This is a genomic window from Salinactinospora qingdaonensis, assembly GCF_039539445.1.
Lineage (GTDB): Bacteria > Actinomycetota > Actinomycetes > Streptosporangiales > Streptosporangiaceae > Salinactinospora > Salinactinospora qingdaonensis.
The window spans coordinates 1-57,671 of sequence record NZ_BAABDD010000006.1; the positions used below are offsets into that span (position 1 = coordinate 1).

Sequence of the window (57,671 nt, forward strand, 5' to 3'; positions counted from 1 at the left end):
CCGAGATGCCGCCGTTGACGACGTACTTGCCGTGGTCGCCGGCGTCGTACCAGCCGCCGGAGACGTCCAACGAGTAATCGCAATCGTCACTGGGGTCGCACGGCACGCTCAGGTCACCCTGGTTGGGTGAGACGCCGACGTGCCCGGCCTCGCGACCGTAGCCCGGCGCGATGGAGTCGTCGATCTCGATCCCGCTGCGCTGGGGGTAGTAGAACGACAGCGAGTCGACGCGCAGATCCTGGTAGGCATCTCCGGAGATGGCGAAGGGGTGGCTGGTCTCACCGTCGACTGTGAGCGTGTAGCCCTCGCCCTCGGTGGTGACCGAGTCGAAGCCCACCGTGTGGACGTTGAGCCCCGAGGAGGACTCAGTGCCGTAGGGCACCGTGTTGCCCTGGGCGACCGTCTCGCCGGCGGCGTTGTCGACCTGCCAGGGCAGTGCTACCTCAGAGTCGGTGACCACGGTGGCGCCCTTGGGGCCCTCGGGCAGGTAGCCGACCTGGTTGACGCGCACGGTCGGGCCGGTGTCGGGCTCGTAGGTCGGTGGCTCGGCCCCGTCGGTCAGCGACACGTCGTCGAGACAGAAAGTCCATGCCGTGTCGCTGCCGCCGATCTGGAAGACGAACTGGGCGTCGTCCATGGTGGTGTCGGCGGTGAAGCTGTAGGAGAAGGTCTGGGCCTCAGTGGTGAGCGACGGGTTCTCGGTGAGCTGGGCGGCGTAGGGCTCCACCGGCTCCTGCACCAGCGTGCGCACGGTGATGTCTTGGGTGGCGCTGGCGGTGAAGCTCAGCTCGTAGGACTCGCCGGCGGTCAGGCTGACGTTGTCCTGGCCGACGATGGCGTCCCACGCCTCGACCGTTCCGCCGGGAACGTCGGCGCACAGTTGTCCGTCGACGACCTCAGCGGGGGTGTTCTCGGTGTGCCACCAGCCGGTGGTGCCGTTGTCGAAGCCGCCGTTGCTGATCACGTCGGCTGCATGGGCCGGGGGTGCGGCCATGAGGGTCATAGTCAGTGCGGAGGCGGCCGTTGCCGCTCCGATTGTCCAGCTTGTGCTGGGCGATGATGAGCGCATTGGATCCTCGTGTTGGGGGATTGCCAGATCCGATGGCAGTCGGGAATGTCGATTGGGACACCCACAGCTTTGGGAGCGCTCCCATACGTTGTCTCATTGCGAATCGTCACAGCGGCAATCCGGCGTGTCAATAGTGGAAGCACCAGCGAGAACGCCATGGTGGGCCGCGTGACACACGCGCATGTGGCGTCGAAACAATTCGATGACCTGTCTCATCACCGTGACCCACGCCACTGATAACGAAATGGTTGCGATGCTGTCTGGAACGTCCCCTCGACCGCTGCGCCCTCTCCCCCATGGCACTGTTCACCGCCAGGAGCCACCCTCGCGCCGCCGTCCCGCCCCGCCTCGTCGGGGCGGGACGGGCAAGTTATGGCGTCACTGCTGTTGCCGCCCGCGCAGCAGACGACGCTCCACAACCAACACGGCCACCACCAGGGCGAAACCGAGAGCGGCCATGCCGATGGCCGAGCCAAGGTACTCTCCCGGCGCGAGCAAGCCGCGCCCCTCGTCCTGCCAGGGCCACAGTGCGCGCAGGCTGCCCGCCAGCACGCCGGTCAGCACCACCAGCGTGACCCGCTCGCGGTGCTCCAGTAGCCACTGCAACAGCTTGACGATCGAGGCCAGCCCGACCAGAGCCCCCAACAGAAACAGGCCGAGATAGCCGAAGTCGCGCTCGTTGACCGCCGACAACGTCTGTTCGTAGAGCCCGAACGTCAACAGCAGGAACGAGCCCGACATACCGGGCAGCACCAGCGCCGACACCGCCACAGCGGCGGCCAGCACAATCACCAGTGGCGTGGCCTCGACCTCCCCGGGCGGCAGGCTGACCACGACGTAGGCCAGCACGGCGGCGGCCAGGGCGATGAGGATGTCCCGCCACCCCCACCGCGCCTCGGCCGGGGCCGCGCCCGCCGCCTGCGCGGCACGGACGGACAGTGAGAACGGCACCCACAGTGACGCCAGCACCAGGCCGAAGAACAGCGCGCGCATCTGGATCGGGTAGTCGTGGACCCACCCCTCGACGAGGCTGGCCATCAGCACCAGAGCACCGAACATGCCCACCAGCAGCGGGACGATGACGCTCCAGCGCACCAGCCGGAACTCGTCGGCGGCGCGGGAGAACCCCTGGCCGCGCACGACGTCGGTCAGCCCCATGCGCACCGCGGAGATCAGGTGCCCGGCCGAGGTGATCACGGTCTCGTAGACACCGACCATGAGGGCGACGGTGCCGCCGCTGACGCCCGGAACGCTCTCGGCGGCGCCGATCAGCGCGCCGCGCGCGACGTTGAGGATGTGCGTGGGCCAAGACGGCGCGGTGGCCGGGCTGTCCAGGGATTTCGCCACCAGGTTCTCCTTGCGGGTCACAGCGGGTCGATCGGGTGTTGTGGCTGTCCCGGCGCGCTGAGGGCCAGGAGAGCGCGGGGCCGGTGCCTTTCCGAGGGGCAAAGTGGGGCTTACGCAGCCCGAGGCGGCGCGCCCCGGCATGTCACCGGCGGGCTTCGCGGTTACCTATCCTGCCACTCTCGCGAGGAGGTGCCGTGTCGGCCGACCGCGCTCGCCGCGCCGCGCACGGGCAGATGCTCGGAGCCGAGGGGCGCTTCCAGCCGGCCCTAGTCGCGGAGCCGGCCTAAGCAGCGAGCTCACGCCGGACCTCACCTGTAGGCGACCGTCGGGGGGCGAGAGCCCGCTCGTGACCGCTCGACCCGCCCCTTCCAGTCGTGGAAGATGGAAAGTGTTGATAACAGAGATCCGTCCAAAGCTGTTGCTCATCGCCGAAACCGCGCCTCCGCCATCAGGTTCTTCAAACGCCGGGACCGCGGTGAACGCGCTGGCCATACGTGAGGGGGTGATGCTGTGAGCGGGGCCAACCCTTCCGCGCCGGCGGCTCCGGCGCTGGTGACCGGGGCGACCTCGGGGCTAGGGCGCAGTATGGCCCATGCGCTGGCCGAGCGCGGCTGGAGCGTGCTGATCCACGGCCGCGACCGGCAGCGCTGCGAGGAGACCGTGGCCGAGGTGCGCGCCGCCGGCGGCTCCGCCTTCCCCTGCCTGGCCGACCTGGCGTCGCTGGAGCAGGTCACCGGTTTGGGGCGGCAGGTGGCCGACGAGTACCCGTCGCTGGGGTTGCTAGTCAACAACGCCGGTGTGGGTGCCGGCTCCCGGCAGCAGCACCGGGAGGTCAGCCACGACGGCCACGAGCTGCGGCTGGCCGTCAACTACCTGGCGCCGGTGCTGTTGACACGGCTGCTGCGGCCCGCGCTGCGGGCGGCGGGCACCGGTCAGGTGCTCAACATCGGCTCGGCCGGCCAGAGCCCGCTGGATCTGGACGATCCGCAGTTCACGCGGGGCTACAACGGCATGGAGGCCTATACCCGCAGCAAGTGGGCACTGGCCGCATTCACCTTCACCGCCGCCCACGAGTACGCCGATGACCCGATCCGGGTCAACTGTAGCCACCCGGCGACCTTCATGGACACCACGATGGTCGTCGAGGCCGGGATCGCGCCCTGGTCCTCGGTCTCGCAGGGCACCGCGGCGGTGCTGTACGCCGTCGACGAGGGGCGCGCGGGCGCCACCGGCGAGTTCTTCAACGGGCAACAGCGCGCCCAAGCCCACCCGTCGACCTACGATCCCGCGCTGCGCCGCCGGCTCGTCCGCCTCACCGACGATCTCCTCGCGCCCGTGACGGGCTAGGAGCCGCCAACCGCTTTCCGACAGGCGCTCCGGCGCGACGTGCGCGAGGCGGGACGTGCCCGCCCCTCTGCCGCGGCGACGTTTGGAGCCATAAAACCCTGGCAAATGAGTAACCATGGAGTTACTCGCTGTAGCTGCCACACCTGTCGACCTCGGTGCAGCGCGCGTCCAGATGGCGCTGTCGCTGGGGTGGCACATCGTCATCGCCTGCTTCGGGGTGGGCATGCCGGCACTACTGCTGTTCACCGAATGGCGCGGCATCCGCACCGGCGACCCCGTCTACCAGATGCTGGCGCGGCGCTGGGCCCGGGCGATGGGGGTGCTGTTCGCGGTCGGCGCGGTCTCGGGCACCATCCTCAGCTTCGAGATGGGGGTGCTCTGGCCGGGGCTCATGGACAGCTTCGGCGACGTGATCGGGCTGCCGTTCACCTTGGAGGGCTTCGCCTTCTTCGTCGAAGCGATCTTCCTGGGCATCTACCTCTACGCCTGGGACCGGCTGCCGCCGCGCGCTCACCTTCTCTCGGGGGTGCCGGTGCTGCTGGCCGGGGTTGCCAGCGCTTTCTTCGTGGTCACCGCCAACGCCTGGATGAACCAGCCCCACGGCTTCGAGCTGCGCGGCGGCGAGGTCGCGGCGGTGAACCCGTGGGTGGCGATGTTCAACCCCGCGACGCCGCCACAGACCGTCCATATGATCATCGCGGCGTTCATGGTGGCCGGGTTCGCGACGGCGAGCGTGTACGCGGCGGCGATCCTGCGCGGACGGCGCGAGCGCTACCACCGGCTCGGGTTCACACTGCCGTTCACGGTCGCGGCGGTGCTGACTCCGGTCCAGATCGGTGTGGGGGACTGGGCCGCGCACTTCGTCGCCGACTACCAGCCGGTCAAGCTCGCCGCGATGGAGGGCGTCTTCACCACTCAGACGGGGGCGCCGCTGCACGTGGGCGGGGTCGCCATCGACGGCGAGATGCGCTATGCCGTGGAGATCCCCAACGGGCTGTCGCTGCTGGCCCACTTCGACCCCGACGCCACCATCCTGGGGCTCAACGAGGTCGCCGCGGCCAACCAGCCGCCCGTCAACGTGGTCCACCTGTCGTTCCAGGCGATGGTCGCCATCGGGTTCGCGCTGCTGGCCCTATCGGCCTGGTTCGCCGGCATGTGGTGGCGGCGCCGCGCCCTGCCGCGCTCCCGGCTGTTTTGGCTGGGCGCGGTGGCCGCGGGACCGCTGGCCGCCGTGGCGCTGGAGGCGGGGTGGGTGACCACCGAGGTGGGACGCCAGCCCTGGATCGTCTACGAGGTGATGCGCACCTCCGAAGCCGTCAACCCGGCGCCGGGTCTGTGGGTGGGGCTGGTGCTGTTGACCGCCGTGTACGTGGCGCTGACCGTGGCCACGATCTACGTTTTGCGCCGGCTCGCCCGCGACGGGCCCGCACCACTCGCCCCCCAGGAGAGTGACGTCACGAACCAGCCGGTGCCATGATCGCCGACGATATCCTCCTCGCCGAACTGGGGCTGGCCGTGACCGCCTACGCGCTGCTGGGCGGCGCGGACTTCGGTGGCGGCTTCTGGGACCTGTTCGCCGGGGGCAGCCGCCGCGGGATGCCGCAGCGCCGACTCATCGAGCACGCCATCGGCCCGGTCTGGGAAGCCAACCACGTCTGGCTGATCTATGCCGTCGTGCTGTTGTGGAGCGCGTTTCCCACCGTGTTCGCCGCTGTGGCCTCCACCTGCTACATCCCCCTCACCCTGGCCGCGCTGGGCATCATCGGCCGCGGCGCGGGGTTCGCCTTCCGCAAGACGAGCACGTCATTGGCGAGCCGGCGCGCCTTCGGCGCCGTATTCGCGTTCTCCTCGGTGGCCACCCCGTTCTGTCTGGGCGCGGTGGCCGGTGGGATCGCCTCGGGCCGTGTCCCGCCCGGCATCGCCGCCGGCGGCCCGTTCACGTCGTGGCTGAACCCGACGTCGGTGCTGTCGGGGCTGCTGGCGGTGGGGGTGGGCGCCTACCTGGCGGCGGTGTTCCTCACCCGCGATGCCCAGCGTGAGCGCTCTGAGTTGGCCGAGACGTTCCGGAGGCGGGCGCTGGGCGCGGGCGTGGCGGTGGGCGCGCTCGCGGCGGTGGGGCTGGTAGTCGTGGCTGTGGACGCGCCGGCGCTGTTCGGTCTGCTCGCGTCGGGGCCGGCGCTGGCGCTGGTGGTGGCCTCGATCGCCTCGGGCGCAGTGTCGCTGGTGTTGCTGGCCCTGCGGCGCTACGTGGCGGTGCGCGTCACTGCGGCGCTGGCCGCGGCGGCGATCATCTGGGCGTGGGGGGCGGCCCAGTACCCGCTGCTGCTACCTGGTGTCACGATCTCCCAGGCCGCGGCCGGGCCCGCTGTACTGCACACGCTCGTCGGCGTGACCATCGTGGGAACGGTCGTGCTGGCACCCTCGCTGTGGTGGATGTTCCACCTGTTCCAGCGCTTCCCCGCGGCCGGTGCGCCAGAGCGGGCCGATGGGGAGGGGACGTGAGGGGGAGCCGCGAGTGTGGTTAGTCCGGGTGTGTGGCGGTAGGGGCGTTCGGGAGCGCAGCAACCTATCGGGGAACTGGAGGAGGCCATGACCGCGACCACGACGACGCAGCGGCTGCAAGCGGCATTGGATGCTGTGGACTACCCCGCGGACAAGGACGAACTGGTGGCCACCGCCCAAGAGAACGAGGCTGACGAGGACACGGTGCGCGCGCTCCAGGCGTTGCCTCCCCAGGACTACCGGAGTTTCAGCGAGATCACCGCGTCGGTGGAGCTGGCTGAGGAGAGCAACCCCGCCACCGACCGGGGCAAGGCCCAGGCACGCCGCCACCACCGCCACCCGCACCTGGCCGAACGCGACAAGGATGCGCCGACCAACCCCATCGTCGACGAGCTGGGCGAGAACCGCGGCAGCTAGCCGCGGCCCGCGACCGCCGCGCCGAGGCACAGACCGCGCCGGTCTCGGCGCTCGTAGGCGCTCGGCGGGCGGTGGCCGGGCGCGCAGATGACGACGCCGGGCTGGTGGCGGGTTCGCGCCCCCGGCCCGGCGCCTGCCGAGCGGCGCGGGGACGATCCGCGGGACGCAAGCCCACTGCCCGTAGTGGCACTGGCCACATCGGTTGCGACAATAGCACTGAACTGGTTCAATTTTGTGGTAACTGTGTGGCGGTCTTCGCGGGTGTCCCGCTCGGCCGAGCACAGATCGGTCCAACAGCGCGGCCTCGTCACTCCCGCGGATGCGGAATGAGGGATATCACCGTGCGCAACGAGCAGCCACTCGCCGCACACGCTGCTGCCGGCTATCTTACTGTCGAGATGCCCGCGGAGCTGGACCTAGCTAACCGCGAAAGCTGTACCGATCGGCTTCTCGCCCTCCTCGAATCCCGTGCGCCGGAACTCATCGTGGACATGCGGGCGACGCGGTTCTGCGACTCCAGCGGTGTGCACATGCTGGTCCGAGCGTGGCGGCGCGCCCAAGAGCTGGGGTGTGACCTGCGGCTTGTGGCACCTCACCACAAGGTCCGCCGCGTCTTGGACGTGTTCGGCTTCCAGAGCGTCTGCACGATCCACACCACTCTCGACCAGGCCCACACCGACCTCGCCGCCCGCCAGGAAGGCGCCGCCGCGGCGGGCGACGAGCACGCCACCGCGAGCCCGACGCTGCACTCCGCGCCGCAGCACTGACCGCGAGTCCGCCAACGCCCCTTTCCCCACCGTCTTCCCACCGCGCACCGCCCTCGCGGGGAGGGGCGCCGATCTCGCATGCCGACCACGCCCGGCCCCAGGCTCGCCGGGAAAGCGCGGTCTCCCCGGCATGCGTCCCTTGTGAGCTGGGGCGTTCGTGGCCCCGGGCCGCCTCGGCAGAGGGAGTGAAGCAAGGCAGCGCATAGCGATCCCGCTCCCTTACCTGCCCTGGCCTACAGCAGGACCGACCGGGCGGCGACATCGGATGTCCGCCCTGTCCGCCCGGCACCGCTGGCGCAGCGGCACTCCCGCCTGCGCCTCGGCCCTACGACAGGGCCGAGGCGCACGGAGCCGCCCCACGTGGAGTCCACCCCTCAGACCGCGGCCGCCTCCCGCTCCCGCTCTGCGACGATGCCCAGCGCGACATCGATGATCATGTCCTCCTGGCCGCCGACGTAGCCGGCCTCGCCGACCCGGCGCAGGATCTCGTGGGCCGGCACGTCGTAGCGCTGGGCGGCGCGCTCGGCGTGCAGCAGGAAACTGGAGTACACCCCGGCGTGGCCCTGCATGATCGCCGAACGGTCGGCCCAGGGCAGCCGGGGCAAGAACGGCCGCACCGTCTCCGCCGCGGCGGCCAGCGCGGCGTTGACGTCCACCCCGGTGGGCACGCCCATCCGGTCGAAGGTGGCCGCGAGCACCTCGGTGGGCGAGTTGCCGGCCCCGGCCCCCAGCGCGCACAGCGACCCGTCGATCTGGCGGGCCCCGTTGCGGTAGGCCAGCACCGAGTTGGCTACCCCCAGGTAGAGGTTCTGGTGGCCGTGGAACCCCACCTGGGCCTGATCGCCGATCTCCGCGCTCAAGGCACGGGCGCGCTCGGCGGCGTCGTCGAGCAGCAGCGCTCCCGCCGAGTCGACCACGTAGACGCACCCCGCACCGCCGTCGACCATGATCCGCGCCTGGGCCGCCAGCTCAGCCGGAGTGATCCGGTGGGACAGCATCAAAAACCCCACCGTCTCCATCCCTAACTCGCGGGCCGCGGCGAAGTGCTGCAAGGACACGTCGGCCTCGGTGCAGTGGGTGGCGATCCGGGCCACCCGCGCCCCCGCCGCGTGCGCGGCGCGCAGGTCGCTCACCGTGCCCAGGCCAGGCAGCAGCAGCACGGCGATGCGGGCACGCTCGGCCTCCTCCACCGCCGCCTCGACCAGCCGCAGCTCTGGCACGAGCGAGAAGCCGTAGTTGAACGACGAGCCGCCCAACCCGTCGCCGTGGGTGACCTCGATGACCTCCACGCCGGCACGGTCCAACGCCCCGGTGACCGAGCGCACCTGCTCCTCGGTGAAGCGGTGGGCCATGGCGTGGCTGCCGTCGCGCAGCGTCGTGTCGGTGAGGCGCACCCTGTCGGGTGCCTGCGCGGTGGAGGGCTGACTAGGCTGGCTCATCGCAGTACCACCTCGGTGTTCGTCTCGGCCCGTTGTCGGGCGAGCAGCTCGCCGACCCGCGCGGCGGCTGCCGTCATGATGTCGAGATTGCCGGCCCATTCGGGCAGATAGTCGCCGTTACCTCGCACTTCCAGGAACACCGCGACGCGGGCGTGGCCGTTCCACCCGTCGTGGGCGGCGTCGTACTGCGGTTCGGCACGCAGCGTGTAGCCGGGCACGTACTCCTGGACCCGCCGCACCATGTGGTGGATGGACTCCGAGACCGCGTCGCGGTCGGCGTCGTCGGGGATGGCGCAAAACACCGTGTCGCGCATGATCATCGGGGGTGTGACCGGGTTGAGGATGATCACCGCCTTGCCGGTGTCGGCGCCGCCGACCCGCTCGATCGCCGCGGCCGTGGTCTCGGTGAACTCGTCGATGTTGGCGCGGGTGCCCGGCCCCGCCGACCGGGAGGCGATCGAGGCCACGATCTCGGCGTAAGGCACCGGCACGACCTGCGACACCGCGTGCACGATCGGGATGGTGGCCTGGCCGCCGCAGGTGATCATGTTGAGGTTGGGGGCCGTGGCGTGCTCGTCCAGGTTCACCGGCGGGCACACGAACGGGCCGGTGGCCGCCGGGGTGAGGTCGACCGCCTGGACGCCGGCCTGAGCGTAGCGCGGCGCGTTGGCCAGGTGGGCTTTCGCCGAGGTGGCCTCCAGCACGATGTCGGGCACGTCGTCGCGATTGAGCAGCCAGTCCACCCCGCCGGCCGAGGCCCTCACGCCCATGTCGCGGGCGCGGGCGAGCCCGTCGGAATCGGGGTCGACCCCGATCATGTAGCGCACGTCGAGCACGTCGCTGTGGCGCAGCTTGGCCAGCAAGTCGGTGCCGATGTTGCCGGGACCGACGATCGCAGCGGTCACCGTGGTCATACCGTTTCCCCTTCCGCGTGGGCGAACACCGCCGTCACATCACCGACGTCGTCGAAGTCGGCGCTGACCCGGTCGCCGGGGGCGACGGCCACCGCCGCGGTGACCGAGCCAGGCAGCACCACGTGCCCTTCCTCCAAGGTCACGCCCAACTCGCCGAGGGTGTTGGCCAGCCACACCAGGGCATTGAGCGGGGTGCCCAGCACCGCGCCCCCCACACCCGCGCCCACGTCGGCGCCGTTGCGCCGCAGCGTCGCCGCGATCCGGCGCAGGTCCACCGCCGACAGCGGCACGGGGCGACTGCCCAGCACCACGCCGCCACACGAGGCGTTGTCGGCGACGGTGTCGATCAGCGAGATTCGCCAGTCGCGCACCCGCGAGTCGATGATCTCCAGCGCGGGCAGCACGAAGTCGACCGCGGCGGCGGCTTCGGCGGCCGTGATCCCCGGCCCGGCCAGCGGACGCTTGAGCACGAAGGCGATCTCGGGCTCGACGCGGGGCTGTAGGAAAGCGCCGGTGGCGATGGGCAGGTGTTCGAGGTGGAACATGGCGTCGAGGAGGTGACCGTAGTCGGGCTGGTCAACGCCCAACTGGGCACGCATCGCCGCCGAGGTCAACCCCACCTTGTGCCCTTTCACTCGGGCACCGGCGCCGCGCCAGCGCTGCACCTGTAGCACCTGGACACGGTAAGCGTCGTGCAACGTCAGTTCGGGGAGCCGCTCGCTGAGCGGCTCCACCGGCACCCCGGAGGTGTAAGCGGCGGCGAGTTCCTCGGCCGCCGTGTGGAGGACGGCGTCTTCCATCGGGCGTCTCACTTTTCCGTCAGTTCAGCGTCCGGACCACCGTGCGCGGCCATCCCATCGTCGGCCTCGCGGGTCCGGCGTCACTGCCTCGACAATCACGCCCGGACAGCGCAGGATGCAAGGTATGCGTGCCGGTGAATGGAACGATCCGAGAAACGCTTCCGCAGCTCAGGACAGTGCCGCCCCCTCGGTGATCGCCCGTTCCAGTGCCCTGTTGGGCGCGTTCGGTCCCGGCGACCACACCTTGGGCGTCTCCGAGCTGGCCCGGCGTACCGGCCTGGCCAAGTCGACCGTGCACCGGCTGGCGCGCGAGCTCACCGCGCACGGCCTGTTGGAGCGCGACGGCGGCGGGCTACGGTTGGGGCTGCGCCTGTTCGAGCTGGGCCAACTGGTGCGGCGCCGCCAGAGTCTGCGCGAGGCGGCCTGGCCGTTCATGACCGACCTGTGTACCGCCACCGGCGCCACCGCGCAGTTGGCCGTGCTCGACGGCACCGAGGTGGTGTACCTGGAGATCCTTGTCGGCAGCGACGCGCCCGACCTGCCCTCGCGGGTGGGCGGCCGGCTGCCCGCCCACGCCACGGCCGTGGGCAAGGCGATCCTGGCCTTCTCCCCTGCCGTCGCGGTGGACGAGGTGCTGCGCGGCGGGCTGGTGCGGCTCAGTTCCCGCACGATCGTCACGCCGGGGCGACTCCGCCGCGAGCTGGCCACGATCCGCGAGGCGGGCATGGCCTACGACCGCGAGGAGTCGGGGTTGGGGATCGTGTGCGCGGCCGTGCCCGTGATCGGCCCCGAGGGCACGGCCGTAGCCGCCCTGTCGGTGTCGGGCTGGAGCGGGCGGCTGCGCCTGCCGCGCATCGCCGCCGCCGTGCACACCGCCGGCCTGGCCCTGTCGCGCAGCCACGCTGCCGGCCCCGGGTGACCCCGGCGGGGGCAAGGGCGCCGGCCGCCGATTGTCCGAATTGTCGCCACGAAGAATCCGACGGAAGAAAAGCCGTCCAGAATAGGGGAGGAGAGCGTACCCGCTCTCCTCCCCTAAAGTTCTTCGCGTGAGACTACACCGGCGGGGCTTGGTCGGCGCTTCCCGGTGTTCCCCACGACGGTTTCCGCTGAATTCTCACCCCGAGAATCCGCGAACAAAACCGCGGAACCGCCGGGACGGATGCCGTTCTAGGCAGCGCCGATGTTGACGTCGATGCAGGCGTAGAAGGCGTTTGCGGTGTCGGCGATGTTCCACACGGCCAGAATCGTGTGCCGACCGTTGTAGCCGCTGAGATTTACGTTGTGGGTGAGCGTGGCGGGCGGCTGGGCGCCTCCGTAGTCGACCTGGGCGAGCAGGTCGTCGCCGATGAAGTACTGCCAGTTCGCGGTGGCGTGCATGGCGGTGTTGGTCCAGGTGAGATCCAGCGAGTGGCCCACCGGAGTGACCTGCCAGTCCTTAGAGTCGTCGTCGAGCTCGGCGAACCGGGCATTGCCGCCGTGGCAACTGGTCAGCCCCTTGGGGCCCTCCACGCTCTGCGGCTCCCACTTGATGCCGCCGCACTCGACGACGCCGGCCGCGCACTGGGCCTGGCGGCTGGGCGGGGAGGAGACGTAGCCGTGGGCGCTGGCCGTGGCGGCGGGCAGCAGGGCGAATACGAGCGGGGTGGCCGCGGCGACGGCGGCGAGGGAGCGAAGCTTGGGTCTGAGTCGCATAACGGTGCCCTTCTGGTGGAGCGATCCCGCGCCCGAAGACACGCGACGGACAGCCGGCCGGCACGGGATCGCGACTCGGGAGGAGACGGGGAAAGGAGCGCTCCTGGGCGGCGAAACCGCCCGAGCCGCACCGGGAAATCACACGTCGATTCGTCGTGGCCACGATAAACGAATTCCGGACAACGGCTCGTTCTCTTCGGCGGCGGACGGCGCTGTCCACAAAATACCGGCGCCCGGGAAGCCGGTATTCGGTTCCACCGATCAGTTGCGACGCTAAACAAACGCCAATACCCCGTCAAGGGTACGCAAGAGCTGAAACGCCCGGGAACTCGATCTTCAGAATGGCTTCGTCACGGAGAAACAAAACGACAGAACCGTCCCGGTATTGTCGTCGAGAAATCAGTGTCTCTCGCGGACCTGCCGCAGCGGCGCGAGGGGGCACCGGCGGTCTAGCCGACAGGTGTCCCCGCCCCGCGGCGCGCCCCTCTCCCGGCACGCGCGAGAGGTAAGCACACTGTGACCCCAGGGTCACACCACGCACTATGGCCGAGGAGCACGACGGCTGCCGAGACACGAGCGGCGGCGCCGATCGCGCCCGGGTCGTGCCCGGCAGCCGTCTCCTCCCTGTCCTGCCCCGCTCGGCCCGCCACGCCCGACAGCGGCGCAGCGGACCGGGCGTGGCGGGACTGTGGCCTCAAGAGGCGCTGTGGGAGCCGAAGCGACGCCGCACCGACCGCGCGGAGGCGGGCATGCCGTGGCCGAACAGCAGCCGGCTCGGCCCGGAGGCCAGCACCGTCTGGACGCTGCGCCGGATCTGGGCGGTGTCCTCGGCGAAGAACGGCCAGTCGGGCCGGTCGCGGCGGATCATGCTGCCGGCGAGCAAGTCACCGACCAGGGCGTCACCGCTGAGCCGGTCCAGCAGCGTGACCGAGCCGGTGGTGTGGCCGGGCGTGTGCAGCACCCGCAGCGGCACCCCGTACTCCTCCAGGTCGACGCCCTCCTCCAAGACGAGGTCGGGCTTCACGGCCGGAAAGGTCGGGCTGAGCATACGGCGCAGCACGTAGCCGAAGGGACGGATCACGTCGTGGAAGATGCTGGTGCCGGTGGTGGCCCACTCCACCTCGTTGGCGTGCACCGCCACCGGCACGTCGAGGCGACGGCTCAGCTCGGCGGCCCCGCCGGCGTGGTCGGGGTGACAGTGGGTCAGCACGATCAGGGACACGTCGCTGGGGCTAATCCCGGCACCGGAAAGCCGCCGCAGCAGCCGCTCTTCCTGGCCGGCGGGTCCGGCGTCGACGAGGATCGTACGCCGGCCCCGCACCGCGTAGGCGGTGGACTGCATCAGGTTGACCGACAGGGTGGCGCCAGGGGTGGGCTCGTTCCCGCTCATCGCCGCCTCCCCTCGGTCGCGGAGGCCGACGCCTCGTGGGCGCCGTGGTAGGCGCCGGTCTCGGCGGTGAACATCATCGCCAGTTGCTCCCTAATGCGTTCGACGGCGGGCGGCCCCACGTAGCACAAGTGGCGGTCGGGCCGAACCAGGTAAGCGGTGGGGTGGGGTCCGTACAGCTCGTCGGCCTCGCGGCCCCGGTCCAACACCACGGGGATGTCCTCAGGGGCGGTGGTCGACATCTTCCAGTCGGTGGTCAGCACCTGCATGGCGAGAGTGTTGGGGTGGCTGGTGCGCAGCGCGTCGAGCATCTGGCGCGCCGAGGACAGCAGCGCCCCCACGTTGCCCTGTCCGGTGAGCAGCAGGGCGGGACGGTCGGAAGGCAGGAGATCGTGCAGCCGCCGGTTGTGGTTGGCGACCCCGTCGAACAGCGAATAATCGGGCAGCCGGTCGCCGCCGCGCAGCTTACGGACCCGGCCGGTGACCGTCGAGGTGTTGCGGTAGCTGTGGGCGACCTGCGACAGCCGCCGCGCCATCTGGCGCAGCGCGGCCGGGGACGATTGCAACACGCCCATGACCGCGTCGCGCAGGTGGCGGCGCGGGTCCCCGCGCAGCAGCATGGCCTGGGCTCCCAGGTGGGTGAAGGACACGACCTGCTTGCCCACCCGGTGGCGCTCCTCCTCGTAGGTGTCGAGCAGGTCGACCGGGGCGCGCCCGTTGGCCACGGCAGCGAGCTTCCAGCCGAGGTTCATCGCGTCGCCCACCCCGAGGTTGAGGCCCTGCCCCCCGAAGGGGGTGTGGACGTGGGCGGCGTCGCCGACGAGGAACGCCCGGCCCTTGCGGTAGGAGGTGGCCTGCCGGTGGGCGAGGTTGAACGTCCAGAACTGGTCGACCGAGTGGATGGTGCCCTCGATGCCGGTGCGGGCCATGGCACGCTGGGCGTCCTCGATGTCGGGCTCGACCAGCTCGCCGTTGGCGTCGCGGTTCTGGGTGTAGGCCAGCCGGTAGCGCCGGTCGCCAGGCAGCGGGAAGACCCCGTAGATCCCGTCGGAGTCGCTGGAGAAGGTCATCTCGTTGCGCGGCAGCGGCCAGTCGACGACCCCATCGCACAGCACCCAGTCGTCGGCGTAGGCGTCGCCGACGAAGTCCAGCCCGAGCAGGGAACGTATGGTGCTGTGAGCGCCGTCGCAGCCCACGAGCCAGTCGGCGTGGATGGTGTCGGTGCTGTCGTCGGGCAGGGTGACGGTGGCGGCGACCCCGTCGCCGGTCTGTTTGATGCCGGTGCAGGTGACCCCGCGCTCCAGCTCCACACCGACGTCGGTGAGGTGGTCGATGAGGATGTGTTCGGTGCGGGCCTGCGGAATGTCGATCATGTAGGGGTAGGCGGCGTCGCCGAGTGTGCGGAAGTCCACAGTGACACGGTCGCGGTGGCCGGTGCGCAGGTCGAGGATGTCGACCCGCTGGCCTTCGGCGACGATGCGGTCGACCACGCCGAGGTCGCGGAAGTACTCCAGCGTGCGGGAGTGCAGTGCCGCGGACTTGGTCAGCTCCAGCACCTGGGCGTGCTTGTCGATGATGCGGCACGCCACTCCTAACCGGTGGAGCTGGGCGGCCAGAGCGAGCCCGGTGGGGCCGGCCCCGACGATCAACACCTGGGTGCGCTGCATGGTGAGTGCGCCTCCTTCAGGTCGGTACGACGACCTCAAAGTAAATCGAATGATCGTTCTTTTTAAGAGTGACTCACCGACGGTGATTAGTCAAGAACGAGCGTTCGTTTTATTATGGTTTCGTGCCTAGAGTCACTGACGAGTACCTCGCCGCCCGCCGCGAACACATCCTCGCCGCGGCGGCCGTCCGGTTCTCCCGCGACGGCTTCCACCAGACCTCGATGCAAGACGTCATCGAGGAGGCCGACCTCTCACCCGGCGCGGTGTACCGGTACTTCCGCAGCAAAGACGACATCATCATGGCGATCTCGCTTCAGGCTACCGAGGCGGTGCAGACGGTGGTGCGCGAAGCGCTGGAGACCCACCGGCCCCTACCCGACCTCATGGCCGAACTACCCAGCGCCTTCGAGGAACTCGACCACGCCGAGGCGCGGATGCGGCTGGCCGTACAAGCCTGGGGCGAGGCGCTGCGCAACCCCAAACTGGCCGAAGCGATGCGCGAAGGCATCGAGGGGGTGCAGGCCGCGCTGCGCGACCGCGTGACGATGGGCCAGCGCGAGGGCGAAATCACCACCGACGTCTCCCCCGACGAGGCCGCCCACGCCCTGCTCAGCCTGATCCAAGGGTTCCTGCTGCAACACTCCTGGAACCCGCGACTGTCCGCCACGACCTACGGCCACGGCACCCGCGCCGTCGTCGCCGGCCTGCTGGCCCGCTGACCCACCCGACCGGCCTTCCTAACCGAGCACGGCGGCAACGGCGCCGCCATAGGTGACTCCCTCTCCCACGTTGTCGTTGCCGTGCGGCTACGTGCTGTTTTTCGAACAGCCGGTGGTGGGGGTGCGTGGGAATGTCCTTTCACCGCTCGTACCTCGATCGCTGCGCGATCTCGGCAGCCTGAAGGCGGCGCTGTACGCCGGAGTGCGGGGTAGGCGACGGGGGGGTGATGGTGGGCGGGGCGGATGTGGTGTGAGTTCCGGATCGCTAGGGGAGGCGCGGGTAGCCGCCGTGGGATGGGGCCGGGAGGGGAGAGCTTTCATGATCATCACGAGTGTTGCTGTTTGGCGATTCTGGGCCGCGAGAATCGCCAAGCGGCGAGACCCGCGATGATCAGGATGAGACAAAAGGCAATACACCGGACATAGCACGCCCCAGCGAAGCGCCACGCATCCCCGATCGGCCTGCCCGACGGCGGAACGCACCTCCCCACACCGCGGAAGGCGCCACGAACCTGGCGAGCCCGCCCCCGCGCGACCGCCACTCGCCACCCCGCCTCCCCCCAACACACAACACCGCCCCGGTGCCACCCCAGGCTGCCGAGATCGTACAGCGATCGAGGTACGAGCGGCACAGAAACATCCCCACCACGCCCGCCCACCACCGGCCGTTCGAAAAACAGCACGTAGAGCTGCCCGTCCTTGCCAGCCGCAGGAACATCGCCCACGCTCCGAACGCAAACGCGAGGTGACCATCCTCGCGGTGCTGCGCATCACGGACGAGGGCACGCCCCGGAGTCTGCGCGACCTCGACGCGGTTGCCCGAACCACTCCGGCACGACGCGCCTCCGTTACCGCTGCCACCAGCCACGTTGCCGAGTAGCGCGGGCGAGCTCCACGAGCGCGTCCCTGTTTTCGGCGCGCCCCCGTAGTGCTCAAGCAGGAGCGGGGCCGTCCCGGGCTCCACCTTGACCTCGGCATGCTCGAAGCCATACGACTACCGCCGTTTGACTACTAAGAGTCACTGAGTGACATACGATACGCCGTAGACGCGAAAGCGGCCCCGCCCCAGGTGTGGCACCACCCGGGCAGGGCCTTAACCTCCGACCTGGTAAGGGCAGGTGAAGGCTCGGTGCCTAACTCTAATGACCTACTCGTCACACCCACGACGACGACACCGTCCCCGCGCCACCGCGTGCTCGCCCAGCTCGCCGAGGCGATCCGCGACCGGGGCGGGCGCGCCTCGTCGGCGCTGGAGAACAGCGCCTACCCGGTGCTCTACGTCGAGCACAACGGGGCCGCGACCGCCGTGGTGGCGGTGTCGTGCGCCGACGGCTGGTGGCTGATCTGGGGCCGCACCTCGGCCATGGCCGCCTCCGATGTGGCGGCTGCCGCCGACGCCCTCACCGGCAGCGCTGCCCCGTCCGCCCCCGCGGAACCGACCTCGGCTGCGGCGTCGGCAGTGTCACGACCCCCCGTCCGCCGTCTTCCGCCGCGTTCGACCAACCTCGTCACCCGCGAGCGCGACCGGTTGGCGGCGGCCTGACCATGAGCAGCCACGGTTCCCACACGCCCGCCCCTCCATGCAAGCCCTGGTCTCCCCCTCGGCGACCAAAGTTCCCACAGCATCGTGGGGCACCTGCGACTCACATGGTCGGATGCGCAGAGATCGAACCTGAGAGAGGGAGCCGGGCGCGCCGGCGTATGGCCGGTGACCACGAGCAGCCGAGTGGTGTCAGCGGCGGATTCTACGGTTGCCGCGGCCCCTGACATAGCGGGGCAGACCCCAACGATGTGCTCCATGGAGTCCCTCATGAGTTCCCCCTGCGAGCGGCCCGAGCCTTTTGCTACTCCCGAAGAGTTCCTCGCGGACTTTCCAGAGCTGCGCAAGCACGCCTGCCCGGCACTACGGCTGCATCCTCATCTCGGCGAACCGACCCGCGAGTCCAGCTCGGCCGGCGGCCCGCTGCTGTGGCCCACCGAAGAGCCCTGGCCCACCTGCTCCCTGCCGCACTATGTGGCGACCCCCTGCTACGGCGAGAACGGCCTCATGTTCGACACACAAGAGGACGTGGTGTTCGACGAGCCCGTGGCACTACAACCGGTGCTGCAACTGTTCGCCCGCGACCTGCCGCAGGGCTACAGCCTCCCCCACGGTGCCGAAGTGCTTCAGGTGCTGTGGTGCCCGAACGAACACTCCGACCCTCACGAGGCGTTCGGGCACCACTACGGCCCCTCGGTCGCGCTGCGCTGGCGCTCCAGCCCCGAAGTCACCGACCCGCTGGCGCAACAGCCTCAGCCGCACACGAAGGAAAAAGAGTACGACGTGCCCGCCTGCGAGCTGGCCCCCGAACCGATCATGGACTACCCGGACCTGGATCGTGTCCCCGAAGAACTCGCCGAGCGGGTCATGAGGTGGAAGGGCCAGGAGTTCGACTGCGAGGAGGAGCCGGAGCGGCACACCTACTTCGCCCTGATGATGGCGCGCAGGGGCATGAAACTCGGCGGCTGCGAAGGGTGGGAGATCGAGGACCCCTTCCCCATGACGTGCTCCTGCGGGACCACCCTGGAACACCTGGTGCAGATCGACAGCATGGAGGGCCCCGCTCTCAGGAACCTCATCATCGGGCGAGCATATGCCCTCAACATCTACTACTGCCCGGCCTCGCTGGAGCATCCGTACCGGATCAACATCCAGTGACCGGACTCACCGGCTGACGGGGCGCCCGTGAGGTTCGCGGCGGTACCGCCATAGCGGGGTGTGCTGCGGGAGACGCGGGGCGCCCGAGACGGGGCCCGCTCGAATGGTGGCCAGAACCGGTGTGACTACGGGTGGGGCGGCCCGGCGGGGGGTGGGCCGGGCTGGTACGGACCGCCCTGCGGAGGAGCACCCGGGGGCGGTGGCGTGGGGAATCCGCCGTATGGAGACGCGGCGGGGTCACCGGGGTGCGGGCGCCGAAGCAGCGCGACGAGGACGAGAATCCAGGCCAGCACCCCCAACGCGAGGATGACCAGGTTGACTGCGCTCAGCAGAAGAGGGCGCACGCCCCATTCGGTGTAGAGCGCCGGCAGCGCCACCAGCCACCCGGCCTCGGCCAGCGTGGCCAAGGCGAGAAAAACCATGGCCGTGGTGATCATCCCTTTGCGGGGGTGGCGCGACGTGCGCGCGACCACCGCGCCTATCACGGCGACAAGCAGCATCGGGACGGCCGTGAGGAGGCCGGCGAAGTTGGCGGCGGAGCCTATAGCGAACATGATGTTCCCTATCCTCCGAAATCGGGGTGTGCCGGGAGAACGGCTAGCACGCTAGCATCCGATGCCATAGCCGGAACGCTCTCGGGTACCCCGGCCCGGCCGACCGTGAACGGTCACGCCTGGCATGGCGGGGCCGTGGCGGCCTCGTCCCGAAGGGCTTTGATCGCTCCTCCCCTCGCGCATTTTGCGAGGTAGACCGACGTGGCGGGCACGCCCCTCTCATCCCCGCCACGTACAGCCGGGCAGTATCCCGACGACCTAGCGTAACCACAAAACAGACAAAAAGTAAAAAAGTAAAATTTCACGACTTAAGGTAATCCACGCTATCCAGGGCGCCGAATGGACGACTAAAGGAGCACGTCGTCATACCGGCCCGTCATGGAGACACGCATGGCCGACCCACGATGCACACGCTCCGCGGCCGAGAATCCCCGCCCGCGGCCTCCGATCCCGCCCTCCGGGAGTGGCCCCGGAGCGCCGGTGACGACGGCGGCAACCGAACCGGAGCCACCACCGCGCACATGACCACCTCCCGGCACGCTTTCCCCAACCTCCGACCCCAACAGTGGTGACCCCGTGACAACCGCACCCCCCACCTCCCCCAATAACGCCGAAAACAGCGAAAACGGCACGGAATCTCCGCAGCCGCACGAGTCGCACCCCACCCCGGCCACCCGGTGGGCCGCCCTGTGGCGGTGGCTGCGTGACCGCCAGAACTCGGTACTCGTCCTAGTGCCGCTGCTGGCCGTGGCCGTGGCCCTACAGGTGTACAACCTGGCGGGCTGGCCGCAGCGCGCCGAGAGCGAGGCCACCTACGTCGCTCAGGCCCACCGGCTGCTCGGCCTGGGCGAGTTCGGCCCCCTCACCCAGCCGCCGTTGGGTTGGCTCCACCTGGCCGGCTATGCCGCTCTCACCGGGGCGTTCGACCGGGCCGCCACCGCTGTACTGGCCGGGCGCGAGTTCATGGTGGTGGTCCACGTGGCCGCCTGCCTGCTGCTGTGGCTGCTGGCTCGGCGCACCGGCATGCGGTACTGGACCACCTCCGGTGTCCTCCTGCTGTTCGCCGCCGCACCGCTGAGCATCGAGTACCACCGGCTGGCCTCCCCCGACAATGTCGCTGTCGTCTGGTTGCTCGCCGCGTTCGTGCTGGTGTGCGACCCGCGGGCGCGGCTCGTCTCCTTCGCCGGCTCCGCCGTGGCGTTCTCGGTCGCAGTGCTCACCGACGGCGCCCTGCTGCTCCTGCTGCCGATCGGGGGGTGGCTGCTCTGGCGCGCCACCGAGCACGGCGGCCGGGGCCGCGCGCTGGCGGTGTCGAGCGCGATCGTCGCCACGGCCGGCGTGGGCTACGTGGTGACCACACTGCTCACCACTGGTTTCCCCACCGAGGACGGATGGCAGGCGGCGGCGCTGGCGTGGCTGCTGGGCGGCACCGGCGCCGCGGCGGGACAGGGGTTCACCGCCCACACCCTGCACCTGTGGCTGGGCGTGGACCCGGTGTTGCCGCTGCTGGGCGTGGCCGGGGCGGTGTCCGGGCTGTTCTCGCGCCGCATGCGCCCCTACGCCGTGGGGATGTTGGTGCTGCTGCTGGTCATGGCGCTGGCCGGTGGGCGCGTGCCGGGCTCCTACGTGGTCGCGATGCTGCCGCTGGCAGCGCTCACCGCGGCCGGCGGCGGCGAGGTCGCGGTCAACCACGCCCGCCGCATCGCGGGACTGTGGCGCCCCTCGACGAGCCGGCGCACGATCTTCGGGTTCACGGCGGTGCGGCTGCTGCCGCTGCGCACCATCCGGCAGCGCCCCCTCGTGCCGGTGGTCGCCGCGATCGGGGTGCTGCTCGTGGCCGTGGCCGTGCCCGGGTGGACCGCGACGCTGCGCGGCTCGCTGCCCACCGACGCCGACGCGCCCCTCCGCGAGGCCAAGGCGTGGCTCCAGCGCAACGTCACCCCCGACCAGCGGCTCATCGTCGACGGCACGCACCGGCTGGGACTGCCCCAGGCGGGCTTCGACAGCGCCGCCCTCACCTGGTACCGCGACCTCGACAGCGCCCCGCGCGCCAAGAACCCCGACGCGACGGACTGGCGCGCCCACGACCTCGTCGTCGAGACCGCCGCCATGCGCGCCCCCGCCGGCGACGCCGCACCGGTGCGCCAAGCCCTGGCCGATTCCCGTCCCCTCGCCGAGTTCGGCTCCGGCGAGGAGCGCGTCACCGTGCGCCGAGTGCTACCCGAGGGCACAGCGGTCGCCGAGGAACGGCGCGCCGCCGACCTCGCCGCTCGCGAGCGTGTGGGCGCGCAACTGGCCGACACCTCCGCGCTGGAGCTGACCGAGGCGGCCGAGGAGGCGCTGCGGGCCGGGGAGGTCGACGCGCGGCTGCTCACCGTGCTGCCCCTGCTCGCCGATGAGCACACGCTGTCCATCGCGGGTTTTCCCCGCGAGCCCGTCGAGCCGGCCGACGCGCCGCGCCGCACGGTCCGCCTCACCGCCGTGGACGGGGAGCCGGCGGGCGCCGACGCCAACGCCCACCTCGTCGACGGCTGGCTCGCCACCCAGCCGGAGGCGCTCCAGCCGCTGACCGTCACGGCGACCGAACCCGGCGGCGAACTCGACATCACCTATCCCGCCCCCAGCCCCACCGGCCTACTTCCCGAGGAGGACTGACCACCACCGCCCCGACCGTCGCCCGCTTTCCGGCCCGCTCCCCCACCGCCAAGGAGCGCCGTGCCAGACGATCGCCTCACCGTCCCGAGCGGCCGACGCTACGCACCACCCTGAAGCGGAGGCGGCGCCATTGGCGGCGCGGACGCCCACGCCGCCAATGGCGCCGCCCTCTACCGGCCGGTCCCTAAAAGCCAACCGCTACAGCGCCACCACAGGAGACGGAATCGGGTAAGTGCTGGTCACACGGTTGCCCATAGAGACGGTGGATAGGGGGTACGCTGCCCGCGTTCGTTAGGAGTTTTCCCAGTTCAGCCAACGTGACTAGCGAGGTGCTCCGTGGCCGAGCGTTCCGTCCACCTTGTCGGGAGCTATCCGGCGTCCACCGTCGCGGGGGCCATGGACACCGCCATGCGCGGTGTCGGCAGCCACCTGCGCACCCTGGCCGACGGTGAGGTGGGCAAGCGCAGCGACTGGGTCGTGCACCTCGTCGAACAGTTACGCAACCACCCCGACGTGGAACTGACCGCCGAGGGCGACTGGTCGGACTACGACAACCGTCCCGGCTTCAAGGTGCGCAAGGGGCACCGGTTCACCGGGGACTCGCTGGATCTGGGGCACGCGGCCCAGGCGCGGAGAGCTACCGGGTCTTCACCGAGCTGCGCGCCGAGCACAACCTCCCCGGCCTCGCGTTCCAAGTGGGTATCCCCAGTGACCTCGAGATCGCACTGTTCGCCTTCGGGCCGCTCGGCGCGTTGCGCCGGCGCGGCGCGTTCCGGGACGCCCTGACCCGAGAGATCACCGAGATCGCGCAATGGGGCGGCGATGATGTGGTCTTCCAGCTCGAATGCCCGGTGGAGCTGATCATGCTCGCCACCGTGCCGCGGTGGCTGCGGCCCGCGCTCGCCCGGCTCCTGCTGCGGCCGCTCATGCGGCTGGTCACCGCCGCGCCGCCGGGCAGCCGCTTCGGAGTCCACCTGTGCATGGGGGATCTGAACCATCGGGCGATGCGACATCTGCGCGATACCGGGCCGATCGTCGTGGCCGCGCGGGAGCTGCTGCGCGCCTGGCCCCTCGACCGGCGGCTGGAGTTCATCCACTTCCCGCTGGCCGCCGGGGAGCGTCCGGCGCCGGTGGCGGCCCGCTTCTACGTGCAACTGCGCCACCTGCGTACCGCACCGACCAGTACACGGCTCATCGCGGGTCTGGTCCACGAGGGCCAGGAGTTGACCGACCAGCGGACCGTGCTGCGGGTGGTGGAGACCGCCCTGAAACGGCCGGTCGACGTGGCGCCGGCCTGTGGGCTGGGGCGCCGCTCCCCGGAGGAGGCGGCGGCCGTGCTGTCGCGCGCCGTGCCCCTCGGACTCCGACTAGCTCCGTGGGCCGGTGGTAGGGTCACGGACGCGGAGATGGACTAGTCCGAACCGGCCGAGGAGGTGAGCCCCGTCAACGCCCGATCAGGCCGGGTGCTCCCACCTCACGGCGACACGGTCAGCCCGACGTAGACGACCGGGGGAGTGCCCGTAGGCACCCTCCCGGAAGGTCCCCATGTCGGATTCCCTGTCACCGTGGCACCACGCCGCCCTTTTTGCCCGTTCTGCCCACGCTGCCCGCACCGCCGTCGTCGCGAGGCTGCGCGCGGCCGGCTGCGTCTTCGCCGAGGACGAGGCGCGCCTGCTGGTCGCCACGGCCGACACGCCGGACACTCTCGATTCGATGGTGCGGCGGCGCGTCGCCGGCCTGCCGCTGGAGCACGTACTGGGGTGGGCCGAGTTCTGCGGCCTGCGGATCGCGGTGGCGCCGGGCGTGTTCGTGCCGCGCCGCCGCACCGAGTTCCTCGCCCGCCAGGCGACCGCTCTCACCCCGCCCGGCGCGGTGGTGGTCGACCTGTGCTGCGGCTCGGGCGCGGTGGGCGCCGCGCTGGCTTCGGCGGTGAGCGGCGTCGAGCTGCACGCCGTCGACTTCGACCCCGCCGCGGTGCGCTGCGCGCGGGAGAACGTCGCGGCGGCCGGTGGGCGGGTCTACGAGGGCGACCTGTACGGGCCGCTGCCCGAGACGCTGCGGGGCCGTGTCGACGTGCTGACCGCCATCACGCCCTACGTGCCCAGCGGGGAGGTGGGGTTGTTGCCTCGCGAGGCCCGGATGCACGAGTCGCGGCTGGCGCTCGACGGCGGCTGCGACGGGCTCGACGTGCTGCGGCGCGTGGCCGGGGAGGCGCCGCACTGGCTCGCGCCGCAGGGGCGTCTGCTGGTCGAGACGAGCGAGCACCAAGCCCCACAGGCCGTGGACATCCTCACCCGCCACGGACTGACCGCCCACACCGCCACCTGCCACGAACTGCACGCCACCGTCGTCATCGGAGGCAACGACGCCGGTCGGACACCGACGGGGGCGTAGGGGCACACGACCGAGCCGAACCGCCAGCGTCACCGCCGTCGGCTTCGCTCAAAAACCGTTCGTGGAAACGTGGATGAGGGAAACGAAAAGCACGAAGGCGAGTATGAGCAGCAACGCGCTTTTGAAGGGGATGTGGAGTTTGCCCGTGGACAGCTTTTCCGGTGGAACACCATCCGACGGGCTGGAAGGGGCGGCGGAGCTTTTCTCCAGCATCTCCCGAGACAACCGGATCGCCTTGCGATGGCTGGGGTAGCCGGTCAGCTCCCCCAAGAGTGCCCCGCCGTACTGGATCGACCCGATTTCTTCCCCACTCGACGTCTTCACAGTGAAGCGGCCGTCGCTGCCGATCGACTTGACCTCCTCCCAGGGGATGTCATGGCGCACCAGGAGATCGAAGATGATAACCCCCTTGGGAGTGACGATGACCTTTGAATGAAAGAACAATATCCAAAAGACAAGTGCGCATCCCCCCAAAAGAAGAGAGACAGCCAAAAAAGAGAAAACACTCCCATCATCCACCCCAACCCTAAGCCCCACAAGCCAGAAAGCAGGGAAAGCAATCCAGCCAAAAATCTGAAAATTCCATCTACGAAGAACAATGGAAGATTTTTTCTTCTCTCTGACCGCCAAGTACACCCCCTAAATCAAACCCTCTGAAAAAGCTTACTCACTGCGATCCACGACATCCGCACGAGACCGCCAAAGATTCACTTGACCCACCAGTCATCACCGAGAAACCGCGATTCCTTCTTCTCGAAGCCGAGCAGAGAGGCGATCTCGCCGAGTTCACCCTCCTTCTTCTTCATCTCTTCAGGGAAGATACCGAGCTTGAGCTTTCTTTTCCCACCACCGGCCAGTTTGAGTTCGATCTTAGGAAAAAATCTCCCCACTCCGGAGATTTATCCGGACACGACAGACGAACGGCGACAACGCCCGATAGGGGGATCTCTTCGAGCTTACGCCGCTTCCGAAGGACAACACCATCAACAGAAAGAAAGAAACGGTTTCTTCTATAGAAGAAAACCCAAAAAGGGTATCTAATGCCAACCAAAACCACAAGGGAGAGTGCGGCTATTACAGAGTAATCCCATCGCAAACCGTCAAGAGCAGCGACAACAGAGAAGCCCACACCCAAAAAGAGCATCGGCCGGATCGAGAGCCAAAGAAACCGATTGGATTCGGGCTCTATGGAGAGGCTGGGGGTTGTCTCCATCTTGTCTTCAGCGATGACTACCACTCAAACCATACTCGCCCGCACATGAATCGCATACGGCGAACGACGCGACACACGAGCCGACCGCCGTCTTGAACACCGAGGCCGAACCTACCAACCTCACCGGGACTCCCGATCGGCCCCGACAGGTGCTCTCGGGCACGGCAGGAGACGTCGAACCCCACGCTGCCGGCATCGCCCCAGCGCAGAGAAGAGCTGTACAAAGCATGGCTCGTAGCCGCCGACGAGGGACGACAAGGAAACCTTGAGCGAGCGCCAGCCGACACAGCCCGCGGAGACCACTTCGACATGCCGAGCGAGTTCAAGGAATTCCACCGGCCAGAACAACGAGGGCAGCATGGCCGACCACTCTGCCATCGGTCCGGGATACTCATCGGGCAGCCGTTGAAATACATGGAGCCGACACACTCTATGTCCGCACCGGCTGGGACGAACTACCGGCGTTTTCCGTGTCTTCGCCCTGCCTCGGCCAGCCACTCGGCCCACTGGTCGTATATGTCCTTCGATGAGTCGCTCCTTTCGCTGGGCATATACCTCACCAGGTGTGCGATCTGCGGCGGGTAGTCGTAGTCGCTGTATACATCCTCGATCTTGCCCAGGGGATCGTGGAGCCTTTCCCTTCTCTCATAGATAAGAGAAAGGTCGATGTAGAGGAGTGCCTCCCAGAAATCATCCTCTTTCCCCTTCTCTTCCGGAACCGAGGCCAGGATGTCCGCGACGCGCTCCATCTCATCCGACAGCAGCAGCGCCAAGCTCGCTATGGTTTCATCACGGTTCCCGTTGGAATGTTCCCGAAGCGCACAGGCCACCACGACTTCCCCGGTGATCTTTCCACCCTCGTACAGCCACTTGAGAAAACCTGGAGTTATCTCCACGTACTCTTCAATCGCCTCTTTTTGTGTTTTCATGTTTCGATCCTCAACTTTTCCTTCATCGGCGCGCACAACAAACCTCCTCACGGGAAGCCGGGAGAGACGGGCCGAACCAGGGGCGCGAGCCCGCCTCCCCTGTATCGGCGTGGGCCTGTCAGGCACCGACGTAGGCGGCGAGGTGTTCGCCGGTGAGGGTGGAGCGGGCGGCGACGAGGTCGGCGGGGGTGCCCTCGAAGACGATCCGGCCGCCGTCGTGGCCGGCGCCGGGGCCGAGGTCGACGATCCAGTCGGCGTGGGCCATGACGGCCTGGTGGTGCTCGATGACGATGACGGACTTTCCGGAGTCGACGAGCCGGTCGAGCAGGCCGAGCAACTGTTCGACGTCGGCGAGGTGCAGGCCGGTGGTGGGCTCGTCGAGGACGTAGACGCCGCCCTTCTCCGCCATGTGGGTGGCCAGCTTGAGCCGCTGGCGTTCGCCGCCGGACAGCGTGGTGAGCGGCTGGCCGAGGGTGAGATAACCGAGCCCCACGTCGGCGAGCCGGCCCAGGATCTTGTGCGCGGCCGGCGTGCGCGCCTCGCCGGCGCCGAAGAACTCCTCGGCCTCGGCCACCGACATCGCGAGCACCTCGCTGATGTCGCGCCCGCCCAGGTGGTGCTCCAGCACCGACGCCTGGAACCGTTTGCCCTCGCACTCCTCGCAGGGGACGGAGACGCCGGCCATCATCGCCAGGTCGGTGTCGATGACGCCGGCGCCGTTGCAGTTGGGGCAGGCGCCCTCGGAGTTGGCGCTGAACAGCCCCGGCTTCACGTTGTTGGCCTTCGCGAACGCCTTGCGGATCGGGTCGAGCAACCCGGTGTAGGTGGCCGGGTTGCTGCGGCGCGAGCCGCGGATCGCGCTCTGGTCGATCGACACCACCCCCGCGTCGGCGGGAAGCGAACCGTGGATGAGCGAACTCTTGCCGGAGCCGGCGACGCCGGTGACGACGGTCAGCACCCCGAGCGGAACGTCCACGTCGACGTCGCACAGGTTGTGCGCATTCGCGCCGCGGATCTGCACCGCGCCGGTGGGGGTGCGCACCGTCTCTTTGAGGGCGGCCCGGTCGTCGAGGTGGCGGCCGGTGACGGTGTCGCCGGCCCGCAGCCCTTCGACGGTGCCCTCGAAGCAGACGGTGCCGCCCGCGGCACCGGCGCCGGGGCCGAGGTCGACGACGTGGTCGGCGATCGCGATCGTCTCGGGCTTGTGTTCGACGACGAGCACCGTGTTGCCCTTGTCGCGCAGCCGCAGCAGGAGGTCGTTCATCCGCTGGATGTCGTGGGGGTGCAGCCCGATGGTGGGCTCGTCGAAGACGTAGGTGACGTCGGTCAGCGACGAGCCGAGGTGGCGGATCATCTTCGTGCGCTGCGCCTCACCGCCCGACAGCGTGCCCGAGGAGCGGTCGAGCGAGAGGTAGCCCAATCCGATCTCCACGAACGAGTCGAGGGTGTGCGCCAGCGACGCCAGCAGCGGCGCCACCGACGGCTCGTCAAGGCCGCGGACCCATTCGGCCAGGTCGCTGATCTGCATCGCGCAGGCGTCGGCGATGCTGATGCCCTTGATCTTCGACGACCGGGCGGCCTCGCTGAGCCGGGTGCCGTCGCACTGGGGGCAGGCGGTGAAGGTGACCGCCCGGTCCACGAACGCGCGGATGTGGGGCTGCATCGCCTCCCGGTCCTTGACCAGGAACGTCTTCTGGATCTTGGGGATCACCCCCTCGTAGGTGAGGTTGGTGCCCTCGACCTTGATCTTGGTCGGCTCCTTGTAGAGGAGGTCGTGCAGCTCGGTCTCGGTGTAGTCGCGGATCGGCTTGTCCGGGTCGAAGAAGCCGCAGCCGGTGAAGATACGGCCGTACCAGCCGTCGGCGCTGTAGCCGGGGATGGTGAGGGCGCCCTCGTTGAGCGACTTGGAGTCGTCGTAGAGCTGGGAGCGGTCGAAGTCGGTGACCGCGCCCCGGCCTTCGCAGTGGGGACACATGCCGCCGGTGCGGGTGAAGGTCTGTTTCACGGGCTTGCTGGAACTGCCACGCTCGACCGTGATGGCACCGCTGGCGCGCACCGAGGCGACGTTGAAGGAGAAGGCGTTGGGCGGGCCGATGTGGGGTTGGCCGAGGCGGCTGAAGAGGATGCGCAGCATCGCGTTGGCGTCGGTGGCGGTGCCCACCGTGGAGCGCACGTCGGCTCCCATCGGCTGCTGGTCGACGATGATCGCGGTCGTCAGCCCGTCGAGGACGTCGACGTCGGGCCGCGCCAGCGTCGGCATGAAGCCCTGGAGGAAGGCGCTGTAGGTTTCGTTGATCAGCCGTTGGGACTCCGCGGCGATCGTGGCGAACACCAGCGAACTCTTGCCCGAGCCGGAGACGCCGGTGAACACCGTCAGCCGGCGCTTGGGGATCTCGACGCTGACGTTTTTGAGGTTGTTCTCGCGCACGCCCTGCACGCGGATCAGACCGTGACTGTCGGCGGCGTGCACCGCCGGCGAGGGCGTGTCCGGTCTCGTGGCCATGCTCATCGTGTCTCCTCTTGTCAGGCGGGGCCGCCTGCGCGGTTTCGGTGCGGGTGTGGCCCGGCCCCGGCCGGACGAGCCGGACGGCGGCCGGGTTCCTCCGGTCGGGCTAGCTGCGGGCGGGGCTCTCGACGAGTTCTCGCCGCCCCGCTCGAAGGACGGCGGCAGCGGGTTGGGCGCACCCGTCCGCCGAGGCGCTGGCCTCCGCGCATCGGTGCCGTGGGTGAGTCGTTGCTCGGTGGCGCGGCGACGCCGAATGGCGGGAACGGAGGCGGCGCCCATCGGATCGTGCGGCAGCGTGGCGAGGGCGCCTTCGGTGGCGGTGGCCACAAGGCGACCGCCACCGGCCTCCGTGGGCGCCCCCTTCACGGTGCCGTCGGTTCCGGTCGTGGCTGCCGGCGGTGGACGGTTCAGCGGCGCTCTTGCAGGCGGAGCAGGTTGCCCGCGGGATCGCGGAAGGCGCAGTCGCGCACCCCGTAGGGCTGGTCGACCGGCTCCTGGACCACCTCGGCGTCGCCGGCCTGCAACTGTGCGAAGGTGCCGTCGAGGTCGCTGGTGGCCAACACGAGCATGGCGTAGGTGCCTTTGGCCATCATCTCGGCGACGGTGCGGCGCTCGTCGTCGGTGAGGCCGGGTGTGGCGGCCGGCGGGTACAGGACGATGGAGGTGCCGGGCTGGTCGGCGGGGCCGACCGTGATCCAGCGCATCCCGCCGTATCCGACGTCGTTGCGGACCTCGAAGCCCAGCGTGTCGCGGTAGAACGCCAGCGAGACGTCCGGGTCCTCGTGCGGAAGGAAACTGCTGTGAATGGTGATGTCCATGGCAGTCACGCTAGGTTCGGGCTCGGGGTCGACGCTTCTCGATTCCTGACCGGTCGGGTCACCTGTTTGGCCACGCACGGCGGCATGCCCGCTGTGGCCCGCGCCGCCTGGCGCCGGTAGGTGCTGGGCGACACGCCGACCAGTTCGGTGAAGCGGGTGCTGAAGGTGCCCAGTGAGGAGCAGCCGACTGTGAAGCAGACGTCGGTGACGCTGAGGTCGCCGCGGCGCAGTAGCGCCATCGCGCGCTCGATGCGCCGCGTCATCAGGTAGGAGTAGGGCGACTCGCCGTAGGCGAGCCGGAACTGGCGGCTGAGGTGCCCGGCCGACATGTGCGCGTCGCGGGCCAGCGCCTCCACATCCAGCGGTTGGGCGTACTCCCGGTCGATCCGGTCACGAACCCGGCGCAACCGCGTAAGGTCGCGCAGGTGCTGCGCCGCCGCGGGTCTACTACTGCTCACACCAGCGATCCTGCCACCTCGAACCGACATTTCCCAGCACCACCGCCCCGCTCCCACCGCGCTTGCTCTGCTCCACGGTCAACGCCCCTGAGTCCATCGTGGAGCCTTACGAACTCAGTGGTTGCGAACGAAACGAGGTAGTAGCGAACCGTTCGGGTGGGTCGGTTACGAGGTATTCGGCAAGGCCCGGTAGGCAAATCCACAGTAATCTCAGCCGATCCCTACTACCTCCTGTTACAGCGGTTGCTCTGGTTTACGACTGAGCCAAGCTCGTCCAAAAGACCAGCACAATGAGTGATGAGATGGCGTGACTCTTCACAAGGGGTCATGACCATCTAGAAATATTTCCACTTCTTTTGATTCATCAAAATCATCGCCATAAATTCTCATTTTAACTTTTTTAAAGTCAATCGGAATAAAAAGGCATGCTTTTTCATTTGGATCATATATTCTCATTTTTTGACTAGGAAAATTAACAACCCCGGAAAATAACAGTTCTCCGCAAGAGGGCCCATTTCCTTCAAAAATGGAAATTGAAACAATCCCGGAAACAGTCTGCCGAACACCAATATAAAGTGAATCGTCATCCAAATGCACGGCCTCTACATTCGGGTTCCAATTTGAATGTGTTTTTTGGCTCCTCGGGTCATCTATAATTAACAATCCATGGTCAAAATAAGATGAAACAGCAGCTAGGAGTTTGGCGGACATCTTAGGCTCCCCAAACAGGCGGAAAGCTATACCTTCCTTGATTCAAACCGGAGATAACTCCACCCTGCCTCTTACTACAGCTCTTACAATGAGGATAAAGCGTCCAAGGGCCATTAGGAGAGATTTTGTTTGGAGGGTTGTGATCTCCAGTCCAATGCCCGTCAGAATATCCCGAAGTTATAGCCGAGCAGTTGGCACACCCATTCCTGTCTCCAAATTAATTCACCAATTCTTGCTCATCATCAAGGACTTTATCACCTCTTTTTGCAGATACTCCCTCAGCTTTCTTGCCCCTTATGTCAGGCCCAAGAGTAAGGCCACATAGTGAGTCCTCATCAATATTATGAGTGAGGACTCCCTCTTCTCCAACCTGCACGTGGTATGTGTGGAGGTCGGCGACGGTGAGGTTGTGGACGGTGGTGGTCTCGGTGGTGGAGTGGAGCCGGGTGATCTGAACCAGCGAGCCCGTCTCGGTCTGCAACCACATGCCCGGGGCCAGGTCCATCGCAGGCACCCAACGCTGTAGCTCGGGAACCCAGAAGGGGTGCCCCTCGGTGGCGATGATCAGATCACCGACCGCCGTAGGCCCGGGAAAACCACCGTTACCGTTCAGGCCCGTGCCGTCGGTCGCCTCGTCCGGCTCGCGCTCGGTGGTCGTATCCACCGTGATCTCAACCAGATCCTTCGACCCCGAGCCGACGATCGTGGCGAGCACCGTCTGCGACTCCCGCTCGCCCGTCTCCGGATCAGTGGCCAACACCTTCTCGCCGACCTCGACGTCCTCGATCGGCTTCGTGTCGCCGTCGGCCATGACCACATCGGTCTCGGGAACGAAGCTGTTGGACTTACAGCCACGCTTGAAAGCGTCGAGAAGCTTCTTTCCGAACTTGCCCTTACGCGCCACACGGAGGGCTGTTCCGCCGGGGATCGGACCGCTTGCCGCCTCTATAAGAGCGTCCCCCGTGAACTCGCCAGCTTTGTAGGAGATCGAGTTGGGATCGGCCCCCATCTGTGTGAAGGTCTCCTCGACTGTGGGAAGACCAAGCTTCTTACTTATGGTATTGGCAACATAATTTGAAGCCGCATTCATCGGAAGCCACTTCGTGGCGTTATGAACTCCGGCAGTAAAGCTCGCAACCTTGTCCGAATAGGGAATCTTCTTATAAATCCGCCTGGCTTTTCTGCGGGCTTTCTTGGCGTAACTGGCGTATTTGGAAGCGGCGCTCTTCACCGAGTTCGCGACGGACTTCGCGGCAGACTTGACCTTGTTGTAGGTCGAGGAGATGGTTTTCTTCGCCTTGTGGTAGTAGCTCTTGAGGGTGCTGTAACCGGAACTGAGAGCGCTCCTACCCCAGCTATAAGCGGAACTGAGTGTGTCGCGCCCCCAACTGGCAGCGGAACTGGCCACATCGCTACCCCAACTGACAGCACTCTTCGCGGTGCTTACAATAGAGCCCCACAAAAGACCGCTGGGGTCGGAGAAGCTGGTGGGGTTGTTGTTGCCGTAGACATAGCCGTGCATCTGCTGGGGATCGGACAGATCCAACACCGGATCGACCGAGATGAACCGGCCAAGATCGGCGTCGTAGGAGCGCGCCCCCAACTGGGTCAACCCGATCGAGGCGTCGATGGTGCCGCCGACGAAGCCCTTGCTGCCCGGCCAGCTACCGGAGTTCTGGCGCTCCTGGCCGAAGGGGGTGAAGCGCCGGCGCTCGGTGTCGCCGGTGGCGGCGTTGATCGCGAGTTGCCCGGTGCCGTGGTGGTCGGAGAACAACCAGCTCAGCGTGCCGTCGTTCTCGCGCACGGCCACGGTCTCGCCGGCGTGGCTGTAGTAGCGGGTCGCCTTGGTCTCGGCCGCGGCCTTGTCGTAGGTGACCTCCATGCCGGGCAGGAACAGGGTGGTCGCCTGCGAGGTCTCGCGCAGCAGCCGGCTGCCGTCGGCGTCGTAGGTGAAGGTGGTCTCGGCACCGCTTTGGGTGTCGGTCACCTTCGTCAGTTTCCCTTCGGCGTTCCACTCCAGCGTCTGCTCGGTCGAAGGAGTGACCCGCGAGATCATGTTGCCCGAGTCGTCGTAGTCGTACTGCTCTAACCGGGTGCCGCCGGGGCCGGACTCGGTGACGCTGGTGACGGTGTGGGGCTGGGGCTGCCCGGCGTCGGGGTGGGTGTACTGGCGGCTGGTGACCGTGCCCGAAGGCGAATGCCGCGTCTCCGTGGTGCGGTTGCCGATCTTGTCGTAGGTGTAGGAGTGCCAGTACGGTGCCGCACCGCCGAGGTCCTGCACCGAAGGCGCGGCGTCGCAGGCGGTGTCAGCGGTGGAGTCGGGCGTCCACGCCTCGGTCATCCTGCGGAGGTGGTCGTAGGCGAAGCACTGGGTGTCCGACAGCAACCCTTGAGCCGACGGGTTGTCGGTGATGCTCAGCACGTTGCCGACGTCGTCGTACTCATAGGTCTGATCCACCAGCGAGCCGGTGCCGACCTCGGGCACCAGGGTGGTCTGGCGCATCCGGCCGGTGGCCTCGTCGTAGTCGCGGGTCAGCCAGGTGCTGTCGGCGCCGATCGCAGAAGCGGTGAACTCCCGTTGCAGCAGATCACCGACCTTGGAGTAGACGGTGTCGGTGACGTAGGTGTCGGTGCCGGCCAGCTCGGTGGGCATACCGACGTCGTTGTAGGTGAACTTCAGGTTCTCCCGCGGCAGGTCGCCGGCCGAGGGCAGCACCTTGGAACGCACCGACCCGTCGGGGTTGTAGCGGGTGATGAACCGGTAGGTTCCCCCGAGGCCGGTGACACTGCTGGGGATGGTGACGTCAGTGGCCTGCGGCCGACCGTTCTCGTCGTAGGCGAGGACCTCGCTGCTGTAGGTCGCGCCGTCGACGTAGCGGGTGGCCGAGGTCAGCAGCCCCGTGGCGACGGTGTCGTAGACCCATTCGGCGCGCAACGTCCCGGTCTGGGAATCGTCGCGCATCTCGGTCTTGCGGCCGTTGCGGTCGTAGGTGTTCTCTCACGTGTTGCCGTCGGGGCCGGTGACCTCGATGAGCTCGTCGCTGGAGTTGTAGGTGTAGGTGGTGGCGTCGTAGGTGCCGTCGGGCGTGCGGCCGTGGTGCTGGCGCAACTCGATGGGACCGTTGAGAAAATCTCAGCAAAAATTTTTTATTTTACCCACCATCCAAAATGACGAAAGCCATCATAATAAAATCTAAACCCTACAGACGGAGCCACCCTATTAAGTTCCAAGAATTTCTTTTCTGACTCAGAAGGAAAAATGCCGATTTTTATCTTCTTTTTTCTTCCGCTTGACAATTTAAGCTCAATCATTGGAAAACCATTCCAATCCGATTCCGGATTTCTTGTACTAGGAAGGAGGCGGATTCCATGAACATCTTCGAGTGAAATTTTATTGACACCATGACGAGTTTGAAATATGACATCCTCCGGATTTATGAAAAATGAATTTTTCCCATAAAAATAAATCCAAAAAATATATCTCAATATTCCCAAAAAAATAAAAGACAACGACACCCAAATGGTTCCCCCGAGTGGCCAATTTAAATAAAGCCCAAACCCAAAAAACACTAAACCCAAAAGAAAAAGATGCCATGTTGAATGCCAAAAAAATTTCTTCGTTTGAGATTCTGCAAAGAAAATGGGAGCGACAGTCATATTCCCTCACACTCTTCATGGTACAATCGTGCGTGCCACGCAGATTTCTGCGTGGCACGCACGATTTAACCACAAATTCACAAGCGAATTTTTATCTCACTGGGATCCAAAAATAGGTACGGCGAAGTCTGCGAAGGTTGTGCGCCCAATTCTTGGGTTACATGTGTTCCTGTTGCATTAGAAACCGCCATGGTATGAAGATCGGCACTTCTGTCCATAAGTCGTTTCCCCCAAACCCGCTGCCTTCTAGCCCCTCTTTCACTAAGCCCTAGAACCGCATCATCAGAGATGATCTTTGCTGTAGCTTTTTTCGCCATTTTTCCGAATATCGGCCCCCCAACAGCTCCGGCCACAGCTCCAGCCGTCGCTCCTGCAGCTTTTTTATACTCTCCATTTACAGCGTATCCTGCAGCTTGCGTTGCTCCACAGGCAGCTCCTAGCCAGGTAAAAGCCCAATCAGCACAAAGAGAAAAAGCTTTCCCAAGAAGATGATCTTCATCATTAATCGCACTACCAAAATCCTGTACACCATCCCATGCCGAATCCCACCAGTTTTGTTCGTCCTGGCTGCTCTCGGCCTTGTTGAGGGCATCGGCTTTGGGATCGGTGGAAGGACCGTCGTAGGGATCATGGTCGACCGCGCCGTAGTTGGAGCTTCCCCCCGAAGAGCCACCGCTTGAGGAGGAAGAGCCGTACCCGATCGGAGGGTGATGAGCACCAGAACCACGCGCGTCGCCCGAGCCTGAGTTGTTGGAGTGATCTGTGGTAGTCGAGCCGTTGTAAACGCTTTTGACGTAGTTATACGCCTGAACAACGGTATGCACCATGGCGGTGATGCTGAAGAGCCATTCGCCGTCGGGGTCGGTGAAGCTGGTGGGGTTGTTGTTGGCGTAGGCATAGCCGTGCATCTGTTGGGGATCGGACAGATCCATCACCGGGTCGACCGAGATGAACCGGCCGATGTTGGCGTCATAGGCCCGCGCGCCCAACTGGGTCAACCCGGTTGAAGCGTCGACGGTACCATCCACGAAACCGCGGTCGCTGGGCCAACTTCCTGTGGAACTACGTTCCTCGCCGAAAGCGGTGAAGCGACGCCGAGTCGTGTCACCGGAGGCCGCGTTCACCACCAACTGTCCGCTTTGGTGGTGGTCGGAGAAGACCCAGTGCAGGGTGCCGTCGTTCTTTTCCAGAAAACGATCCATCGAACGGGATGGTTGCGTGGCTCTTCACAAGCTGTCATGGCCATACCTATCTCAGGTGCAGGGGAACCATGCTAGGGCCCCTGCACCGGAAAGACATGGCGTCGCATGCGGGCTCGCTCGTGGGATCAGGCCTCGACCCTTCGGGATTTCAGCTATTCGATACCATCTTTACTCCGGCCAAGAAAAAAATAACTCCAGCCACACCCAAGAAAAAAGAAAGAAGATATTTATTCACTTTATCCATAAAGCTCCCTTCGGCTTTTTTGCGCCCTTCCCTAAAATAACGAGGAGCAAAAATGAGAGTAAGGTCGGATATTTTATCGTAGTAGAATATATTCAATATAGCAACTACAATCGCAGCTAAAGAAACAGCAAACACAAAGAGGGGATTCGCCATCTTAAACTCTGAATCATAACGAAAAAGCCAATAAATTTTAAAGTCTCGAATTTTCAGGCCACGTCAAGGGAATCGGCTCCAGATTTTTAAGCTCAAGCTGAAGTACAGTAATATTCCCACCAACTTGAAACCCTGCACCATAAGCATATTGGACCCCAAAACCTTCTTCACTTTGATCGGGAGTCGCATTATGGTTCACGCATGCCCCGCCATAAACAGGAGCAACGGCACACACCGTCGGGCTCACCATATGAGCTTTTCGTGGGTCCATATGATTGTAACCTGTAGCGACCCCCCAGCCACCCAATCCACCGCTACCGACAGTAAATGCGAGAGTTCCATTTTGATAGGTAAACCCACCACAAGCAGCGACACAGCCTCCCCCTGAAATAACCCCATGGCGATGCCAGAATTGCATCCCCTGTCGGATTCTATCCTGTGCTTCATTGACAGCTTGATCGAGCTGTACGAGAGTCGGCTGCATATAGCATTGGATGATGTTAGCTAGTGTGCATCCCGGCGGAACCCCGGGAGCATACATGCCATTTCCGCCGATACGTGCTGGATTGTAGGCATTGCTTCTCGCGGCGTCGATTGATTCGGCCAGGGGGTCTGTCGTTGGACCGGTGTAGGGGTCGTGGTTGACTGCCTGTCCCACGCTTCCGCTGGAACCTCCGGAACCAGAGGAACCGCTGGAACTACCACCGTACCCCCAGTCATACCCACCGGCACCGCTTCCGCTACTACCGCTTCCAGCGGTGCCGGAACCGCCATGACCATCGCCACTGCCGTTTCCGCCGTCACTGTCCACAGGGCTGCATCCACAAGGGCCACTGCTGTTATCTTCGTCGGGAACGACCGTTGTGGTTCCACCAGGAAAAAGATTCCGGAACCAGTTGACCGTACTGTCAACAACGGAGCTGGCTGTGTCGACGGCGGAGTCAACGAAACCGGTGACCGCCTCCACTACGCTGTCGAACCACAGACCGTTGGGGTCGGTAAAGCTGATCGGGTTGTTGTTGGCGTAGGCATAGCCGTGCATCTGCTGTGGATCTGACAGATCCATCACCGGGTCGACCGAGATGAACCGACCGATGTCGGCGTCATAAGCCCGAGCCCCCAATTGGGTCAACCCGGTAGAGGCATCGACCGTACCGCCCACGAACCCGCGTTCGCTGGGCCAACTTCCTGTGGAACTGCGCTGCTGCCCGAAGGGGGTGAAACGGCGTCGGACCGTGTCACCCGAAGCTGCGTTCATGACCAACTGGCCGCTCTGGTGATGGTCGGAGAAGACCCAATGGAGTGTGCCGTCGTTCTGGCGCACCGCCACCGTCTCGCCGTCTTGGCTGTAGAACCGGGTCGCCTCTGCGTTGCTGTCACCCGTGGTCCAGGTCAACTCCATGCCTGGCAGGTACAGCGTCGCCTCCGAGTCCGCATAGCGCATCAGGCGCTCGCCCTCGGCGTCGTAGAGGTACGAGGTGTCACCGCCGGATGCCTCGGAGACGTTGACGAGGTTGCCTTCGGCATCCCACGTGAGGGCCTGATCCCGGGTGTCGGTGGTGCGCTGCACCATGTTGCCGGCCGCGTCGTAATCGTAGGACTCGGTCACATTCCCGGCGGCCCCGGTCTGGTCGACCTGAGTGACGGTGTGGGGCTGCGACTGGCCCGCTCCCGGAGTGGTGTAGTCGCGGACGGTGTCACCGCTGGCGCTGTGATGCACCTCCTGGGTGCGGTTGCCGATGGCGTCGTAGCTGTAGGAGTGCCAGTACGGCGCCGCCCCGCCGAGATTCTGCGCTTCAGGGTCCGCGTCGCAGGCGTTCTCACCGGTGGCATCGGGTGTCCACGCCTCGGTCAGCCGACGCTGGTGATCGTATTCGAAGCACTGCACGTCGGAGGCGATCCCGTTCCCGCTAGGTTCGTCACCGATGCGCAGGATATTGCCGGCGTCGTCGTAGTTGTAGGTGCGATCCACCAGCGAACCGGTGCCGACCTCGGGCACGATGCTGTTCATCGACAGCCGGTTGGTGGCCTCCTCGTAAGCCCGAGTGTCCCAGGCGGCGTCGTTGCCGCTGTCGAAGGTGCGTTGCAGCAGCTTGCCGTCGGGGGTGTAGGTGGTGTCGGTGATGATGTCGTCGTCGCCGGTCAGGGTGGTGGGCATGCCGAGATCGTTGTAGTCGTAGGCCAAGACCTCCAGTCCCAGGCCGCCGGCCGCCGGCATCCGCCTGCCCTGCACGCTTCCGTCGGGGTTGTAGAGGGTGAGGAACATGTAGTCGCCGGCGAGCTCTCCCTCGGAGGAGGGGATGCTGATCTCGGTGGCTCGCGGCTGGTTGCGTTCGTTGTAACCCAGGATCGAGGTGGTGTAGGCATCGCCGTCGGCATAGCGGGTGGCGGAGCTGAGTTGGCCTGTGGCGACGGTGTCGTAGACCCATTCGGCGCGCAGCGCCCCCGTCTGTGAGTCGTCACGCATCTCGACCTTGCGGCCCAGCGCGTCGTAGACGTAGGCGATAGTCTCGCCGCGGGCGTCGGTCGTGGTGACCTTGCGGTCGAGCGCGTCGTAGGTCGTGGTGGTGGTACCGGCGTCAGGGTCGGTGGTCTCGACCTTGCGACCACGTAGATCGTAGCTGTAGGACCAGGTGTTGCCTTCGGGGTCGGTGACCGTAGCGCGTTGGCCGTTCTTGGCGTAGGTATAGGTGGTGGCGTTGTAACTGCCGTCGGGCGTACGGCCGTGGTGCTTGCGCAGCTCCACGGTACGGCCCCGAGCATCGTTGATGGTAGTGGTGCCAGTTCCGCCTTCGGGGGCGGTGACCTTGGTGCGGTCGCCCAGGTGTTCGGTGGTGGTGCGCCACTGCTCCTCACCACGCGAAACCTGGATCACGTCGGTAGCACGGCCCGCCCCGTCGTAGACGGTCTCGGTCTGGCGGGGAATGTCGTCGTCGTTGTTGACGATGAACAGGTCTTCGGAGGGGGCACTGGAGTTGTAGTAGGCGTCGCGCTGCTTGACCTTGAGCCCGCGTGAGTTATGGAAGACATCGGTGATGACGCGCCCGCCCCCAACGGCCGGACTTTGGGTCTGGCGTTTACGTAGCAGCCCGTCGTATATCTCGTAGCTGGTTACGTAGTCGGCGTCACTGTTGAGCTTGTGGGTGACGACACTAGTCGGCGTGTCCTTGCGCAGGTTGTACTCGAACTTCATATTCGGGCTGGCGCCGGTGTCCGGGTCACGGTCAGCCCGCCACACCTTGGTGAGGCGCCCGAAGGGGTCGTAGGCGAGTTCGGTTCGGTTGCCCGCCGCGTCCACCTTGGCGGTGGTCATGGAGCGGGCCGGGTCGCGTTCCTCGACGGTGGTGTGGTTGAGCGGGTTGGTGGTGGTGATGGTTGTGGCCGGGCCACCGGGAACGTCGGCCTGGTAGTCGGTGGTGGTGGTGTTATTCAGGGCGTCGGTGGCGGTGAGCACACGTCCGTACTCGTCGTGGGTCTTCTCAGTGACCTGTTGGTAGACGGGGGAACCGCTGTCGTATTCAGCGATACGTTCCTTGGTGGTGACCAGACCACGTGTGGGTGCGTCACCGAACGTGCCCCCGTCGTATGACCTGCGGACGTCGCTGATGAGGTCCTGGGGGCGGGATGCGGTGGTGTCACAGCCCACGTCGACGGTTTCAGTGCGTGAGACCGTGTTGAGGATCCATGCGCTGGTGTTACGCGCGTAGGTAACGCGGATGCACCGATCGTCGTCGGGGTCGGAGACGTCGCCCCGATCGTGCTCCTCGGTGACGAAACCTCGATCGTCGAAGGTACTGACGGTCTCAGTGACTCGTTGTCCCGACTCCAGCGCCGTGTAGTTGGTGGTTTTTTTGGTTCCGGTGAGGTGAGAGTGCAGAGTGCCCCAGGTGTACTGGCGCTGGCCTGTCTGCTTCTTCCACGGGGTGGTGATGGTCTTGTTGACGACCTCACCGCCGACGCCGTTTCGTTTGATGACCTCGCGGGTCATGCCCCTGAAGGCATCATGGTCGGTCTGCTGGCCTCCCTCGGAGTCGGTGATGGTAACCGAACGGGTTCCCGTCCCTTCCTGCTTGTCGCCGTCCATGCCGCGGAAGAACAGGTACTCGGTCTCTGAACGGGTGCCGTTCGGGTTCCCCTTGTGGACCTTGACTTTCTCGTAGCCGCGGAACTGCGACCAGGTCTTGCGGTCCTCGGGGACAATGCCGTCGGGGTCGTCGAAGTGCCAGGCGGTCCCGCCCTGGTAGTCGTAGGAGGTGACGACGTCGGGCTGCTGGGCGACCAGGTCAATTTCGGTGACCTGGGTGACCACGTACTTGTGGAACCAGTCGGTTATCTGCTGCTCACCCGGCGGCGTCCAGATGACCGGGTAACAGCGCTGGGTGTTGGCGTCGGGCTCGGGTGTGTCGTCGTGGGCGCACTGCTGGCTGGAGTAGGAGATGTCGACCTGGGCACCGGCCTCGGTGTAGATCGCGGTGATGCGCCATTTCCTCATGGGCGCCAGTCCATCGGAGGGATCGTCGACCCGGTTGTCCATTGGAGTACCGCCGAAGGTCACGGCGGGAGTGGTGACAGTTCCTCCGACGTGGCCGGTGTGGGCGATCGACTCCAGCCACAGCGCGGGATCGGTGCCGTCTCCCGGCTCGGGGTAGCTGTGTTCCAGTTTCCAGGAGTCAACGTCGGTGTACTGCGAGCCGTCGTAGATCTGGGTGGTGACCTCGTTGAGCTTTTTGGTGGAGAAGAACGTAGGTGAGTGCTTGCCGGTGCAATCCTCACCGGCCTCACAGACCTGGTCCAAAGGAACGTCGGGCCAGTGCTCGGCGTTGGCTTCGGTGCGGTTGGAGGGTGCGCAGTCGAAGTCCTCAGTGGGGATGCAGCGCTCACCGAGGGTGAAGTCGACGCGCGCCGGCGCGGTGGCGAACAGGTCGTCACTGCGCAGCCCGTAGTCGATATGGGTCAGATAGCCACCCCGATCGTAGGGTGTGGCCTGGCCGGTGAAGTTACGGCCGTAGTGGTTGGTCTCCTGCTCGTAGTAGAAGGCCATGGCGTTGCCATGGGTGTCGACCACGTAGTCGAGGTTCCACTTGTAGCTCTGCTGACACCAGGCGTCGGCGAAGGTGGAGTCGTAGCAGGGCTCGCCGGAATCGTCGCCGTAGACGGGGACGGTCCACGCCGAGTTGGTCTCGGGGTCGCCTGAGGACCAGCCGGGTAGCCGGTTACGGCCGAAGTAGTACTGGGTGCCGTCGTCAGTGGTCACCTTCCAGTACTCGCCGTTGTTGTCGCCGTTGGTCGCGCCGGTGAGCTTCTCGATGCGGGCACCGTCGTCGTTGGTCAGGTGCCATTCGCCGTTGTCGTCGATGATCAGCTCGCCGGACATGCCGTTGAGCGAGAGCATGGCGTTCTCGCGCGCCCAGCACTGGTCGGCGGCCTGGTGGTCGTCGTCCTGGCAGAGCTTGTAGCGGCGTTCGATGTAGCCGGGCTGGTAGGTGAAGCCCTCGCCGATCCAGGAGGTCTGGTTGTTGGAGGTGGCGGTGCGCCCGTCGATGCTCTGGGAGGAGTAGTTCAGCGCGATGTCCGGGGCGAGGCCGCCCGCCACGTTGGGGGGATCCATGGGGTAGGACCAGTTGAAGTCGCCGGTCTGGACCCCCACATTCCAGTCTGAGGCACCAGACAGCGGAGTCGCCGAGTAGTCGCCAGTACCGCTCTGGGCGGTCGACGTGGCCGCGACGAGGGTTCCCGTTCCCGAACTCGCGGGGGCGACGGTGGTCAGGGTCTGGGCCTCGGTGTCGTTCTGGGTGTCGAGTTCGGCTCCGCCGCAGTCGCTGTCGGCGGCTTCGAGGACGCAGTCGTCGAGGGCGCGCAGGGTGAGCCGCTTGCCGTAGTCGCCGCCGAAGGCGGGGGCGAAGTCGGTGTAGTCGACCGACAGTTCCACCGGCCCGGGGACGGTGCCGCCGTCGGTGCGGGTGACCCGCAGCAGCAGCCCGTCGACGCCGGCCTTGGCCGCGGCCTCGCGGTCGAGGACCTCGACGCTGGCGGTGCGCACGGCCCGCTGGTCGGCGGACACTTCCGGCGCGGCAGGTGAGGTGGATACCTGCGGTTCCCGCGGCGATGCGGCGGTGTCGGAGGGGTCGGGGCTTGGACGCTCGGAAGCGGCAGGCTCCGGAGACGGACTTGTCACCGATGGAGACGGGGACGCGGAGGCCGAGGCCGAGGGGGAGGCGGCGCTCGTCGGTGTTCGGGAGGCGCCTGCGGAGGCGCTGGGAGCGTTCTGCTCGTCAGCGGTGGCCTGTCCTCCCGCGTTTTCCTCGGCCAGGGCCAGCCCTTCGGGGAGCTGCCAGTCGCGCGCGGCCTCCTGCGAGACGGCACCGAGGGTGACTGCGGCGTCCGGCTCTGCTGCCTTTGACTCGGCCAGCGTGCGGGCCTGCTGCTGGCCGGTGCGTAGGTCCACCTCCTGGGTTTGGGGGGCGGGCCACTTCGGTTCTGTCGGATCGGTGCGGGCCGCCTGGGTGGCGGCGTCGTCGCGAGCGGCGGCGGCCGAGGCCGCCTCGCTTCCCGCTACCGACGGGGTTTCTTGGGTCTCGGGGCGATCGTTGTAGGGGACGGCCGATGCCGGTGTGGTGACGAGCAGGCTAAGGGCAAGTAGCAGCGACGTCGCGATCGAGAGGGCATTGCGGATGCGGGCACGGCGCCGCGCGGGGGCCAGGGGATGGGACACAGAAGACCTCCAGTCCGGTGGCCCGAAGGCCACCGGACTCGTGCGCTGAGATGTGCGGGGGTGAGGGAGTTGATGCGGCCTATGGCATGACCACCTGCCCTCCGCGGATATCTGTCACCTCGTCCTCGCTGAGTACGCCCTGGTAGACGTGGACGTCGTCGATGTCGCCGTTCCAGGGGTCGGAGAAGGCTTCCTCGAACTGGGCGCCGCCGATGAGGAGGGGGCCGCCGGCGTGCCAGGGGGTGTCCTGGGTGGCGGTGCCTTGCTTCACGCCGTCGACGTAGAGGGTGATCTCGCCGGCGGTGTGGTCATAGCTGGCGGCGAGGTGGGTCCAGACGCCGAACGTGGGCGCCTGGTCGGAGAGGGCGCGGTGCCAGCCCGAAGCGCCCATGGTGTCGGAGGGCGGCAGCTTCATGACCCAGTTGTCGTAGTCGTAGGTGTGCTGGTAGCTGAGGTAGAAGGCGCTGTGGACGTCGCCGTCCTGGCTGACGGCGGTGGAGTTGGCCCCGATCTCGCTGAGGCGCACCCAGGCGGCCACACTGAAGCTGCGGTCGGTGCGCAGCACCGGGCCGGCGGTGGCGAGGTGCTCGTCGACGCCGTCGAGGGTGACGCCGGGCGAGAAGGTGACGTCGTTGAGGGCTTGGCCCCAGGCGGTGGCCGGGTCGCCGTCGAGGGTGGCGTCGCGGCCGTAGTCGCTGTCGTCGGCGGCGGTGGTGCCGCTGGTCTCGTCGAGCTGCCAGCGCCCGGTCAGGGAGACGGGCTCGTTGGCCAGGTGCCAGGTTTGCGGCCGGGCCTCGGGTTCGGGGGGTTGTTCGCCGACGACGACGCGGTCCCAGACCTTGACGTCGTCGACGTCGCCGGGCCAGTAGTAGTTGGCGTCGCCCTGGAACGTGCCGCGGCCCATGGTGAGGGGGCCGGTGGCGTTCCACTCGGCTTGGGGTCGGGTGCTGGTTTCCTGTTTCACGCCGTCGACGTAGAGGGTGGCCTCGTTGGTGGTGGCGTTGTAGGTGCCCAGCAGGTGGGTCCACACGCCCGTCTCGGGCGGGTTGTCGGAGCGGGCGTAGGTCCACGGCTCGGAGTCCCAGTGCTCGTCGGCGGGCGCGAGCTTGAACACCCAAGCGTCGTCGTTGTTCTGGTAGCCGAGGTGGAACGCGCTCTGTTCGGTGCCGTTCTGGGCGACGGCGGTGTGGTGGGCGCTCTTCCCGTCGAGGCGCACCCAGGCGGCCACGGAGAAGGACTCGGTGGTGTCGACGACGGGGCCGCTGGTGGCGGCGTGGTCCCACGGGGAGGGGTCGGCGGCCACGTAGCCGTCGGTGTGCAGCGCGGTGCCCACCGTGCGGTAGGCGCCGCTGTCCTCGGTGCCGACGCGCCCGCGCCCCCAGGTGGCGTCCTGGGAGAGTTGGGCGGTGCGCGAGCCGTCCTGGGTGTCGGCGGCGGTGGTGCCGGTGCCCTCGTCGAAGGGGAAGTGGGCGACGGGGTCGCTGGGTTGGGCGACGGTGAAGGTGTGCACCAGGACGCAGGCCGAGGAGTTGCCGGAGGCGTCGGTGGTGCGGGCGTGGATCAGGTTGGGGCCGTCGTGGGTGGGGGTGATCGAGGTGGTTACCGCCCCGCCGGGCTGGTCGGGGGTGAGTTCGGTGGAGCAGGTGGCGTCGTTGACGCTGTAGTGGTAGGCGGCGGCGTCGCTGACCCCGTTGGCGGTGAAGGTGAACTCGCCGGGTTTGCCGACGCTGCCGGTGGGGGTGTCGCCCTCGGGGTAGTCGCTGGAGGAGACGGCGGGCCCGGTCTCGGGGTTGGTGGTGTCGACCTTGAGGTAGCACCAGTCCGACCAGGGACCCCACGTGTCCTGGTCGTCGACGATGGCGCGGTAGCCGATCAGTTCGTTCTCGGGCAGCCCGGTGACGGTGGCGCTGTGGTAGCTGCCGTCGGGCCAGGTGGCGACATCCTGGTAGGTGGAGTCGGCTTGGCCGTCGCGCTCGCCCTGGGCGTCGATCCACCACACGAAGCGGGCCTTGAGCTTCTGCGAGGTGTACTGGGAGTCCTCGTCGCGGACGAAGGCGCGCAGCGTGGGGTCGGTGACGTTGATCAGCCGCGGGTTGGCGGGGTCGGTGGAGCACACGCCGCCGTGGGAGTCCGAGATCTTAGCGGTGTCGGGTTTGGCGGGGTCGTTGTTGTAGACGACCTGCAACGTGGGGTTCTTGTCGATGCGGCGCCAGTCGTAGTTGGAGCCCGACACGGTCTCGTTGCCGTAGAGGCCGAGCGTGATCGAGGATTTGCCGTTGGTGCGGCCCCACTCGTAGGCGTCGGTGGCGTCGAACTCCACTCCGGAGCCCACGCAACCGGGGCGACCGTAGTCGACGGTGACGGTGTCGAGGTGGTCCTGCTGGCTGGGCTGGTTGTTCCAGGTGGTGCCCGAACTGATCCCGGTGGTGCGGTACAGGTCGAGGTCGGCGTCGGTGCAGCCGAAGGCGTGGGTGATCTCGCCGCGGAAGGTGGCGCTGTGGATCTCGGCGTCGCGGGTGCGTTCGTAGACGCTGAAGCGCCAGAAGCCGCGTTTGGTGTGGCCATACTGCGGCTCGTAGCCGATGCCGGTGTCGTCGTCGGAGGAGTTGTAGTAGGAGGTGCTCGGGTAGCTCTTGTCGACGTAGGCCCAGGCGGGGCGGGACACGGCCACCGAGGGGTCGATGTAGACGGGGAACCGGGTGGTCTCGTCGGTGAGCATCGCCGGGTCGGGGACGAGGCGCAGCGTGTCGCCGTCGAGGTGGGTGTCGAGCTGGGCCGTGCGCGCGCCGGCGGCCGGCCGTTGGGCCTTGGCGGTGGCGGTGAGGCCGTCGCCACCGGAGTCCCACATCGAGGGGGCGGGGGCGACGAACACGGGCTCGCCGCCTTCGGTGCCGGTGGCGGTGAGGTTACCGCCGGAGTCCTGGCTCATCTCCACGCCCTGGGTGTCGAGGGCGAGTTGGAGTTCGGCGAGGTCGGGGTGGGTGGCGGCCTCGCGGGTGTGGACCACGAGGACCTGGGTGAAGCCGTCGGCACTGGCGGTCAGGACGAGGTCGACGTCGGGCAGCACGTCGGGGTAGGTGGCCTGGTCGCCGTCGAGGACGGGTTCGGGCAGGGCGGTAGGCCAGTCCAGCGACACGGTTTTGGAACCCAGGCTGACGCTGGCCATCGCGCCTGTTTCGCCGCCGTCGGAGAAGGCGATCTCGGCTGCGGCGGCTCTGGGCCGCACGGTGCCGTCTTCGGCCTCGACGAGGGTGGTGTCGACGGGTTCCCAGCCGTTCTCACCGCGCACGCGCACGGGGGCGGCGTGGGTCTCCAGGGTGAAGGTGCCGTCGGGGTTGGCGAACACCTGTGAGGTTTCGTCGGTGGAGCCGGGCACCACCACGGATTCCTGGGTGTCGGCGGCGGTCGCTGCCGCCTGTTCCTGCTCTGAGGGGTCCGTCTCGTCCGCTCCCGCTGGGATCGCTCCCAGTCCCAGCGCCAACACGCTCGCCACCACCGCGGCGGTGGTTGCCCGCAGCCCAGCCATTTAGATGTTTCCGTTCAGCACGTCGGGGCCGCCCGGGCGCCCCGAGCGGCGGATAAGCCGCGGATAAAGCTAGTTGTGAATCACCAACGGCAACAACGGTGAGCAATGGCATACATACATGCCCTTATTACCCTTGACGCATCATTTTTCTCATTTCGACCTTCGCTCGACATGGAAACATGAGAGTTCACTGAAAATCTTTCCGGCTTTATAGCCATACGTGGTAAACCGCACGTGGCCGGACCCGGCCCCCACCATTGACAGCGATGGTCCCGGATCGCTGCTTGCTGTTCTTCGTCGAATGGCGAATCGAATCCGCTGGGAAGTGGGACGTTAGGCGTCCGGATGCTGTTTTTGAACGACTGACGTGTGGGGCGCGTGGGGAGTGTTCTTTGTTCGCTCGTGCCTCGATCGCTTCGCGATCTCGGCAGCTTTGGGGAGGCGGTGGGGCGGGCACCGAAACGGTTCCGGTCCGCGACGGAGCGGGCGCCGCCGGCACCGGTGCTTCAAGGGGAGCGAGGGAACCACGAATGCTAGGTTCTGTTTTTGAAAAGAGCGGCGAGGGCAGGCGGCGGGCGCACGAGGGTAAGCATCAGGAATCACCCGCCGCCCGCGCCACCACGCTCGCGACAGGCGGCGGGCGCACGAGGGTAAGCACCCCAGACGCTGTAAAAATAGGAATGCTCCAATAGACAGGCCACAGGCGCACGAGGGTAAGCACCCCGCAGGCTGCCGAGATCGCGAAGCGATCGAGGCACGAGCGAACAAAGAACACTCCCCACGGCCCGCACCCCAACTGTTCAAAAAACACCAACCTAGCTCGTGGGGGTGGCGATTTCGCCGTCGTCCACGCCCGTGAGCAGTTCGGGGTCGAGCGGCGGATCGTCGGGGCCCACGAGGAGCACCGACACGTCCCCGGTGGGTTCGAGGACGACCGCTTCCACGTGGTCGATCCTGGTCACGCCCGCGAGGCGCAGCTTGGAGCGCAGGTCGTTACGGGTCATCTGCACCTTGTCCAGATTGTCGCCGAGCACCGTCGCTCCGCTCATCAACAGCAGCGGGCCGTTGTCGAGCACCCGCTCCCCACCGTTGCGCTTACGCAGCCGCGCCAGCAGGCTCTGAACGACGAACAGCACCGTGAGCCCGACGATGCCTTGCAGCAGTGACGTGCTGCCGCTGACCGCCGTGGTCGCCACGATCGAGCCGAAGGCCACCGTGGCGGCCAGGTCGAAATTGGTCATCTGGCTGAACGATCGCAGCCCGGTGATCCGCGACAGTCCGATGAGCGCCAGGTAGGCGCCGACGGTCGTGATGAGCACGAGAGCCAGCGACTCCCACGACGCCCCTATCTCACTGAACAATTGAGTCCCTTCCGTTGTGACGAGGGCTCCCCGCCGGCAGATCCCCCCGAAAAAGACGAGTCTTTGGTTGGGAATGCCGCAAGGCAGAGGTACCTCCCGCCGCTGCCCCGAAAGGAGGGGCCGGTAACCTGCGCCCCGCGCAGCAGCGCCACCCGAGGCTCTGCGCCTAGATTCTGTTTTTGGCCAGGAGACGAGAGCCGGCGGTGGGTGCAAGCGGGTAAGCGCCTCCGCGGCCGTCCCCAGGCTGCCGAGATCGCGAAGCGATCGAGGCACGAGCAAGCGAAGGACACCCCCCACGGCCCGCACCCCAGTCGTTCGCGCAACAGACCCTCGAAGGCCGCGTCTGTCTGGAGCGCCGGCCCACATGTCACCCTTGGCGGTGGAGGTGGTCACTCTGCGCGAGGAAACACGCATCCGGATCGGCATGATCCCCTGCGCGGTGATCCCATTGGCGCTGGCGATCTGGTCGTTCGCGATCGGCGAGATCGGCTGGGGGATCTTCCAACTGGCCGGTGCGGTCGTCATCACCGTCGTGTGGCGCTTCGACGAGGCCCGCATCCGGCGAAACCGTGACGCGCAACAGGCAAGCGACGAAAGCTAGCGGCGAAGACTCAGGACCGTCGCGAGGGTGTCTGTTCGGCGATCCTCGCGGCCGAGGATCGCCGAACAGACACCCTCGTCGTGACATAGCGGCCTTCGAAAAACCGAGCCCGGTCGGGATCAGCTCCCGGCCGGGCAGGGACCGCACCCCGCGCCCCGCCTAGCATCGGCTTCCAGGATCATCCGAGGGTGACCGTCCGCTCGGGATGGTCGACCCACAGCCGCTGCCGCCCGTCGGTGGTGACGGTGAGGCCGAAGCGGTCATGACCGGGTCGTCCGAGCCTGACCCAGCTCAGGTAGGCGGCCTCGACCTCGTCCCACAGGTGCCGGTCGCCGTACTGCACTACCTCGTAGTCGGTGTTGCCGGGCTGGTAGTAGCAGCCGGCCCAGGAGTCCTCGCGGCTGCTCAGCTCGTACAGCAGCAGGGAGAATCCGCCGTCGTCGCCGATGTCGGAGAACCAGCCGATGCGGGGCGCCAGCGCGGCGACGGCGAGGTGAGCGCCCGAACCGGCGCCGGCGACGGCGCGGGGGTCGAGCCGGGTGGTGCTGTAGCGGGCCTGCTCGCTGTGGTGGGCTTCCCAGACCCGGTTGTGGCGCTGGGCGCGCAGCATCATGTAGGCCGCCGGGCCGTGGAAGGACCCTACGGCGGTGGTCTCGTCAACCACGGTCAGGCGGAGTCGGTGGCCCACGCTGCCGCCGGACATCCACGGGGCGACGATCACCCCGCCGGGGCGGGTCTGGGTGATCCAGGCCGCGGGAACGTACTCGACGCCGCAGGTGACATGGACACGGTCGTAGGGTGCCCCATCGGGCCGGCCGTTCGCTCCGTCGCCGACCACGAGGGTCGGAGCGTATCCCGCTCGCTCCAGATTGGCCGCCGCCTGCGCGGCGATCCGCTCGTCCACCTCGACCGAGGTCACGTTGTGGGCACCGAGCCGGGCCGACAACAGACCCGCGGTCCATCCGCTGCCGGTGCCGATATCGAGCGCTCGGTGGTGGTCGTCGAGGTCGAGCAGCTCCAGGAACCGGGTGACGACCCCGGGGGCCGATACCGAGGAGGAGAACTCGCCGGTGCCGGCGGTGGGATCGGCTGTGCCGTCGTCGGTCTGGAACACGATGGAAGTGTCGGAGTAGACCGCGTCCCACCAGCCGGACGGGTCGGTGTCGGCGTCGATGCCGTGGGGGGTGGCGCCGTCGTCGGGACTGGCCCAGCCGGTGGTGGGCGCGAAGTGGTGACGGGGCACCGCCCGCAACATGTGGCGCCACCGTTGGTCGTGGAGGATGCCGCGTGCGTGGAGATCGTCGGCCAGGGCGGCGATCCGTGCGGCGACATCGGTGTCGTTCACCTGGTCCATGCCGGTCCCGCTTCCATAAGGTCGGCCAGCCGCTCGGCCACGGGAATCCCCGTTTCTTCGGCCAGCCACGCCCACTCGCCGCTCTGGTTCGTTTCCAGGAACACCCAGTTGCCCGTGTGGTCGCAGATGAGGTCGGCCGCTCCGTAGACCAGACCGAGTCTGGCGTGCAGCTCCACCAGCGCCGAGGCCACCTCGTCGGGCAGCGTGATGCGGGTGTAGGTGAGCGCGTCGTAGTCGCGGCGCCAGTCAGTGCGCGCCTCCTCGCCGGCGGCGTCGATGCGCACCGTGAACACGTCAGAGCCCACGACGACGGCACGGGCCTCGAACTGTTCCGCCACGCGCTCTTGGAACAGGTGAGCGGTGCGGGCCAGCGCCGGATCGAGCAGGTCGGCGATGTCGGTCACGGGGGAGGTGTACAGGGCACGGATACGCCCCTCGTCGGCGTGCCACACTCCCGACAGGGGCTTGTAGACGACGGGGCGTCCGAGGTCCTGAGCCCACTGGTAGGCGGCGTGGGGCGCCGAGGTGATCAGCGTGGGTGGAATGGTGAGCCCGGCCGCGGCGGCGGCAGCGAGTTGCACGGGCTTGTAGTCGGCGCGCACCGCCGCGGCCGGATCGTTGACCCACAGGCATCCGCCCCATTCCAGGGCGCTGAGGACTCCGCCGAATCCGTGGCGGGCCTCGCCGTAGGCGAACGCCTTCTCTGGGGCTGACATGCGCTCGTCCACGCCGAATTGGGTCGGGCGACGGCGGTAGACGGTACCGATGTCGCCGAGATCGACCGTGTCGCCGTTGGGGGAGGTCAGCGTCCCGGACCAGGCGCTTCCCGAGTCGATCGTGGCCGCCATGGACACGGTGGCGGGAAAGTCCGCGGCGTCCATGCGGACGACGCGGACTCCCCGCAACGTGAGTTCGGCCGCGACCCGATCGGCGGCGACATCGGCCGCATCGGTCAGGATCAGAACAGCGTGGTCGGCCATCAGTCGGTGCCGACCTCTTCGGGGGCGGTGCCGTCTGGGCTTCCCGCTGAGGTGGGGCGGCTCTTCCCCTCGTGCTTGCCGGCACTGAGGCGAGGCACGACAAGGTAGCGCAGTCCCCACGGCCGAGCTTGTGTCGCCGGTGTGGCAGGCGCGGAAAGGGTGTGGGCGGTCGGGTTGAGAGGGAAGAAGTCGCCGGTACGGAACAGAATCCCGCGGGATTCCGCATCGGGAGAGTGGGTGATCAGGTCGAATTCCTCGACCGCGGCGGCAGCGATCCGCTCGGTCATCCTCGGTCCTTCCTGCGTGGTTTGGAACCTGACCCGACTTCAACCGTAGAACCGTGATCACAATAAGTCACTGACACTGGCCAAGTGTGGCCACCACAATGCACCCCAAAACACCCCAAAAGCCATCGCGTTGCCGCGTTCCGCCCCCGACAAGAACCATCCATAACATTACTCTCTGTAATAACATCTGGATGGCTGTGCCCCACAGCCACGCCGTTCCCCACGGCGGCGAAGGGGGAAGGCGTTCCATCACGGAAGAGACGGGCGGGTGCGCCGGTCGCCCCCTCCGAGTCGTCCGGCGCACCCTTCCCCCGTTCCCCCGTTTCTCCGGGATGGTCGTCGTGTGCCCGCTGTTCGGCGACGGTTCTGGCCCGCGGGCCGGGCGGCGGGTCAGTGGCGCGATCGTGCGACCGCTCCCCTGCCGGGTCTGCCGGCGTGGGCGGTGCTCGCCCTGCTCGCCGTCGCGGCCGATGACCGGCGCCCGGTCGGCGCCGTCGTTGCGTGGCGCGGGCGGGGCCGGTGGGTGTGCCACCACATCCGCAGCGCCAGCGCCTCCAGGTTCGGCGCCTCGTGCAGCCCGTCGGCGTCCATGGCGTAGTAGTGGCCGGAGGTCTCGCCGTACCAGACGATGACGCCGGGATGCTGGGCTTGCAGCGCGGCGGCTCGGGCGTGCTCGTGGACGTGCACGGGCGAACGGCCCCACCGCCGTTCGGTCGCGGCGCTCATCGACTCACCCCCTCGGGCGGGGTGAGTTCGCCGGGCAGCCGGTAGATGTCGTTGAACGGGTCGAGGCCCAGCGAGTGGCCGCGCACGCGCAGCCAGACCACGATCGTGCCCGAGGACAGCGGGGCGACGCCGCGCACGGTGCCCACCCGGTTGCCTTCCAGCGCGACCCGCGAGCCGACGGGGAAACGGGCGCGCAGCCGCTCCAGGCGGGCGGTGTAGGAGTTCATTCGTCCTCCTCCAGCACCTCGCGCAGCAGCGCGGCCAGCTCGGCGCGCTCGTCCTCCCCGGCTTGGCGGTCGCGGCGCTGTTCCCAGGCGAGGTAGTAGGGCCGGACCGTGTTGGAGCGCCACATCGCGGTGCGGGCGGCGGGCAGAGCGCCGCCGAGGCAGCGCAGGGCCTCGTCGAAGAGGTCGAGGGTGTCGGCGCGCACCTCGACACCGGCCCCACGGTCCCGGGCCTGGTAGGGGCACCGCTGGCCGGGGTGGCACCGCACCTCGGGCCAGGGGTCGCCGTGGTGGCGCATGGCGACCTCGGCGAACCCGCCCGGATCGGCGTAGGCGGGGATACGGCACCCAGGCGGGGTGTGGGCAGAGGAGGCACGTCGGCGCCGACGGGGCGCACCACCGCCGCCGCCCGGTGGCCTCTCGGCCGCCGGGCACATCGCCACGAGCGGCGGGATGAGCAGGAACAGGAGCACAGGCATAACAGCCCCCAGGAGGTAAGCCGACCGGAGGTCGGGGGGTGTCTGGCAACTTCTATAGTGATCCAACGTGACGGAAAATCCAAGTCATTGAAAAAAGCTGACCTAGAAGATCATGGAATGTGTAGTTCGTGGCAAGTGGGAAGATGGGCGAGACGTACGCCCCTACTCAAGTGACTGAGGAGACGACCGTGGCCCAGGGCTCACCCGTCCGCCGACGGCACCTGGTCAGCCAGCTCAAGAGGCTGCGCGCACAGACCCGCCTGTCCCAGGAAGAGGTCTCGCGCAGGATGGGCTGGGAAGCGGGCAAGATCGTGCGCATCGAGACCGGCAAGTTCATCCGGCTGAACTCGGCCGATGTCTCCGAGCTGTGCCGCCTTTACGGGGCGAGCGACGCGCTACGCGAGGAACTGGTCGAGATCGCCAAGGCGGCCCGGCTGCAGAAACCCTGGTGGTTCCAGTACAAGGACGTCAACGCTGTGGCGTTCTACGGCTTGGAGCACGAAGCGGCCAAGATCCAGGAGTACACGGTTGGACTGGTTCCCGGGTTGTTCCAGCATCCCGATTACGTGGAAGCGTTGATTACCCGCGGACACACCCCCGACGAGGCGGAACGAGCACGCCTCACCGAAATACGGCTACAGCGCCACCGCAATGTACTGGAACGCGACGAGCCGCCCCGGATCTGGATGATTCTCGACGAGTCGTGTCTGCGCTGCGCCGTGGGTGGGGCACCGGTGATGGAGACCCAACTCCGGCATCTGCTGGAGCTGGCGGCGCGCCCGACGTTCGACATCCAGGTACTGCCCCACTCCAAGGGCATGTCGCAGAACTACGGGTTCTCCGTCCTCACCTTCGATGAGACCGACCGTGCGGTCTACGTCGATGTCCCGCCCAGAGGGATCTTCTTCGAGGACACCGACGACTTGCTAGAGCACGAACGCATATTCGACCATCTCAAGGCAGCGGCCCTGTCCCCGGCCGAGTCGCAGGATTTCCTGACAAAGCTGCTTAACGAGTACAAGGTGACATGATGAACAACGACCCCAGCACCGAGCGTTCCTGGCCGGCGCGACAGTGGCACACGGCTAGCTACACGAATGAGAAACTCGCCTGCGTCGAGGTCGCAGAAGGCCCCTTCACCGGCGTGCGGGACAGTAAGAACCGCGACCTCACCTCCCTCTTCTTCCCCTCTGGGGAGTGGGACTCCTTCCTCCGGGCGGTCAAGAACGACCGTCTCTGAGCTACTTCCCTACCTCGTGGCGGGACGCTCGGGAGCATCGTCCGGCGTCCCGCCACAGGGAAGCCCCCGCAGCGGGCTGGCCGTGGGGCGCCCTTTCCCACAGGGCACCTCTACCCATGACCTCTTCGGGAAGGTGGGTGTTGGTTGCCCACAACGGGATTGGGGCGTGAGCTGAGTGCAGAGGTACGCCCGTCGCTCGTGCCTCGATCGCTCCGCGATCTCGGCAGCCTTAACAGCCTCGACAGCCTTAATAGCCTCGACAGTCTTGGCAGTCTTGGCAGGCGCCGCCTCTTCTGGGGACATCACCTCTCCCCTCCCAAACCCTCCAGGAACACCACCCCCTTCCACACCTCTCCAGAAACACCACCCCCTCCCCCCAAAACGCCATCTCTCCGCCCTCACAGCCCTCCAGTAACACCCCCTTACACGCCTCTCCAGAAACACCACAATCCCCCTCCAAGAACGCTCTCCCTCCACCCCTTACACGCCCAGGAATACCGGTATTTCGGGGCACCGATCGGGAGGCGGCGGCTTGACTTAGTGCGGACATATCCAAACAGAGCAGCTCAGGCTGCCGAGATCGCGCAGCGATCGAGGCACGAGCGGCGCAGGCATCATCACACCCAACCTCGCGCCCCGCTCCCGGTGCGAACCGCCGATCCCCTGCCCCAGGCCACCTTTCTCCAGCCTTCCTTTCCCCAGTCCCATCAGTCCCAGTATCCGGCTGCTCCAAATCAGCGACACCGCCGAGAGTTTCGTGACTGGCTCTCCTGACGGCGTCGCCGAGCGGGGCTTCCCTTTTTCGAGGAACTGGCCTGATGCTGTGGCCGGTTCGGGCGTGCTGGGGCTGTATTTTCGTGACCCAACCAGTGGCGCAGTGTGGAGGACCACGAAGTCCCAAACCCCGCCACTGTCGACATCTCCTCATATTCGGAAGCTATCGGCAGACACTTTTCATTTCCCGATAGAGCGGTCACAGGAATTCAATTACGGCCGCGGCATATCCAAGCTCCTTCTTCTTCGTTCCAAAACACCCCCTTGCCAATTCCCTGACGCAATGGAGAATTGAACACACAGAAGGTAAGTGGCTTCCACGGGGGATATTCGGCATGCCACGAATCTCTAAGGGGAGGAAGCGCGGCTTCCTCGCCGCCCTAGCTACGGCCTGCGGGGTGATAGCGGTCACGACGACGCTATACCTCGTCTCCGATTCCACGGCCTCATCTCCGGGAGAGGAACCACTGCCGCCTCCTCGCACGGTCACCGGCGAGGAAAGAACTGTGCTGCACATAGCCGAGCAGGTCCTACTCCGCGACTGCATGCGCAGAAACGGGTTCACCTACCAGATCCCAACCGAACCGCCGCCGACGACCGGGCGGTTTCCCTACGTCATCGACGACGTGAATTGGGCCGAGGAACACGGATACGGGAGTGATATCAAAAGCGACATCGCGCGCATGAGAAAAGAAGACCCCAACCAGCGGTACTTTCACGGCCTCCCTCCTGAGCGGAAAGCTGTCGCGCTCAAAGCGGCCAACGGTGAAGCACCACACGAGATAACGGTGGAAAACCCCGACGGGTTGGTGCTGACCCGTAACGACGAGGGCTGCCAGTCGGAGGCCGAACGCAAACTGTACGGCGACCTCGAAACCTGGTTCGAGGCCAAGACGACCGTCGATGCCCTGGAAAGCGTGCGGCACGAACGGGTCATCACCGATCCGCGCTTCACCGAAGCGGTTCGCCCATGGGCCGAATGCATGCGTGCCGCCGGCTACCCCTACGAAAGCCCCGCCCGGCTCCGGGAGGAGCTCAAGCCGATAGACGCTGCGCTGCCCAGGGACGAGGAGATCCGGCTCGCGACGGCGGAGGCGAGGTGCGCGCGCAGCTCCGGGTTGGCCGCCACGGCGCGGGACCTCGCGCGAGAGCACCGGCGAGAACTCCGCCACGAGCACCGATCCGCGATCACCTCCAAAACCCGGATACAGCTCGCCGCCCTTCCCAAAGCCCGCTCGATCGTCGCCGCGATCGGAATCGACCTTTGACGAACGATTCCTTACTACACGCACCCCGCACGAATGGAGAGAACATGAGTCGCCTACGTACGTTTTCGGCCGCCGCTCTCGGCGCCGCGGTAATGGTTTCCACTCTCGCCGGTGGCGCCCACAGTGCCGCCGCTGAGGCGGCCGGGGAAAGCCGCGTCGCCCTCCAAGCCGACGGATACTTCTACGCCTACACCCACGCCGGCTACAACACGCTGTGCCACAGGTGGGAGGGCAATGCCCGCCACTGGGGCCACTGCAACGACAAGGTCTCCTCGGTGCTCAACAACGGTTTCCCCGGCCACCTCGACGATGTGTGGGTTTACAAACACGCGGGCTACAACAGTCCCGGGCGTGGGATCTACAACGGTGTCGGCATCAGCAACCTGCGGAACTTCACCTACGACGGCACAAACCAGCACATGAACGACAGCATCTCCTCACATCGGTGGGTCAACCTGCCGTAGCCCGGCCCACGGCGCGCGGTCTCCGCTCCCCCTCCTGCGACCGCGCGCCGTGACACCTCGATGAGCCGAAAAGCGCCAGCGGACCTGAATCCGTGTGCAAGGTGGAGAGCCCACGGCGAACAGCCGGGGCTCTCCACCTATTTCATGTCACTGACCCTGGGGGTCGGTTCGCCGCGCGACGCCGTCACCGACGGTCGCCACCCCAACCCAAGAGGTTTTCCAAGCCGCCAATGACAATAACGTGATAACGAAAAAGTCGGCGGCGCCCGCAAGTGAGACACGGCGAGTTATTCTCATAAGAAGAGTGGCCACGCGGAGGTCCCCGCAGGCCACAGGATCGGCATGTCCGACAGCGAGAACAGCGACCGTCAACCCCCTCTTCCGTACTCCCCCGAATGGCACTTCTTCCTACAGGTAGTCGAAAACAAGCCCCTCTGACCCACGCCGACGTGGGGTGTCCCGACATTGGGCGGGGTTCGTAGCGCGAGATAGGAACCGGCTGTTCGCCGCCATTCCTCGCCGTCGACCTCGCCTTAGGCGAGGAGCCGGTACGGCGCGGCCGGGGCCGGGTTGCGCGACGGCGCCATGGTGACCAGGGAGTCACCCTATGACACGTGACAACAGAGCCAACCAGCCCAGAAAGCCCGGACCACTAGCAAAAACAACAAAACCCACCGAACAAACGAAGACGATACTCAACGAACGCTACGAACTGCGACCCGCGCCATTGGCGCGCGGCGGCATGGGTGAAGTGTGGGAAGGCCACGACACCAGTCTGGACCGCGATGTGGCCATCAAATTCCTACGCTTTCCCGAAGGTATCTACGACGAACGGCTGGTGCGCCGGTTCATGCGCGAGGCGCGCGTCACGGCGCGGCTGCAACATCCGGGCGTGCCGGCGGTGTTCGACGTGGGCGCCCACGAGGAGCGGCCGTTCCTCGTCATGGAGCGCATCAACGGCGTCAGCGTGTCGGGGCTGCTCGCCGAGCGGGGAGCCCTGCCCGTGGGGTGGGCCGCCGCCATCGCCGCGCAGGTGTGCGCGGTGCTGAGTGTGGCCCACGAGGCGTCGCTGGTCCACCGCGACCTCAAACCCGCCAACCTGATGCTGGAGCCCGACGGGACGGTGAAGGTCTTGGACTTCGGGCTCGCCGTCGCCCTGGACCTGCCTGAGTTCTCCCAGATCACCGGGTCGGGGCAACTGATCGGCACACCGTCCTACATGGCGCCGGAGCAGGTGAGTACCGCGGTGAGCACGCCGCGCAGCGACCTGTACGCCTTGGGCTGCACGCTGTACCAGATGTTGACCGGGCACCAACTGTTCACCGGCTCCACCGCCTACAGCACGATGAACAAGCAGGTGTCGCAGGAGCCGCCGCCGGTGAGCCGGGAGCGCCCCGACGTGCCCCCCGAACTGGA

The 57,671-nt window shown here is 66.9% G+C and carries 49 protein-coding genes (1 of these 49 running past the window's edge); 19 read left to right on the top strand and 30 right to left on the bottom strand.

Features of this window, described 5'->3' with window-relative positions; translation table 11 throughout:
* Both ABD848_RS08000 and ABD848_RS08005 read right to left on the bottom strand, forming a co-directional pair.
* On the bottom strand, positions 1-994 hold a 994-nt coding region (locus ABD848_RS08000), incomplete at its 3' end, for a cellulase N-terminal Ig-like domain-containing protein (protein ID WP_344969107.1).
* 453 nt (positions 995-1,447) lie between these two features.
* Complete coding sequence (locus ABD848_RS08005) at positions 1,448-2,416, bottom strand: DUF368 domain-containing protein (RefSeq protein WP_344969110.1); 969 nt, start codon at positions 2,414-2,416, stop codon at positions 1,448-1,450.
* 510 nt (positions 2,417-2,926) lie between these two features.
* On the opposite strand from ABD848_RS08005, the gene ABD848_RS08010 reads away from it, so the two are divergent.
* The 5 genes from ABD848_RS08010 (at position 2,927) to ABD848_RS08030 (ending at position 7,449) form a co-directional block, all read left to right on the top strand.
* Positions 2,927-3,763 carry an SDR family NAD(P)-dependent oxidoreductase gene (locus tag ABD848_RS08010; RefSeq protein WP_344969115.1) on the top strand — a complete coding sequence of 279 codons (837 nt, stop codon included), beginning with the start codon at positions 2,927-2,929 and terminating at the stop codon, positions 3,761-3,763.
* Between the two features lie 115 nt (positions 3,764-3,878).
* Entirely contained in the window at positions 3,879-5,240 is a 1,362-nt protein-coding gene (locus ABD848_RS08015) for a cytochrome ubiquinol oxidase subunit I (RefSeq protein WP_344969119.1), read from the top strand.
* Positions 5,237-6,265, top strand: a complete 1,029-nt coding sequence (locus ABD848_RS08020) for a cytochrome d ubiquinol oxidase subunit II (RefSeq protein WP_344969122.1) — start codon at positions 5,237-5,239, stop codon at positions 6,263-6,265. The genes ABD848_RS08015 and ABD848_RS08020 overlap by 4 nt, the downstream gene beginning before the upstream one ends.
* 87 nt (positions 6,266-6,352) lie before the next feature.
* Positions 6,353-6,682, top strand: coding sequence for a DUF2795 domain-containing protein (locus ABD848_RS08025; protein ID WP_344969124.1), 330 nt, complete (start codon positions 6,353-6,355; stop codon positions 6,680-6,682).
* A gap of 326 nt (positions 6,683-7,008) precedes the next feature.
* Complete coding sequence (locus tag ABD848_RS08030; protein ID WP_344969127.1) at positions 7,009-7,449, top strand: STAS domain-containing protein; 441 nt, start codon at positions 7,009-7,011, stop codon at positions 7,447-7,449.
* A gap of 374 nt (positions 7,450-7,823) precedes the next feature.
* Here the strand turns inward: ABD848_RS08030 and dmpG are convergent, their stop codons facing one another.
* The 3 genes from dmpG to ABD848_RS08045 are packed head-to-tail and all read right to left on the bottom strand — an operon-like array spanning position 7,824 to position 10,602.
* Positions 7,824-8,888, bottom strand: coding sequence for a 4-hydroxy-2-oxovalerate aldolase (gene dmpG / locus ABD848_RS08035; protein ID WP_344969130.1), 1,065 nt, complete (start codon positions 8,886-8,888; stop codon positions 7,824-7,826).
* Positions 8,885-9,802, bottom strand: a complete 918-nt coding sequence (locus ABD848_RS08040; protein WP_344969132.1) for an acetaldehyde dehydrogenase (acetylating) — start codon at positions 9,800-9,802, stop codon at positions 8,885-8,887. Before ABD848_RS08040 ends, dmpG begins: the two co-directional genes overlap by 4 nt.
* Positions 9,799-10,602, bottom strand: a complete 804-nt coding sequence (locus tag ABD848_RS08045; RefSeq protein ID WP_344969135.1) for a 2-keto-4-pentenoate hydratase — start codon at positions 10,600-10,602, stop codon at positions 9,799-9,801. Before ABD848_RS08045 ends, ABD848_RS08040 begins: the two co-directional genes overlap by 4 nt.
* Before the next feature lie 124 nt (positions 10,603-10,726).
* Between ABD848_RS08045 and ABD848_RS08050 the strand changes: the two genes are divergently transcribed.
* Positions 10,727-11,521, top strand: a complete 795-nt coding sequence (locus tag ABD848_RS08050; protein ID WP_344969137.1) for an IclR family transcriptional regulator — start codon at positions 10,727-10,729, stop codon at positions 11,519-11,521.
* Positions 11,522-11,769: 248 nt separating this feature from the next.
* Here the strand turns inward: ABD848_RS08050 and ABD848_RS08055 are convergent, their stop codons facing one another.
* From ABD848_RS08055 to ABD848_RS08065, 3 genes are all read right to left on the bottom strand, one after another.
* The gene (locus ABD848_RS08055) at positions 11,770-12,294 is read right to left on the bottom strand and encodes a lytic polysaccharide monooxygenase auxiliary activity family 9 protein (RefSeq protein ID WP_344969139.1); all 525 of its coding nucleotides are present in this window, start codon (positions 12,292-12,294) and stop codon (positions 11,770-11,772) included.
* 694 nt (positions 12,295-12,988) lie between these two features.
* Positions 12,989-13,684 (bottom strand): MBL fold metallo-hydrolase, encoded by a 696-nt coding sequence (locus ABD848_RS08060; RefSeq protein WP_344969141.1) that lies wholly within the window; start codon positions 13,682-13,684, stop codon positions 12,989-12,991.
* Positions 13,681-15,348 (bottom strand): FAD-dependent monooxygenase, encoded by a 1,668-nt coding sequence (locus ABD848_RS08065; protein WP_344969143.1) that lies wholly within the window; start codon positions 15,346-15,348, stop codon positions 13,681-13,683. The genes ABD848_RS08060 and ABD848_RS08065 overlap by 4 nt, the downstream gene beginning before the upstream one ends.
* 122 nt (positions 15,349-15,470) lie before the next feature.
* Here ABD848_RS08065 and ABD848_RS08070 point away from each other — a divergent pair, with 122 nt between their 5' ends.
* Complete coding sequence (locus ABD848_RS08070) at positions 15,471-16,067, top strand: TetR/AcrR family transcriptional regulator (protein ID WP_344969145.1); 597 nt, start codon at positions 15,471-15,473, stop codon at positions 16,065-16,067.
* A 391-nt stretch (positions 16,068-16,458) separates the two neighbouring features.
* Here ABD848_RS08070 and ABD848_RS08075 read toward each other — a convergent pair whose 3' ends face one another.
* Positions 16,459-17,031 (bottom strand): DUF397 domain-containing protein, encoded by a 573-nt coding sequence (locus ABD848_RS08075; RefSeq protein ID WP_344969147.1) that lies wholly within the window; start codon positions 17,029-17,031, stop codon positions 16,459-16,461.
* A 165-nt stretch (positions 17,032-17,196) separates the two neighbouring features.
* Here ABD848_RS08075 and ABD848_RS08080 point away from each other — a divergent pair, with 165 nt between their 5' ends.
* Positions 17,197-17,610 carry a hypothetical protein gene (locus ABD848_RS08080; RefSeq protein ID WP_344969149.1) on the top strand — a complete coding sequence of 138 codons (414 nt, stop codon included), beginning with the start codon at positions 17,197-17,199 and terminating at the stop codon, positions 17,608-17,610.
* A 267-nt stretch (positions 17,611-17,877) separates the two neighbouring features.
* Positions 17,878-18,765, top strand: a complete 888-nt coding sequence (locus ABD848_RS08085; protein ID WP_344969152.1) for a hypothetical protein — start codon at positions 17,878-17,880, stop codon at positions 18,763-18,765.
* Positions 18,766-18,890: 125 nt separating this feature from the next.
* On the opposite strand, the gene ABD848_RS08090 is transcribed toward ABD848_RS08085, so the two are convergent.
* Positions 18,891-19,319: a hypothetical protein gene (locus tag ABD848_RS08090; protein WP_344969154.1), complete on the bottom strand. Its 429-nt coding sequence runs from the start codon at positions 19,317-19,319 to the stop codon at positions 18,891-18,893.
* 576 nt (positions 19,320-19,895) lie between these two features.
* Here ABD848_RS08090 and ABD848_RS08095 point away from each other — a divergent pair.
* From ABD848_RS08095 to ABD848_RS08110, 4 genes are all read left to right on the top strand, one after another.
* Positions 19,896-21,974: a hypothetical protein gene (locus ABD848_RS08095; protein ID WP_344969156.1), complete on the top strand. Its 2,079-nt coding sequence runs from the start codon at positions 19,896-19,898 to the stop codon at positions 21,972-21,974.
* Between the two features lie 336 nt (positions 21,975-22,310).
* A complete protein-coding gene (locus tag ABD848_RS08100) occupies positions 22,311-22,760 on the top strand; it encodes a hypothetical protein (RefSeq protein ID WP_344969158.1) in 450 nt (149 codons plus the stop codon).
* Positions 22,670-23,389: a hypothetical protein gene (locus ABD848_RS08105; protein WP_344969160.1), complete on the top strand. Its 720-nt coding sequence runs from the start codon at positions 22,670-22,672 to the stop codon at positions 23,387-23,389. Before ABD848_RS08100 ends, ABD848_RS08105 begins: the two co-directional genes overlap by 91 nt.
* A gap of 130 nt (positions 23,390-23,519) precedes the next feature.
* A complete protein-coding gene (locus ABD848_RS08110) occupies positions 23,520-24,368 on the top strand; it encodes a putative protein N(5)-glutamine methyltransferase (protein WP_344969163.1) in 849 nt (282 codons plus the stop codon).
* A 48-nt stretch (positions 24,369-24,416) separates the two neighbouring features.
* Here the strand turns inward: ABD848_RS08110 and ABD848_RS08115 are convergent, their stop codons facing one another.
* From ABD848_RS08115 to ABD848_RS08185, 14 genes are all read right to left on the bottom strand, one after another.
* Complete coding sequence (locus tag ABD848_RS08115; protein ID WP_344969165.1) at positions 24,417-24,998, bottom strand: hypothetical protein; 582 nt, start codon at positions 24,996-24,998, stop codon at positions 24,417-24,419.
* 172 nt (positions 24,999-25,170) lie between these two features.
* A complete protein-coding gene (locus ABD848_RS08120) occupies positions 25,171-25,605 on the bottom strand; it encodes a hypothetical protein (protein WP_344969167.1) in 435 nt (144 codons plus the stop codon).
* 431 nt (positions 25,606-26,036) lie between these two features.
* Positions 26,037-26,546, bottom strand: coding sequence for a DUF2247 family protein (locus ABD848_RS08125; protein ID WP_344969169.1), 510 nt, complete (start codon positions 26,544-26,546; stop codon positions 26,037-26,039).
* 82 nt (positions 26,547-26,628) lie between these two features.
* Positions 26,629-29,019, bottom strand: a complete 2,391-nt coding sequence (locus tag ABD848_RS08130) for an ATP-binding cassette domain-containing protein (RefSeq protein ID WP_425567467.1) — start codon at positions 29,017-29,019, stop codon at positions 26,629-26,631.
* Between the two features lie 404 nt (positions 29,020-29,423).
* Positions 29,424-29,834 carry a VOC family protein gene (locus ABD848_RS08135; RefSeq protein ID WP_344969173.1) on the bottom strand — a complete coding sequence of 137 codons (411 nt, stop codon included), beginning with the start codon at positions 29,832-29,834 and terminating at the stop codon, positions 29,424-29,426.
* Positions 29,835-29,839: 5 nt separating this feature from the next.
* On the bottom strand, positions 29,840-30,292 hold the full coding sequence (locus ABD848_RS08140) for a helix-turn-helix transcriptional regulator (RefSeq protein WP_344969175.1): 453 nt from the start codon (positions 30,290-30,292) through the stop codon (positions 29,840-29,842).
* Between the two features lie 315 nt (positions 30,293-30,607).
* Complete coding sequence (locus tag ABD848_RS08145; RefSeq protein WP_344969177.1) at positions 30,608-31,003, bottom strand: hypothetical protein; 396 nt, start codon at positions 31,001-31,003, stop codon at positions 30,608-30,610.
* A gap of 217 nt (positions 31,004-31,220) precedes the next feature.
* Positions 31,221-33,965: an RHS repeat-associated core domain-containing protein gene (locus ABD848_RS08150; protein WP_344969179.1), complete on the bottom strand. Its 2,745-nt coding sequence runs from the start codon at positions 33,963-33,965 to the stop codon at positions 31,221-31,223.
* A 185-nt stretch (positions 33,966-34,150) separates the two neighbouring features.
* The gene (locus tag ABD848_RS08160; RefSeq protein ID WP_344969183.1) at positions 34,151-34,660 is read right to left on the bottom strand and encodes a hypothetical protein; all 510 of its coding nucleotides are present in this window, start codon (positions 34,658-34,660) and stop codon (positions 34,151-34,153) included.
* A gap of 77 nt (positions 34,661-34,737) precedes the next feature.
* A complete protein-coding gene (locus ABD848_RS08165; protein ID WP_344969185.1) occupies positions 34,738-35,862 on the bottom strand; it encodes an RHS repeat-associated core domain-containing protein in 1,125 nt (374 codons plus the stop codon).
* A 148-nt stretch (positions 35,863-36,010) separates the two neighbouring features.
* Complete coding sequence (locus ABD848_RS08170; protein WP_344969187.1) at positions 36,011-36,259, bottom strand: hypothetical protein; 249 nt, start codon at positions 36,257-36,259, stop codon at positions 36,011-36,013.
* Positions 36,260-36,296: 37 nt separating this feature from the next.
* Positions 36,297-42,971 carry an RHS repeat-associated core domain-containing protein gene (locus tag ABD848_RS08175; protein ID WP_344969189.1) on the bottom strand — a complete coding sequence of 2,225 codons (6,675 nt, stop codon included), beginning with the start codon at positions 42,969-42,971 and terminating at the stop codon, positions 36,297-36,299.
* Positions 42,972-43,050: 79 nt separating this feature from the next.
* A complete protein-coding gene (locus tag ABD848_RS08180) occupies positions 43,051-46,497 on the bottom strand; it encodes a LamG-like jellyroll fold domain-containing protein (RefSeq protein WP_344969193.1) in 3,447 nt (1,148 codons plus the stop codon).
* Between the two features lie 815 nt (positions 46,498-47,312).
* Positions 47,313-47,858 (bottom strand): DUF421 domain-containing protein, encoded by a 546-nt coding sequence (locus ABD848_RS08185; RefSeq protein ID WP_344969195.1) that lies wholly within the window; start codon positions 47,856-47,858, stop codon positions 47,313-47,315.
* Between the two features lie 364 nt (positions 47,859-48,222).
* Between ABD848_RS08185 and ABD848_RS08190 the strand changes: the two genes are divergently transcribed.
* Entirely contained in the window at positions 48,223-48,459 is a 237-nt protein-coding gene (locus ABD848_RS08190; RefSeq protein ID WP_344969197.1) for a hypothetical protein, read from the top strand.
* A gap of 178 nt (positions 48,460-48,637) precedes the next feature.
* On the opposite strand, the gene ABD848_RS08195 is transcribed toward ABD848_RS08190, so the two are convergent.
* From ABD848_RS08195 to ABD848_RS08220, 6 genes are all read right to left on the bottom strand, one after another.
* A complete protein-coding gene (locus ABD848_RS08195) occupies positions 48,638-49,813 on the bottom strand; it encodes a methyltransferase domain-containing protein (RefSeq protein WP_344969199.1) in 1,176 nt (391 codons plus the stop codon).
* Positions 49,801-50,793, bottom strand: coding sequence for an ATP-grasp ribosomal peptide maturase (gene tgmB / locus ABD848_RS08200; RefSeq protein WP_344969201.1), 993 nt, complete (start codon positions 50,791-50,793; stop codon positions 49,801-49,803). The genes ABD848_RS08195 and tgmB overlap by 13 nt, the downstream gene beginning before the upstream one ends.
* On the bottom strand, positions 50,793-51,080 hold the full coding sequence (locus ABD848_RS08205) for a hypothetical protein (protein ID WP_344969204.1): 288 nt from the start codon (positions 51,078-51,080) through the stop codon (positions 50,793-50,795). Before ABD848_RS08205 ends, tgmB begins: the two co-directional genes overlap by 1 nt.
* A gap of 390 nt (positions 51,081-51,470) precedes the next feature.
* Positions 51,471-51,806, bottom strand: coding sequence for a hypothetical protein (locus ABD848_RS08210; protein WP_344969206.1), 336 nt, complete (start codon positions 51,804-51,806; stop codon positions 51,471-51,473).
* On the bottom strand, positions 51,803-52,033 hold the full coding sequence (locus tag ABD848_RS08215; protein ID WP_344969208.1) for a hypothetical protein: 231 nt from the start codon (positions 52,031-52,033) through the stop codon (positions 51,803-51,805). Before ABD848_RS08215 ends, ABD848_RS08210 begins: the two co-directional genes overlap by 4 nt.
* Positions 52,030-52,509, bottom strand: a complete 480-nt coding sequence (locus ABD848_RS08220; protein ID WP_344969211.1) for a hypothetical protein — start codon at positions 52,507-52,509, stop codon at positions 52,030-52,032. The genes ABD848_RS08215 and ABD848_RS08220 overlap by 4 nt, the downstream gene beginning before the upstream one ends.
* Positions 52,510-52,637: 128 nt before the next feature.
* On the opposite strand from ABD848_RS08220, the gene ABD848_RS08225 reads away from it, so the two are divergent.
* The 5 genes from ABD848_RS08225 to ABD848_RS08245 form a co-directional block, all read left to right on the top strand.
* Positions 52,638-53,540: a helix-turn-helix domain-containing protein gene (locus tag ABD848_RS08225; RefSeq protein ID WP_344969213.1), complete on the top strand. Its 903-nt coding sequence runs from the start codon at positions 52,638-52,640 to the stop codon at positions 53,538-53,540.
* Positions 53,537-53,749, top strand: a complete 213-nt coding sequence (locus ABD848_RS08230) for a DUF397 domain-containing protein (protein WP_344969215.1) — start codon at positions 53,537-53,539, stop codon at positions 53,747-53,749. Before ABD848_RS08225 ends, ABD848_RS08230 begins: the two co-directional genes overlap by 4 nt.
* 1,109 nt (positions 53,750-54,858) lie before the next feature.
* Entirely contained in the window at positions 54,859-55,791 is a 933-nt protein-coding gene (locus ABD848_RS08235) for a hypothetical protein (RefSeq protein WP_344969217.1), read from the top strand.
* A gap of 44 nt (positions 55,792-55,835) precedes the next feature.
* Entirely contained in the window at positions 55,836-56,255 is a 420-nt protein-coding gene (locus tag ABD848_RS08240) for a hypothetical protein (protein ID WP_344969220.1), read from the top strand.
* A 607-nt stretch (positions 56,256-56,862) separates the two neighbouring features.
* Positions 56,863-57,671, top strand: partial view of a serine/threonine-protein kinase gene (locus tag ABD848_RS08245; RefSeq protein WP_344969222.1) — the start only. It continues 817 nt past the right edge of the window; the window shows 809 of its 1,626 coding nt (coding positions 1-809); it begins with the start codon at positions 56,863-56,865; its stop codon lies beyond the right edge, outside the window.

Coding starts and splice junctions, on each gene's coding strand:
- ABD848_RS08015 (WP_344969119.1), top strand. CDS start 3,879: ATGGAGTTACTCGCTGTAGCTGCCACACCTGTCGACCTCGGTGCAGCG.
- ABD848_RS08020 (WP_344969122.1), top strand. CDS start 5,237: ATGATCGCCGACGATATCCTCCTCGCCGAACTGGGGCTGGCCGTGACC.
- ABD848_RS08025 (WP_344969124.1), top strand. CDS start 6,353: ATGACCGCGACCACGACGACGCAGCGGCTGCAAGCGGCATTGGATGCT.
- ABD848_RS08030 (WP_344969127.1), top strand. CDS start 7,009: ATGAGGGATATCACCGTGCGCAACGAGCAGCCACTCGCCGCACACGCT.
- dmpG (WP_344969130.1), bottom strand. CDS start 8,888: ATGAGCCAGCCTAGTCAGCCCTCCACCGCGCAGGCACCCGACAGGGTG.
- ABD848_RS08040 (WP_344969132.1), bottom strand. CDS start 9,802: ATGACCACGGTGACCGCTGCGATCGTCGGTCCCGGCAACATCGGCACC.
- ABD848_RS08045 (WP_344969135.1), bottom strand. CDS start 10,602: ATGGAAGACGCCGTCCTCCACACGGCGGCCGAGGAACTCGCCGCCGCT.
- ABD848_RS08050 (WP_344969137.1), top strand. CDS start 10,727: ATGCGTGCCGGTGAATGGAACGATCCGAGAAACGCTTCCGCAGCTCAG.
- ABD848_RS08055 (WP_344969139.1), bottom strand. CDS start 12,294: ATGCGACTCAGACCCAAGCTTCGCTCCCTCGCCGCCGTCGCCGCGGCC.
- ABD848_RS08060 (WP_344969141.1), bottom strand. CDS start 13,684: ATGAGCGGGAACGAGCCCACCCCTGGCGCCACCCTGTCGGTCAACCTG.
- ABD848_RS08065 (WP_344969143.1), bottom strand. CDS start 15,348: ATGCAGCGCACCCAGGTGTTGATCGTCGGGGCCGGCCCCACCGGGCTC.
- ABD848_RS08085 (WP_344969152.1), top strand. CDS start 17,878: ATGAGTTCCCCCTGCGAGCGGCCCGAGCCTTTTGCTACTCCCGAAGAG.
- ABD848_RS08090 (WP_344969154.1), bottom strand. CDS start 19,319: ATGTTCGCTATAGGCTCCGCCGCCAACTTCGCCGGCCTCCTCACGGCC.
- ABD848_RS08110 (WP_344969163.1), top strand. CDS start 23,520: ATGTCGGATTCCCTGTCACCGTGGCACCACGCCGCCCTTTTTGCCCGT.
- ABD848_RS08130 (WP_425567467.1), bottom strand. CDS start 29,019: ATGAGCATGGCCACGAGACCGGACACGCCCTCGCCGGCGGTGCACGCC.
- ABD848_RS08135 (WP_344969173.1), bottom strand. CDS start 29,834: ATGGACATCACCATTCACAGCAGTTTCCTTCCGCACGAGGACCCGGAC.
- ABD848_RS08145 (WP_344969177.1), bottom strand. CDS start 31,003: ATGTCCGCCAAACTCCTAGCTGCTGTTTCATCTTATTTTGACCATGGA.
- ABD848_RS08150 (WP_344969179.1), bottom strand. CDS start 33,965: ATGCGCGACGATTCCCAGACCGGGACGTTGCGCGCCGAATGGGTCTAC.
- ABD848_RS08160 (WP_344969183.1), bottom strand. CDS start 34,660: ATGACTGTCGCTCCCATTTTCTTTGCAGAATCTCAAACGAAGAAATTT.
- ABD848_RS08165 (WP_344969185.1), bottom strand. CDS start 35,862: ATGGATCGTTTTCTGGAAAAGAACGACGGCACCCTGCACTGGGTCTTC.
- ABD848_RS08170 (WP_344969187.1), bottom strand. CDS start 36,259: ATGGCGAATCCCCTCTTTGTGTTTGCTGTTTCTTTAGCTGCGATTGTA.
- ABD848_RS08180 (WP_344969193.1), bottom strand. CDS start 46,497: ATGGCTGGGCTGCGGGCAACCACCGCCGCGGTGGTGGCGAGCGTGTTG.
- ABD848_RS08190 (WP_344969197.1), top strand. CDS start 48,223: ATGTCACCCTTGGCGGTGGAGGTGGTCACTCTGCGCGAGGAAACACGC.
- ABD848_RS08195 (WP_344969199.1), bottom strand. CDS start 49,813: ATGGACCAGGTGAACGACACCGATGTCGCCGCACGGATCGCCGCCCTG.
- tgmB (WP_344969201.1), bottom strand. CDS start 50,793: ATGGCCGACCACGCTGTTCTGATCCTGACCGATGCGGCCGATGTCGCC.
- ABD848_RS08205 (WP_344969204.1), bottom strand. CDS start 51,080: ATGACCGAGCGGATCGCTGCCGCCGCGGTCGAGGAATTCGACCTGATC.
- ABD848_RS08210 (WP_344969206.1), bottom strand. CDS start 51,806: ATGAGCGCCGCGACCGAACGGCGGTGGGGCCGTTCGCCCGTGCACGTC.
- ABD848_RS08215 (WP_344969208.1), bottom strand. CDS start 52,033: ATGAACTCCTACACCGCCCGCCTGGAGCGGCTGCGCGCCCGTTTCCCC.
- ABD848_RS08220 (WP_344969211.1), bottom strand. CDS start 52,509: ATGCCTGTGCTCCTGTTCCTGCTCATCCCGCCGCTCGTGGCGATGTGC.
- ABD848_RS08230 (WP_344969215.1), top strand. CDS start 53,537: ATGATGAACAACGACCCCAGCACCGAGCGTTCCTGGCCGGCGCGACAG.
- ABD848_RS08235 (WP_344969217.1), top strand. CDS start 54,859: ATGCCACGAATCTCTAAGGGGAGGAAGCGCGGCTTCCTCGCCGCCCTA.
- ABD848_RS08240 (WP_344969220.1), top strand. CDS start 55,836: ATGAGTCGCCTACGTACGTTTTCGGCCGCCGCTCTCGGCGCCGCGGTA.